The organism is Streptomyces herbicida, from assembly GCF_032656585.1.
In the GTDB taxonomy this organism is placed as follows: domain Bacteria; phylum Actinomycetota; class Actinomycetes; order Streptomycetales; family Streptomycetaceae; genus Streptomyces; species Streptomyces herbicida.
Genome location: NZ_JAUYWJ010000002.1, coordinates 115,343 through 172,026, shown reverse-complemented (window position 1 = coordinate 172,026; position 56,684 = coordinate 115,343). Strand labels below are relative to the sequence as shown.

The following is a 56,684-nucleotide window of genomic DNA, read 5'->3' as shown; positions in this document are numbered from 1 at the left end:
CGCGGCGGCGGCGACGCCCTTGGTCGCGGAGCGCACGATCTGCGCGGTGCCGGGTTCCCAGGGGGCCGTACCGTCGACGTCCTTCGTCCCGCCCCACAGATCGACCACCCGGTGCCCGTGCCGGTACACGGAGACGGCCGCGCCGCGGTCGCCGAGCAGCCCGAAGTTGCGCGCGAACGCCGCCCTGACGGGCTCGAAGCCCTCGGCGACTGTGCCGTTCACGTCCACATCCACGCCCACGCCCGGTCCCTCCACTTGCTTGCGACAGCGAGTGAAACACGGGATTGCGGCCTTGGATTCCTCGGCGGGGTGCCGGAGCCGGTTACGGTTTGGTGTCCTGCGGTCCGCTCTCGTGGTCGGCGGGGCGCGGAGGCCGAGCGGGCAGTGGTCGTAGGTGTACACGGACGTGCCGTCGTGGGTGCGCAGTTCCAGGCGCTCACAGCACCGAGTCGGACTTGTCGCCCTCGGTCACCCAGGACCCGTGGGTCTTGGTGGTCAGCTCCGGCCAGGCATAGGCGCGCACCGACCGGAGCCTGCGCAGCACGACGCCCCCGGCGTACCGGTAGAGCACACCCCGGTGCCAGCCGAACCGGTGGCCGAAGGCGATGAGCAGCGGCCCCACCAGCGCGACCGCGGCCGGCACGGCGGTGCGCTCGTCCCAGAGCCCCCGGCAGAGCCGTATGACGACACTCGGCGGGAACACGATCCAGTGCGGCCCGAAGAGGACGAGCGAGACGATCCAGACCAGGAGCGGGGCGTGCCGGTCGGTGTCGACGAGCCCGCCCAGGCCCCCGGGGTTGTATCCGGACCGGGTCGTGCCGTCACCCCCGGCGCAGGGCTCAGCCCAGGACGATCGTCACGTCGATGTTGCCGCGCGTCGCGTTGGAGTACGGGCACACCTCGTGGGCCGCGTCGACCAGCTTCGCCGCGATGTCCGCGTCGAGGACCGGGAGGGAGACGCTGAGGGCGACGGCCAGACCGTAGCCGCGGTGCTTGTTCGGGCCGATGCCGACCTTCGCGGCGACGGTGGAGCCGGTCAGGTCGTAGCCCGCGCGGTTGCCGACCAGGATCAGCGCGTTGTGGAAGCAGGAGCTGTAGCCGGCGGCGAACAGCTGCTCCGGGTTGGTGCCGTTGCCGTCCCCGCCCAGTTCCGGCGGCATCGCGACCTTCAGCTCGATCGCGCCGTCCTGACTGGTGACGAACCCGTCCCGGCCACCGTGCGCGGTGGCTTCGGCGACGTACATGATCTTCGTCGGACGGGTGTCGACAGCGGTGCCGTCGGTTGCAGCGGTGCCGTCAGTCATGGTCGGCCTTCCCCGGAACAAGTGTGCGCAAGTACATCGTGCACAAGGTACTGGCCGGTAGGTCAGTTGTCGCCCTCAGGGCTCGATAACCGTGGGTAACGTGCGGTCAGCGCCGGGTGGAGGCGTGTTCGGCGCGCTCCGCGAGCCGCCACAACTCCTCGCGCAGCCGCGCGATCTCCTCAGTGCCCAGCCCCGTCGTCGTGAGCAGCGCGCCGGGCACCCGCGCCGCGCGCTCCCGGAGCTCCGCACCGCGCTCGGTGCAGGCGACGAGCACCGAGCGCTCGTCCCGCGCCGAGCGCTCGCGGCACACCAGACCCGCCGCCTCCAGCCGCTTCAGCAGCGGCGACACCGTGCCGTAGTCGAGGCGCAGGGCGGCGGCCAGCTCCTTCACCGTGGTCTCGCCGCGCTCCCACAGCACGAGCAGGACGAGGTACTGCGGATAGGTCAGGCCGAGTTCGTCGAGGAGCGGGCGGTACGCCGCGGTCACGGCGCGCTGGGCGGCGTACAGCGCGAAGCAGAGCTGGTCGTCAAGCAGCAGCGACCCGGCGTCCTCTTGATGCGTCACACGCCCATTGTCCCGGACGAGCCGGGACGGCCGTCACGGAAACGCGTCAGGTCCGCTCGGCGGCGGCCGGAACGGATCTCGGGTCGAAGCCGAAGGGCAGCTCCAGACGGTGGGCGCGCATCAGCGCGTCGTCGGACAGGAGGTCGCCCGTCGGGCCGTCAGCGGCGATCACGCCGTCGCTCAGGATCAGCGAGCGCGGGCACAGTTCCAGTGCGTAGGGCAGGTCGTGCGTGACCATCAAGACCGTGACGTCCAGCGAGCGCAGGATGTCGGCCAGTTCGCGGCGGGAGGCCGGGTCCAGGTTGGAGGACGGCTCGTCGAGGACGAGGATCTCCGGCTCCATCGCCAGGACCGTCGCGACCGCGACCCGGCGGCGCTGGCCGAAGGACAGATGGTGCGGCGGCCGGTCGGCGAAGTCCTGCATGCCGACCCGCTCCAGGGCCGTACGCACCCGCTCCTCCAGCGCGGCCCCCTTCAGCCCGGCCGCGGCCGGGCCGAACGCCACGTCCTCCCGCACGGTCGGCATGAAGAGCTGGTCGTCCGGGTCCTGGAAGACGATGCCGACCTTCCGCCTGATCTCGGCCATGTGCTCCCGGCCGACCGGCAGCCCGGCCACGGTCACCGTGCCGGTACCGCCGCCCAGGATGCCGTTGAGGTGCAGCACCAGGGTCGTCTTGCCGGCGCCGTTCGGGCCGAGCAGCGCGACCCGTTCGCCGCGCCCGATCGAGAAGTCCACGCCGAACAGGGCCTGGTGTCCGTCGGGGTACGCGAAGGCCAGTCCGGCCACTTCGAGCGAAGGTTTCACAGGGTCCATCCCAGCAGGCAGACGACGAGGGCGGCGCAGGGGAGGGCGAGGGCGTACGACCACTGCGCCCGGGACGCGGTCACCTCGTCGATGACCGGCATCGAACCGGCGTATCCCCGGCTCACCATGGCCAGATGCACGCGCTCGCCGCGCTCGTAGGAACGGATGAAGAGCGCGCCGGCCGACTTGGCGAGCACTCCCCAGTGGCGTACGCCGCTCGCCTCGAAGCCGCGCGACTCCCGGGCGATCCGCATCCGGCGCATCTCGTCGGTGATGACGTCGCCGTAGCGGATCATGAAGGACGCGATCTGGACGAGCAACGGCGGGAGTTTGAGGCGCTGCAGACCGAGGAGGAGTTCGCGCAGCTCGGTGGTGGCGGCCAGGAGCACGGAGGCGGCGACGCCCAGCGTGCCCTTGGCGAGCACGTTCCAGGCGCCCCACAGACCGTTGACGCTCAGCGACAGGCCGAGGACGTCCACCCGCGCGCCCTCCGCAACGAACGGCATGAGCACCGCGAAGGCGACGAACGGCACCTCGATCAGCAGCCGCTTCAGCAGGAAGCCGGCGGGCACGCGCGCGAGGTACGCCACGAAGGCGAGCAGCGTGGCGTACAGCCCGAACGCCCACATCGCCTCGCGCGGGGTCGACACCACGACCACCACGAAGGCGAAGACGGCGGCCAGCTTGGTGTGCGGCGGCAGCGCGTGCACGGGGGAGTGCCCGTGCCGGTAGAGCCTGTGCGCGTGTCCCGCCCCCATGTCAGACGCCCGTGCCCGCGGGCGAGACGTCCTGCGTACGACGCCTGCGCACCGCCCAGAACACGGTGCTGCCCGCGACGACCGTGACCCCGACGCCGATCACGCCCGCGAGTCCGCCGGAGAGGCGGGCGTCGGAGACGTCCTTCACGCCGTAGTCGGCGAGCGGCGAGTCGGCGGACGCGTGCTTCTCCGCCTTCTGGTCGATGCCCTGGTCGTGCGCGATCTTCTCCAGGCCGTCGGGGTCGGCGGAGGCGTAGAAGCTGACGAACCCGGCGAGCACCAGGGAGGTGACCAGACCGGTGATCCACAGCGTGCGGTGCGACCGGGCGGTGACGGGGACGGGCCGGGCGGCGGGCGCGTCGACGAGCTCGCCGTTCACCCGGAGCTTCAGGCGCTGCCGGAGTCCGCGGGCGCCGTACACGAGGTCCGGCCGTACGGCGATGACGGCGCCGACCGTGAGCGCGGTGATCGCGGCCTCGCCGATGCCGATGAGGACATGGACGCCGATCATCGCGGTGGCGACCTTGCCGATGGCGACGTCGGTGGTGCCGCCGACCGCGTAGATGAGTGTGAAGGTGACGGCGGCGGCCGGGACGGAGACGACTGCGGCGACGAAGGAGGCGACGGTCACCGAGCGCCGCTTGCGGGGGAGCACCTTCACCAGGCCGCGGAAGACGGCGTACGACACGACCGTCGTGACGATCGCCATGTCCGTGATGTTGACGCCGAGCGCGGTGAGGCCGCCGTCCGCGAAGAGGATGCCCTGCATCAGCAGGACGACGGAGACACAGAGCACCCCCGTGTAGGGGCCGACGAGTATCGCGGCGAGGGCGCCGCCGAGCAGATGGCCGCTTGTTCCGGCCGCGACGGGGAAGTTGAGCATCTGTACGGCGAAGATGAACGCCGCAACCAGTCCGGCAAGCGGGGCGGTGCGCTCGTCGAGCTCGCGGCGCGCGCCGCGCAGGCTCATGGCGAGGGCGCCGGCGGCAACCACTCCGGTGACCGCCGAGGTGGGGGCGTCGATGAATCCGTCAGGTACGTGCACCATTTGATTTTAGTGGCTTGTTGCGAACGTTTTGCAAGAGCGAGGAGCTGGTGTATGCGCATCGCACACCTGAGATACGCAGGGTTCGATGAGCGCAATCCGGGAAATATGCGACATTGGAGTGAAGGCGGAGGCGTGACTTCCGCACAGGTGACGCAGCGTGAGAGGGCCGGCCGATGTCTGTAGTCGAGCAGTACGCGCGAGCCCACATAGTCACGGACGAGAACGTGAACCTCCAGGAGGATCCGGCGGTCCCGGTCGTCCTGCGCTATGACCCCGACGCGGACCCCCGGTCGGTGCGGGTCGGACTTCCCGGGCCGCACGAGTGGACGTTCGCCCGTGCGCTGCTGGAACAGGGGTTGCGGGCACCGGTCGAGAGCGGTGACGTACGGGTGTGGCCGTGCGGCCGGGTCCAGGCCGTGGTGGAGTTCCACTCCCCGGGCGGGGTCGAGGTGGTGCAGTTCGAGTCGAAGACTCTGCTGCGGTTCCTGAGGCGGACGTACATGGCCGCCGAGCCCGTGGCCCATTGAGGGCCGTGCCTCCCGCCGGGGCTCAGCTCCCCATCTTCAGCAGCGCCGCCACGATCGGGCCCGCCGTGTCGCCGCCGTGGCCACCGGCCTGGACCACGCCCGCGGCCGCGAGGTCGCCGCGGTACGCGGTGAACCACCCGTTGGGCTTCTTCTGGCCGTCGACCTCCGCCGAGCCGGTCTTGGCGCCGTAGTCGGGGCCGAGACCGGACATCGCCTCGGCCGCCGTGCCGTACGCGGCCGTGTACCGCATCAGTTCACGCAGCTGGGAGAGTGTGGCCGCGGACATGGTGCGGGTGGCGGTGGCCGTCTTGCGGTGGTCCACGCTCGGGGAGACCAGATAGGGCTGGTGGAAGGTGCCCGCCTTGATCGTCGAGGCGACCGACGCCATGTTCAGCGGGTTCATCCGCACCCCGCCCTGCCCGATCAGGGAGGCCGCCATCTGGGCCGCCGACTGCACCGGCACCGAGCCGTCGAAGGTCGGGACGCCGATCGCCCAGTTGTTCATGGACAGACCGAAGACCTGCTGGGCCTGGTTCGTCAGATCCGAATTGCCCAGCTTCTCCGCCTGGCTGATGAAGGCGGTGTTGCAGGAGCGTGCGAAGCTCGCCTTGAACGTGCCGCCCTTGATCTCGAAGTCGTTGTCGTTGTGGAAGGTCCAGCCGCCGTACTTCACCGTCTTGGGACAGGGGTGGTCCTTGTCCGCGGACGCCAGGTGTTTCTCGATCAGCAGCGACGACGTGATGACCTTCATCGTGGAGCCGGGCGCCAGCGAGCCCTGGAAGGCCGTGTTGAAGCCATGGCTGGTGTTGGCCACCGCGAGGATCTCCCCGCTCGACGGGCGCATGACCACGACCGAGGCCCGCTCCTGCTTGGTCACCTGCTTCTCGGCGGCCGCCTGGAGGGCCGGGCTCAGCGTCGTCCGCACCGTGCCCGGGGTGCCCTTGCTGAGCTCCACGAGTGTCTTGTCGGAGAGCTTGTCCGCCGTGGACGCCTTGCCGCGCACCACGCGCAGCTCGACGCCCGCCTTGCCGCCCGCCGTCTTGCCGAACTTCTCACGCAGCCCGTCGAGCACCGTCCCCAGGGAGGGGAACTTCGCGGCGGTCAGCTCCCCTCCGTCGCGGTCCAGCGCCTTGATGGGCGGGGTGCCGGACTCGCCGGTGACCAGCTTGTCGCCGTCCTTCAGGTCCGGGTGGACGACGGAGGCGTGCCAGTCGACCAGCGGCTTCCCGTCGCGGGCGCGGCGGACGACGGTGAGCGAGCTGTCGTAGGCCAGCGGCTTGCTGACGCCCTTGTAGGTGACCGTGCCCTTGACGGAGAAGGGGACCTTGGCGCCGGTGCGGGTGCCGGCGGTGAGCGTGACGTCCTTGATGCGGGCGTCCTTGGAGTAGCCGCTGAGCAGGGTGGTGGCGGCACCGGAGTCGTCCGTGGCGGCCGCGGCCAGGTTCACCCTGCCCTGCTGCCAGGCCGTGAGAAAGCGCTCGGCGGTGGTTCGCACCTCGGTCGCGGACGGCGGACCGGTCCTGACCGTCTTGTGGTCGCCGGTGGCGGCGGCCCGCCCCTCGGCCGCGGCGCCGCCGTAGAGCAGGTAGACGCCGAGGCCTGCGCCGCCGAGGGCCGCGGCGATCATCCCGCCGACGACCGCGGGTCTGGTGGTCCGTCGCTCGACGACGCGCCTTCTCTTGCCCACTGCCTCAGTTCCTCCGCGAATTCCCCAGGGTCCCCGCTGCCCTCGTAGCCCTCACGCTCCTCAACGACATCACCCACCCTAGAGTCCCTTCCTGTACGAGTGACTTCAGCCGCCGGTCCGTAGCACATCTGCGACAATCGGCCCGGCCGCGTCAATGCCGTGGCCGCCGTCCTGGGTCATGGCCGCGGCCGCGATGTCATTGCGGTATCCGGTGAACCAGCTGTTGGACTTCGCCTGTCCCTCGACCTCCGCGGAGCCGGTCTTCGCGCCGATGCTGCCGCTCAGGCCGCGCATCACGCCGGCCGCTGTGCCGCTGACCGCGGTGCGGTTCATCATCGACCGCAGCTGCTGGACCGTGCCGGCCGTCAGGCCCCGGGCCGTGGCCAGATCGCGGCCGTCGAGCTTCTGCGACACGATCACCGGCTGCCGGAAGGCGCCCGTCATCGCGGTCGCCGTCACCGAGGCCATGTTCAGCGGGTTCAGCTGCACCTGGCCCTGGCCGATCATGTTGGCCGCCGTGTCCGGGCCGCCGGAGGCGGGGATCCGGCCGTCGAAGGAGGGTATGCCGACCTTCCAGTTGCCCTGCCCGAGCCCGAAGCGCTCCTCGGCCTCCTGGGTGAGGGAGCCGACCTTCACCTCGTCCGCGTACTTCACGAACGCCGTGTTGCAGGAGCGGGCGAAGCTGTCGGAGAGCGTGGCGTGCTCGTCCGGGGCCAGGCCCTTGAGGTTGCTGAAGGTCTGGCTCTGCCAGGTGGCGGTCGGCGGGCAGGGCGCCGGGCCGGTCGCCGTGGTGATCCCGTTGTCGATGAGCGTCGCGGCGCTGACGATCTTCATCGTGGAGCCGGGCGCCAGCTCGCCGAGGAACGCCGCGTTGAAGCCGTCGTCACGGTGGTTGGCGACCGCCAGCACCTCGCCGGTGCTGGGCCTCACGGCCACCACCGAGGACTCGGCGTACTTCGTCACCGCCTTCTCGGCCGCCGCCTGCACGCTCGCGCTCAGCGTCGTCGGCAGTCGGCCCGGCCTGCCCTTGGCCAGGGTCACCAGGGTCGTGTCGGCGGCCCCCTCGGCCTGGTGCCGGACGGCCAGCTCGATGCCGGGCGTGCCGCCCGCCTTCTCGCCGTACCGGCTGCGCAGCTCGTCCAGGATCGGACCCAGGGACGGGTACTTCTCCTTCGTCAGGACCTTGCCGTCCCGGTCCACGGCCTCGATCGCCGGGCTCGCCGACTCGCCGGTGACCAGCGTGTCGCCCTGCTGCAGCCGCGGGTGGACGACGGCGGGCCGCCAGTCGACGAGGGGCCGGTGCGTCGTCTCGCCGCGCACCACGGTCAACCGGCTCTTGTAGTCGAGCGGTTTGGACTTCCCGTCGTACGACACCGTCGCCCGGACCGTGAAGGGCACGGTCGCGCCGGTCGCCGTGCCGGGCGTGATGCTCACCTCGGTGATGTGCGCGTCCTCGCCGTAAGCCGTCAGCAGCGCGCCCGCGGCCTCGGCGTTGTTCGTGTACGACGCGGCCGTCGCCACCTGCCCCTTCTCCCAGGCCGCGAAGAACTTCCGCGTGGTGTCCCGCACCTCGTCGCCACTGGGCGGCCCGGTCTTCACCGACGCCGACCCCCCGCCCGTTCCCCCGTCCCCGCTGAGCGCGGACAGAAGGTTGTACGCCCCGTACCCGGCCCCACCCACCAGCGCGGCGAACACCCCGCCCACGATGGTGACCCTGACCCCCTTGCGCATGCCGAAGTCCCCTCCCCCGTCCCCCGTTTCAGTCCTCGAACTGTAGGTGGCCCAAGAGGTAACTGTGAGGAATGTTTTCGGATGTTGTCCGAACGGAGCTCAGAAGCGTGACTCGGACCCCGGTATCCAGCCACATACGTGAACACGGCTGGCTGAGACCGCTCGGGTCGCCTCTCCGAGGCAGCTGCCCGGACCCAGGTGTCCAGCCACATCCGCGACCGCCGGTTGTCGATCGGGATCGGGCCGTCAGGGACTGCCCGGGCCGGCCGCTGCCAGGGCTTCCGCCGCTACCAGTCGCAGCGCACGGTTCGTGAGCCAGCTGTTTTTCCCGCCAGCCAGGTACGCCACGGCATGGCCGACCCATTCCGGGTCGCCGAGGAGATGTAGCTTTCCCTCGTCGATGAGCTGCCGCAGCAGATACTCCAGCCGTAGGGCGTCCACCGCCCGGTATGGGCGCGCGTGCCGGTCGAAGCGCAGCTGGTGGTCCTCGTACGGGTGGCGCAGTGTCATGTTCATCCAGCCGCCGTCGCGCCCGGCGACCCTACCTGTCAGCGTGTACATGCCCCTGCTGTTCGTGTTCCAGGAGTGCTTGCCCCAGGTGATCCGGATGCCACTCATGATCCTGGACCACGGGATCAACCGTCCCTCGGAGTCCGGCTCGCGCTGGTAGAGCCCGTCCGGGCTGAACTCCACCCAGTGGGTATCCGGTCGTGTGGCGTCCCCGACTCCCCAATGGTCGCCGACCAGTTCCAACGGTCCCAGGAATGTGCCGTCCTCTACCATCCCGTCATTGAATCATGTGTTCTACGGACTGTTGTGCCATCTCTGCCCGGTACCTCCCGTCCGTACCGTGCCCGCAACTCCTCGCTGAACAGCTCCATTTCGAAGAGGCCGATGTGGCAGCGGCCCCACGTCCCACTTCCGCTGACGCATGCCGACCCCATAGCCGGGCCGTCTCCGGGCCGACCGAGGGCGGCCAGCAGCAACCGCTGACGACCAACAACGACCACGAGGGAGCGGCAGGCCGCCGCTCCCTCGTGGTGTGTTCGCCCGGCTAAACCCAGGTGTCCAGCCACATCCGCGACCGCCAGGAGTCGATCGGGATGGCGGTGCCGGTGTACAGCGGCCAGAAGTAGATGAAGTTCCAGGCGATCAGCAGGACCAGGACGCCCGCGCCCGCGGAGCCGATCACGCGGCGGGTGTCGCTGGAGCCGGGTGGGCCGATGATTGCGCCGATCAGCATCGCCACCGCCAGGCACAGGAACGGTACGAAGACGACCGCGTAGAAGAGGAAGATCGTGCGCTCCTGGTACATGAACCAGGGCAGGTAACCGGCCGCGATGCCGCAGGCGATGGCGCCCGCGCGCCAGTCGCGGCGGAAGGCCCAGCGCCACAGGACGTAGAGGATCGCGAAGCAGGCCGCCCACCACAGCAGCGGTGTGCCGATGGCGAGGACCTCGCGGGCGCACTTCTGGCCCGCGTCCGCCGGGCAGCCGTCCACGCCGGGCGAGGGGGACTCGTAGAAGTACGAGACCGGGCGGCCCAGGACGATCCAGCTCCACGGGTTCGACTGGTACGTGTGCGGGGACGACAGGCCGACGTGGAACTCGTACACCTCGTGCTCGTAGTGCCACAGGCTGCGCAGCCAGTCGGGCAGGAAGGTCCAGCTGCCGCCCTTGCCGTCGGTGGCGGCCCAGTTGCGGAAGTAGCCGCCGGTGCCGTCGGTCGGGGAGAGGATCCAGCCGATCCAGGAGAACAGGTACACCGAGATGGCCACCGGGACCGTCGCCAGGAACGTGATGCCCGTGTCGTGCTTGAGGACCGCCCGGTACGGGTGCCGGGCACCGGCCACCTTGCGGGCGCCGACGTCCCACAGCAGCGCCATCACACAGAACGCGGCCAGGATGTAGAGGCCGTTCCACTTCGTGCCGATGGCCAGGCCGAGCAGCAGGCCCGCCGCCCAGCGCCAGGGCCGCCACCCGAGGCGGAGACCGTCACCCACGTGCGCGTCCGGGCGGACCCGGCCGTCCGCGTCCATGGGCAGCGCGGCCGCGAGTTTCTCCCGCGACTTGTCCCGGTCGATGACGAGGCAGCCGAAGGCCGCGAGCACGAAGAACATCAGCACGCCGTCGAGCAGCGAGGTGCGGCTCATCACGAAGTGCAGCCCGTCCACCGCCATCAGCGCGCCGGCCAGACAGCCGAGGAACGTCGAACGGAAGATGCGGCGCCCGATCCGGCACAGCAGCAGCACGCTCAGCGTGCCCAGCAGCGCCGTCATGAACCGCCAGCCGAACGGGTCGAACCCGAAGATCAGCTCGCCGAGCCCGATGACGTACTTGCCGACCGGCGGGTGCACGACATAGGCCGCGTCCGCCGGGATGCCGACATGCCCCGCCTTCTGCAGGATCAGATCGTTGGCGTTCTTGTCCCAGTTGACCTCGAAGCCGCGGTGGACGAGCGCCCAGGCATCCTTGGCGTAGTACGTCTCGTCGAATATCACCGCCTTCGGGCTGCCCAGGTGCCAGAACCGCATCAGGCCCGCCATCAGCGTCACCAGCAGTGGACCGCCCCAGCCCGACCAGCGGCCGATCCGCTCGGCCGCCGTCCGCGGCACACCCAGGACCAGCCACAGCCGAGGGCTCGGCTCCGCATACGGCGGCACCAGCCGGTCGAGGACATCGCCGTCGCCTCTGTGCCCCGCCGTGTAGCCGAAACGGCGCAGCCGCTGCTGCCACGACGGCCGCTGGTCGTGCGGTGCCTGGCCCTGCCGGGTGTCCGTGGAGGACGCGGTACTGGTCACCGCGCCATCGTAGGGAAACGTTCTGTGTGAGTCCCGCGCATGGGCGTCACCGGTTGGTGTGCGTTGCGTTTCGCCGGGCCCTGGGAGGATGGGGAGCGTGACTGGAACCCTTGTTTTGGCGGGCACCCCCATCGGCGACATCGCGGACGCGCCGCCCCGGCTCGCCCAGGAGCTCGCCGGCGCCGACCTCGTCGCCGCCGAGGACACCCGGCGGCTGCGCCGGCTGACGCAGGCGCTGGGTGTGACGCCCAAGGGCCGCGTGGTGTCCTACTTCGAGGGCAACGAGTCGGCCCGGACGCCCGAGCTGGTCGAGGAACTGCTCGGCGGGGCGCGTGTGCTCCTCGTCACGGACGCCGGCATGCCGTCGGTCTCCGACCCCGGCTACCGGCTGGTCGCCGCGGCCGTCGAGAAGGACATCCACGTCACCGCGGTGCCCGGACCGTCCGCCGTGCTCACCGCCCTCGCGCTGTCCGGGCTGCCCGTCGACCGGTTCTGCTTCGAGGGGTTCCTGCCGCGGAAGGCGGGCGAACGGCTCTCCCGGCTGCGTGAGGTCGCCGAGGAGCGGCGCACCCTCGTCTACTTCGAGGCCCCGCACCGCCTCGACGACACCCTCGCCGCGATGACCGAGGTGTTCGGTGCGGCGCGGCGCGCAGCCGTGTGCCGGGAGCTGACCAAGACGTACGAGGAGGTACGGCGCGGACCGCTCGCCGAGCTGGCCGCCTGGGCCGCGGAGGGTGTGCGCGGCGAGATCACCGTCGTCGTCGAGGGCGCCCCCGAGCGTGGCCCCGGGGAACTCGACGCCGAGGAGCTGGTGCGCCGCGTGCGGGTGCGCGAGGAGGCGGGGGAGCGGCGCAAGGAGGCGATCGCCGCGGTGGCCGCGGAGGCGGGCCTGCCCAAGCGGGAGGTGTTCGACGCGGTGGTGGCGGCGAAGAACGCGCAGACGTCGTGAGGGGGCTCACACCGGGCTCATATCCCCTCTGAGCAGGCTGCTCCTCCCATGAGCGCGCGCCCCATGGGTGGGCAAAGGGCAGTTGCGGAAGGCAAAGCCCCGACCCGGTACCCAGGGCCGGTATGGCAAGGAAAATCCAAATCGCCTCCAACACTCGACAGGCCGGGTGCGTCCGCGCCGGTGAAGGCGTCCACTGGTCGAAGGGACGCACCCGTCCCTTTGTCCAGCGGACCCGAGGAGCTGGCATGAGTGAGATCGCAGGGCAGACCGGCCTCCGCGGTACGGCGAGCGCAGTCGTTCACGAGTCGTATTCCTTCGCCTGCATGCGATGCGGGCACGGCTGGGAGCAGTCGTACGAGATAGAGCACCACACGGACGCCGACGGCCACGAGTTCGTCACGTACGTGGCGAACGGCAAGGTCGTCCCGTCCCCGCTGAGCCGGCCCAGCTGCCAGAACTGCGACGGCCACGTCGTACGGATCATGCGGCCCGGGCAGGTCTCGTCGGTGCGCAGCGCGGCGCAGCGACACCATCACGAGACGCCCCCGCAGGCCGAGACCGGGATGCCGGCGCAGGCCAAGGAGCAGCACCACTGGCACCTGTCCGATCTCCTGCATCCGTTCCAGCGCAAGGCGAGCTGAACCCCTCGCCCGGCCGACGAGGCATGCCCCTTTCGTAGGATCGGGGCATGCCTTCGAACGCCGACAAGAACGCGGCGCCGCCGCTCCCGGAGCCCCTCCGGGTGCCCGTCGCCGACTCCCACACCCACCTCGACATGCAGTCCGGCACCGTCGAGGAAGGCCTCGCCAAGGCCGCGTCGGTGGGAGTGACGACGGTCGTCCAGGTCGGCTGCGACATCAAGGGCTCGCAGTGGGCCGCGGAGACGGCAGCGGCGTACGACAGCGTCCATGCGACCGTCGCCCTGCACCCCAACGAGGCCCCGCGCATCGTCCACGGCGACCCGGACGGCTGGTCGCGGCAGGGCGCGCGGGTACCGGGCGGCGACGCGGCGCTGGACGAGGCGCTGGCCGAGATCGACCGGCTGGCCGGGCTGCCCCAGGTGAAGGGCGTCGGCGAGACGGGCCTGGACCACTTCCGCACCGGGCCCGAGGGCAAGGCGGCCCAGGAGCGGTCCTTCCGCGCCCACATCGAGATCGCCAAGCGGCACGGCAAGGCGCTGGTCATCCACGACCGCGACGCCCACGCCGACGTCCTGCGCGTCCTCAAGGAGGAGGGCGCCCCGGAGCGCACCGTCTTCCACTGCTACTCGGGCGACGCCGAGATGGCCGAGGTGTGCGCACGCGAGGGCTACTACATGTCCTTCGCGGGGAACGTCACCTTCAAGAACGCCCAGAACCTGCGCGACGCCCTCGTCGTCGCCCCGCTGGAACTGGTCCTCGTGGAGACCGACGCGCCCTTCCTGACCCCGGCGCCGTACCGCGGACGGCCCAACGCCCCCTATCTCGTTCCGGTCACGGTGCGCGCGATGGCCGCCGTGCGCGGGATCGCCGAGGACGCGCTGGCGACCGCCCTGGGGGCGAACACGGCCCGCGCCTTCGGCTACTGATCGTACGTTCGGTGAGCAACAGTCCGTAATCGCGCGGCTTTGGAGAGCGACGCCCGCTCCGCTAGGTTCTGGGGGCCCGATCCGGACCCCTCTGGCTCCCTGGAGCGTGCGTGAGCAAGTCGCAGTACGAGACGTACGGCCCCGACCCCTCCGTGCACACCGCGGAGACGCTGCCCTACGGGATGTACGAGGCCCCTCCGTACGAGGACACCTACCGGCCCTCCTACGAACGGCAGGTGGTGCCCCGCCAGGCGCACGGGCGAGCCGCGCGGCGGCGCCGGGCACGCTCCGCCGCACGGTCGGAGTCCACCGTCCGCCGACTGGTGCCGCAGGCGCTGGTCGTCGTGTTCCTCGCCGGCGGCACCACCGCGTTCGTCGCCGAGGACAAGGCGATCGAGCTCACCGTCGACGGAAAGCCGCGTACGCTGCACACCTTCGCCGACGACGTGACCGAGCTGCTCGCCCAGGAGGGGGTGCGGGTCGGCGCGCACGACGTGGTGGTGCCCGCTCCCGGTACGGCGCTGGCCAGCGGCGACGGGGTGGAGGTGCACTACGGGCGCCCCCTGCGGCTCACCCTCGACGGTCGGCGCCACGAGGTGTGGACGACGGCGCGCACGGTGGACGAGGCGCTCGGACAGCTGGGCGTGCGGGCGGAGGGCGCGTATCTCTCGGCCTCGCGCTCCCGGACGATCGGACGCGCGGGGCTCTCGCTCGACGTACGCACCGAGCGCGCCGTCACGATCATGGCGGACGGCCGGGCCCGCGTCATCCGCACCAACGCGGCCACCGTCCGCGAGGCCGTCGAGGAGGCCGGGATCCCCCTGCACGGCGAGGACACCACGTCCGTCCCGCCCGACAGCTTCCCCCGGGACGGGCAGACGGTGACCGTGCTGCGGGTGACCGGCACCCAGGAGGTCCGCGAGGAGGCGATCCCGTTCGAGGTGGCACGAACCGTCGACCCCTCGCTGTTCCGGGGCACGGAGGTCGTCGAGCGGGCCGGGCAGCCGGGGCTGCGGCGGGTCGCCTACCTCGTGCGGACCGTCAACGGGGTCCGGCAGAAGCCGCGCCTGGAGCAGTCCGAGGTCGTGCGGGAGCCGCGCACCCAGGTCGTGAAGGTGGGCACGAGGCCGCATCCGCCGTCCGTGCAGGACGCCGACGACCTGGACTGGGACGGCCTCGCGGCCTGCGAGTCCGGCGGCCGGACCCACGCGGTGGACCCGTCGGGGACGTACGGAGGCCTCTATCAGTTCGACACCCGCACCTGGCACAGCCTCGGCGGCAAGGGGCGCCCGCAGGACGCCTCGGAGGAGGAACAGACGTTCCGGGCGAAGAAGCTGTACGTGCAACGGGGGGCCGGCCCCTGGCCGCACTGCGGCGCCCGGCTGGGCGGATAGCCGTGGCCCGGGACACCCTGGCAATCCCGGCGGCCGCGCCCCCGTACCCTTGTCCCGTGAGCAGCCCCACCCCAGACGCCCTCCTCGGCCCCGCCGACATCCGTGAGCTCGCGGCAGCGCTGGGCGTGCGTCCCACCAAGCAGCGCGGCCAGAACTTCGTGATCGACGCGAACACCGTCCGCCGGATCGTCCGCACCGCAGAGGTCCGCCCCGACGACGTGGTCGTCGAGGTCGGCCCGGGGCTCGGCTCCCTCACCCTGGCGCTGCTCGAGGTCGCCGACCACGTCACCGCCGTCGAGATCGACGACGTCCTGGCCGCCGCGCTGCCCTCGACGATCGCGGCGCGCATGCCGGAACGCGCGGACCGGTTCGCGCTGGTCCACACCGACGCGATGCACGTCGCCGAGCTGCCCGGCCCTGCGCCCACGGCCCTTGTCGCGAACCTGCCCTACAACGTGGCCGTCCCGGTGCTGCTGCACATGCTCGACACCTTCCCCGGCATCGAGCGGACGCTGGTGATGGTGCAGTCGGAGGTCGCCGACCGGCTCGCCGCCGCGCCCGGTTCGAAGGTGTACGGCGTGCCCTCCGTCAAGGCCAACTGGTACGCCGACGTGAAGCGGGCCGGGGCCATCGGCCGCAATGTCTTCTGGCCCGCGCCGAACGTCGACAGCGGGCTCGTCTCCCTCGTCCGGCGGACCGAGCCGATCAAGACCACCGCCTCCAAGCGCGAGGTCTTCGCGGTCGTCGACGCGGCGTTCGCACAACGGCGCAAGACCCTGCGGGCCGCGCTCGCCGGCTGGGCGGGCTCCGCCGCGGCCGCCGAGGCCGCCCTCGTCGCCGCCGGTGTCTCGCCGCAGGCACGCGGGGAGTCGCTGACGGTCGAGGAGTTCGCGCGGATCGCCGAGCACAAGGACGCGTACGAGGGGACGGGCAAGTGAGGGTCACGGTAAGGGTCCCTGCCAAGGTCAACGTCCAGCTCGGGGTGGGCGCCGCCCGGCCGGACGGGTTCCACGACCTCGCCAACGTCTTCCTCGCCGTCGGCCTGTACGACGAGGTCACGGTCACCCCGGCGGAAGAGCTGCGCGTCACCTGCGAGGGAGCGGACGCGGACCAGGTCCCCCTGGACCGCACCAACCTCGCGGCGCGCGCGGCGATCGCGCTCGCCGGGCGGCGGGGCATCGACCCGGCCGTGCACATCCACATCAGCAAGGACATCCCCGTCGCCGGCGGCATGGCGGGCGGCAGCGCGGACGGCGCGGGCGCGCTGCTCGCCTGCAACGCGCTGTGGGGGGCGGGCGCCTCCCGTGCCGAGCTCCTCGCCGTCTGCGCCGAACTGGGCAGCGACGTGCCGTTCAGCCTGGTGGGCGGTGCCGCCCTCGGCACCGGGCGCGGCGAGCGGCTGACGGCCCTCGACGTCGGCGGGACCTTCCACTGGGTGTTCGCGATGGCGGACCGCGGGCTGTCGACCCCGGCCGTCTTCCATGAGTTCGACCGGCTCGCGGAGGGCCGGGACATTTTGGAGCCGGTGGCGTCCCCGGACCTGCTGGAGGCGCTCGCGAAGGGCGACCCGCACGCGCTGGCGGCGGCCGTCTCCAACGATCTTCAGCCCGCCGCGCTGTCCCTGTTCCCGGAACTCGGCGACACGCTCGCGGCGGGCCGCGGGGCGGGCGCGCTCACGGCCCTCGTCTCGGGCTCGGGCCCGACCACCGCGTTCCTCGCCCGCGATGCCGAGTCGGCGGAGAAGGTCGCGCAGGCGCTGCGGACGTCAGGGACGTGCAGGTCGGTACGGGTGGCTGCGGGGCCTGCGGCGGGGGCGTTGGTGCTCTGAGGGTGCGCTCCGCTCAGAGCTCGTCGATGGCGGTCAGGTCGATGTCGATGGGGTAGGGCTTGTCGACCTTACGGTCATTTCGCGGGCGACCTTCAAATCGGGGGGCACAGTGCGGCGCAGGCCGCTGACCAGCAGGTCGATCGCGGCCCGTCCAATGGAGGCATACGCCATCCGGACTGCTCGGCAGGCTGGGCTGTCATGGTTCCTCCCATGGACAAGATCCTGGCGCCCGTCCTCCACAGTAGCCGCCGTCGAACATGTCATCACGAAGAGTGACCAACGCCGCGCGCCCCGACCCTGCCCCCGCAGGCCCTACGCTAGAAGGCTGACCGACCCCCCTGCGCAGGAGTGAAATGGCCGTCAACCTGGTCAATGTCGAGAACGTCAGCAAGGTGTACGGCACCCGTGCCCTGCTGGACGGTGTCTCGCTCGGCGTGTCCGAAGGGGACCGTATCGGGGTCGTCGGGCGCAACGGCGACGGCAAGACCACCCTCATCCGGATGCTGGCCAAGCTGGAGGAGCCCGACACCGGGAGGGTCACGCAGTCCGGCGGGCTGCGGCTCGGCGTGCTCACCCAGCACGACTCCCTCGACCCGGCCGCGACCGTCCGGCACGAGGTCATCGGCGACATGGCCGACCACGAGTGGGCCGGGAACGCCAAGGTCAGGGACGTACTGACCGGGCTCTTCGGGGGCCTCGACCTGCCGGGCTTCCCGAAGGGGCTGGACACCGTCATCGGGCCGCTGTCCGGTGGTGAGCGGCGGCGCATCGCGCTCGCCAAGCTGCTGATCGACGAACAGGACCTCATCGTCCTCGACGAGCCCACCAACCATCTCGACGTCGAGGGCATCTCCTGGCTGGCCCGGCATCTGCAGAACCGGCGCTCCGCGCTCGTGTGCGTGACGCACGACCGGTGGTTCCTCGACCAGGTGTGCACCCGCATGTGGGACGTCCAGCGCGGTGACGTGTACGAGTACGAGGGCGGCTACTCCGACTACGTCTTCGCCCGCGCCGAGCGTGAGCGCATCGCCGCCACCGAGGAGACCAAGCGGCAGAACCTCGTCCGGAAGGAGCTGGCCTGGCTGCGCCGCGGCGCGCCCGCCCGTACCTCCAAGCCGCGCTTCCGCGTCGAGGCCGCCAATGAGCTGATCAAGGACGTGCCGCCGCCGCGCGACAGCAGCGAGCTGATGAAGTTCGCCTCCTCGCGGCTCGGCAAGACCGTCTTCGACCTGGAGAACGTGAGCGTCCAGGCCGGGCCCAAGGTGCTGCTCAAGCACGTCACCTGGCAGCTCGGCCCCGGCGACCGCATCGGCCTGGTCGGCGTCAACGGCGCCGGCAAGACCTCGCTGCTGCGCGCCATGGCCGACGCGGCGCGCACCCAGGGGGAGGCGCAGCCCGTGGGCGGCCGGGTCACCGTCGGCAAGACCGTCAAGCTCGCCTATCTGTCCCAGGAGGTCGCCGAACTCGACCCGAACTGGCGGGTGCTGGAGGCGGTGCAGCGGGTCCGTGAGCGCGTCGATCTCGGCAAGGGCCGCGAGATGACGGCGGGACAGTTGTGCGAGACCTTCGGCTTCGGCAAGGAGAAGCAGTGGACGCCGGTGGGGGACCTGTCCGGCGGTGAGCGGCGCCGTCTGCAGCTGCTGCGGCTGCTGATGGACGAGCCCAACGTCCTCTTCCTCGACGAGCCCACCAACGACCTCGACATCGAGACCCTCACCCAGCTCGAGGACGTCCTCGACGGCTGGCCCGGCTCGATGATCGTCATCTCGCACGACCGGTTCTTCGTCGAGCGCACCACCGACCGGGTGTTCGCCCTCCTCGGCGACGCGACCCTGCGGATGCTGCCGCGTGGCATCGACGAGTACCTGGAGCGGCGGCAGCGGATGGAGGAGGCGGTCGCCGCCTCGGCCGCCCCGGCACCCAGGCCCGCCGCCCTGGAGAAGAGCGCCGCCGACCAGCGCGCCGCCAAGAAGGAACTCCAGAAGATCGAGCGCCGGCTGGACAAGATCTCCGAGAAGGAGACCAAGCTGCACGCACAAATCGCCGACAACGCCACGGACTTCGCGAAGGTCGCCGAACTCGACGCCGAGCTGCGGGACTTGGCGGGCGAGCGGGAGGAGCTGGAGCTGCGGTGGCTGGAACTGGCGGAGGACGCCTGACCTTTCAGCCCCCTGGCGCAGGGGGCGCGTGCGCTGCGTGAAGGGGGCGTGAAGGCGCATAACGACGGCATCACGGGCCGGTCCTCCCTTGGGAACAGGGGCGGGCACGGCCCCGTGCGCTGTCTGTACCGAGTGATAGAAAGAGCCGTCTGAGAACTTTCTGAGTACGACCTTGGGTCCATCACGAACCTCAGGGCGTGGCTAAAAATCAGTGAACGAGGGGGAAGAGCGCTGATGACCCAGCCGCCCGACCAGCCGCCGCAGCAGGGTGGTTTCGGAGCACCGCAGGACCAGGCGCCACAGGGCGGCGGCTTCGGGGCCCCGCAGACGCCGCCCGCGCAGGGAGGTTTCGGCGCCCCCCAGGGCACCCCCGCGGCCCCGCCTCCGCCGGCCCAGCCGCCCCAGCAGCCGCAGCCGGGCTACGGCTACCCGCAGCAGCCCGGGCCGTACGGGCAGCCGGGTCCCTATGGCGCCCCGGGCCCGTACGGGCAGCCGCAGCAGCCGGGGCCGTACGGACAGCAGCCCGGTTACGGCTACCCGCAGCAGCCGCACTACCCCGGCGCGCCCGGCACCCCGCCGCCCGGTGGCTCGAAGAACCCCTTCAAGGGGAAGCCCGCCGTGATCACCGCGGCCGCGGTGGCGGCGCTGCTGGTCGTCGGCGTGGGCTTCTACGTGGCCGGTGGCGGCGACGACGGCGGCAAGAAGAAGCCGGTCGCCCAGCAGAGCGACGACTCCAAGTCCACCGGCTCCGCCGACCCGGTCAATCCCGGTGACGGCAGCGGCGACGGCGGCTCGGACCCGGAGAACCTCAACGAGGGCCGTAAGCCCGGCGAGGCCAAGGTGCTCTGGTACAAGACGGCTCCGGACGCGCCCGGTTCCGGCGCCGACGCACCCGGCATGTGGATCACGGGCAGCACGGCGGTGAAGGCGGCGTACAAGCAGGTCTTCGGCTATCGCGTCGGTGACGGCGACCCGGCCTGGCCGACGATCACCTTCGCGCAGAAGATCTGCGCGGTCACCCCGATGAAGTCGGCCGACAACAAGGTCGTCGTGGCGTACATGAGCGGCACCAGCGACCGCGCCAAGTGCAATCAGCTCCAGCTGATCGACCTCGACACCGGCAAGAAGGGCTGGAGCGGCACGGTCGCCGACGGCGCGCTGTTCGACAGCACGCTCAGCGTCGAGCTGACCATCGCCGGCAAGACGCTGATGGTGGGCCGCTCGCAGTCGGGCACGGCGTACGACCTCGCCAGCGGCAGGAAGCTGTACGACAAGAAGAGGTACGGCACCGACTGCTTCCCGACCGCGTTCGCGGGCGGCACGAACCGCCTGATCTCCGTGGCCTCCTGTGACGCCACCGGCAGCAACGAGCACGACGAGATCCAGGAGCTCGACCCGGCCACCGGCAAGGTCCGGTGGACCCAGCCGGTGAAGAAGGGCTGGAAGGTCGCGCGGGCCTACTCCGTCGACCCGCTCGTGGTCTATCTGACCAACGAGGACAAGAAGGCCTGGAACATCTCCACCTTCACCAGCGCCGGCAAGTTCCGCTCCGAGGTCAAGGTCGACGAGAAGTTCGCCCCGCAGTGCGGCTGGGCGATCCTCGAACGCGACCTCCAGGGCTGCCGGGGCGTCGCCGCCGACGCGGACACCCTCTATCTGCCCACCGACTCCACCAGCGGCGCCAACGAGATCGTCGCGATCAGCCTGGCCACCGGCAAGGCCGAGTGGCGCGCGAAGTCCCCGGCGGACGAGTCGATGACGCCCATCAAGGTCGAGGGCGGCAAGCTCGTGGCGTACGTCCACCCGTCGTACGACGCGGGCGGCCAGGTCGTGTCGATCCCCACGACCGGCTCGACCCACACCACGACGAAGCTGCTGCAGAACCCGCAGGGCACCGCGGAGATCGAGGACGGCTTCTTCGACGGTGCGATCGACTGGGCCGACGGACGCTTCTACATCTCGTCCACCCGGCTGAACGGCAACGACGAGACGAAGGAGAAGCTGATGCTTGCCTTCGGCAAGTGAGCCCGGTCCGCACCCCGCTTCTCCTCCGTCCCCGTCCTTCCGAGGTACACCTGCCATGACCCAGCCGCCGCCTCCGCCGCCCAACCAGCCGCCGCAGCAGGGCGGTTTCGGCCCGCCCCAGGACCAGCCGCCCGCGACGCCGCCGGCCACCCCGCAGCCGCCCCCGGCCGCTGCGCAGACCCCGCCGGGCTTCCAGAAGGCGCCGGAGCCGGGCTACGGCTACCCGCAGCAGTCCCCGCAGACGCCGCCTCCTCCGCCGCCCGGCTACGGATACCCCCAGGCCCCGCAGGGCGCCCCCCAGGCGCCCCCGGGCTACGGCTATCCCGCCCAGCCGCAAAACCCGTACACCCAGCCCAACGCGTACGGACAGCAGCCCGGTTACGGCTACCCGGGCCGACCCACCATGCCGCTCCAGCCGCAGCCCGGAGCGCCGGGCGGGGGCGGGCGGAAGGTCAACTCCTCGCTCGTCATCATCGTCTCGGCCCTCGTCGTGATCGCCCTGATCGTCGGCGGCGGCATCTGGTACGCGAAGTCGTCCGGCGGCGACGGCAAGAAGCACGGCACGGCGAACTCCGGTGGCACCACCGGTGGCAAGGACGACAAGGGCGACAGCGGGGGCACCTCCTCCGGCGGCAAGGAGAAGGTGCCCTCCGACCCCGCCGCCCAGATCAGCTTCAAGGTCCCGCTGCCCAAGGCGAACGACACGGTCGTCACCGCCGGCTCCTGGCTCACCGACAAGGTGTACGCCAAGAGCGGCATCGCCCAGATCGTCGGCTACGACCCCGGTAACGGCAGCAAACTGTGGACGATCGACCTGCCCGGCCCCGTGTGCACCGTGACCAACCACGTCACCTCGGACAACCGGACGGCGATCACCTTCCAGCCGAAGATGCCCGCCAAGAGCTCCTCCGCGGGCTGCAGCCAGGTCGCGGCCATCGACCTCGACGCGGGCAAGAAGCTGTGGACGAAGTCGGTCGACTCCGGTGACTACCCGATCAACTTCGACAATGTGACGGTCGCCCAGCGGACCGTCGCGGTCGGCAGCACCAACGGCGGCGCCGCCTTCGACATCGACTCCGGCAAGCTGCTCTGGCAGCCGAAGCCGACCGACAGCTGCTACGACGCCGGGTACGGCGGCGGTGACAAGCTGGTGGCCGTGCGCAAGTGCGGTCAGTACGACAACCGTCAGCTGCACATCCAGACCATCGACCCCGAGTCGGGGAAGGTGATCTCCGAGTACAAGATGGCCCCGGGCGTCGAGTACGCCAGCATCGTCTCGACGAACCCGCTGGTGGTGGCCGCCGACGTCGGTGACAGCGCGGGCGACGGCAGCGGTATCTCGGACTACTTCTCCATCGACGACAAGACCGGCAAGCTGCGCACCAAGATCTCCGCGCCCGGTGACTCCTACGGCGGCCGCTGCGACGGCATCTCCCGGATCGAGTACTGCAAGGAGATCGTGGTCGGCAACGACAAGCTGTACGTGCCGACCGAGGAGCACGACGGCAAGGGCGAGTACAGCAAGACCAACGAGATCGTGGCGTTCGACCTGAGCACCGGCAAGCAGACCGGCCAGCGTGCCGACGCCGGCGACGGCTACACGATCTCCCCGCTGCGCATGGACGGCGGCAACCTGATCGCGTACAAGCGCCCGCCCTACGACAAGGGCGGCCAGATCGTCAGCATCGACGGCGGCTCCTTCAAGGAGACCAAGCTGCTGGAGAACCCGGCCACCCGGGACGTGCGGGACGTGGAGACCAGCATGCTGCCGGACTACGCGGAGTTCCTCTACGCCCAGGGACGCCTCTACATGTCGGCGATCTTCGCCCACAAGTCGGACTCCACGTACGGCAAGGAGTACCTGGTGGTCGCGTTCGGCGTGGGCGGCTGATCGCGCGCCCCCCGCCCGACGGTCCCGCCCCTGCTCAGGGGCGGGGCCGTGCACTTACCGCTCATCACCCTCGAATGCCAGAAATTCCGTCGATCCGGGGCACTTCTCATCAGTAGGGGCAGCGCGACGTCGAACAAGCGTGTAGCTTCCGGGGTCATGAAGGGCAGGGGTGCCGGGGGGCCCTCTGTCCATGTGGACCAGTGGACATCCATAGTGGGGCATCCATTGGGGGGACTGGGGGGTTGCTCTATGGGAGTGCGGCTCATGGTGGTCGACGACCACCGATTGCTGGCGGAGGCGCTGGCCTCGGCGCTGAAGCTGCGCGGGCACCGGGTGCTCGCGGCGGCGGCTCCGGCCGCGGGGGCGGCGGAGCTGGTGATCAGCCGTGCGCCCGAGGTGTGCCTGCTGGGTACGGCGGCACCGGCCGAGCCGGGGACCTTCGATCCGGTGGTGCGGATCAAGCGGGAGCGTCCGCAGGTCGCGGTGCTGGTCCTGGGCCCGGTGCCGTCCCCGCGAGGGATCGCGGCGGCCTTCGCGGCCGGTGCGTCGGGGTACGTGCGTCACGACGAGCGGATCGAAGGGGTGGAACGGGCGATCATGAAGGCTCGGGCGGGCGAGGCGGCCGTCGCCCCGCAGCTCTTGCAGGGGGCCTTCAGTGAGCTCCTCAACCCGGCCGCCCAGCCCGACGACGAGGGCCAGCGCCTTTTGCAGATGCTCACCCCGCGGGAGGTCGAGGTCCTGGTCAGGGTCGCCGACGGTGAGGACACCCGGCTGATCGCGGCCGGCATGGGCATCGCCCCGAGCACGGCCCGTACCCATGTGCAGCGCGTCCTGATGAAGCTGGGCGTCGGCTCCCGGCTGGAGGCGGCGGCGCTGGCGGCCCGGACGGGGCTGCTGGACAGGGCGGGACCGGTGACGAACGCGTCGGCTGCGCACCCGGACTTCTAGAGGGTGCCATCCCCGCGCCTGTGGGGCCGCAGTGCCGTGGACTGCGGCCCCTCGGAGCGTCACTCGTGCGGCTTGTCGTCCGGGACTGCCTCCGGAAGCGGCGGCGGGGTGGGCCGCAGCTTCAGCCAGACCAGGAAGAACACACCGAGGAGCAGCATCCCGATGCCGGTCCACAGGTTGATGTTGACGCCCTGCGCCTTGGCGATCTCGGCGTCGGAGGCGGTGATGCCGGCGATCGTGACGATGATCCCGTAGACCACGAACAGGACGCCGATGATGCGGCGCAGGTCGAAGATGCGGGCGGCGGTCGTGGACTTGTGCTCCAGATCGAGGACTTCCCGCTGGAGGTCCCGCTCGGAATAGCCGGAGTATCCGTATTCGTCGGACATGGTTTCTCCATTCTCCCGCGGTCAGAACGAGAACGGGATGTAGCAGGCGGCGGCCAGGATCACCGCGCCCCAGCCCAGCAGGGCCGGCTTGCGGTACCAGGCGTCGTCGCCGGCGGCGGGCGGCTCGGCCATGCCGGGGGAGCGGGTGCCGTAGACGAGGCCCTCCAGGTCCTCGTCCCGCTTCGGCGCGGTGAACAGGGTGACGATGAACATCACCACCGCGCCGGCCACGAAGCCCGCGATCGCGGACACGAAGTTGGCTCCCTGGTCCGTGGGGATGCCGATGATGCCCCTCTTGTAGATCACGAAGTAGTTGACCATCGCCGTGACCGTGCCGGCGAGCAGCCCCCAGAAGCCGGACTTCGCCGACGCCCGCTTCCAGAACATGCCGACGATGAAGACGACGAACATCGGCACGTTGAAGAAGGAGAACAGCGTCTGAAGGTAGGCCATGATGTTCGAGAACGAGGAGGCCAGGAACGCCGTGCCGATGGAGGCCAGCACGCCGATCGCCGTGATCAGGCGGCCGAAGCGGACGTAGTACTCGTCCTCGCGGTGTCTGATCACGTACTTCGACCAGATGTCGTTGGTGAACACCGTGTTGAAGGACGACACGTTGGCCGCCATGCCGGCCATGAACGCGGCCAGCAGACCCGTCACCGCGATGCCCAGCACGCCGTTGGGCAGCAGCTCCTGCATCAGGTACGGGATGGCGTCGTTGTACTGGAGGTTCGAGCCCTTGGTGCCGATGTTCGGCACCAGCGCGGCGGCGACCAGGCCCGGGATCATCACCAGGAAGACGATGAAGATCTTCGGATACGCGGCGATCAGCGGCGTGCGCTGCGCGGCGGAGAGGTTCTTCGCGGACAGGGCGCGCTGCACCTCGGCGAAGTTCGTCGTCCAGTAGCCGAAGGACAGCACGAAGCCGAGGCCGAGGACGATGGTCAGCCAGTTGGCGCCGAGCGGGTTGGGACTGCCGATGCCCGTGCCGCCCCAGGCGGTGACGAAGTCGGGGCCGTGCAGCGCGGTGAGCTTGTCGCTCAGCCCGCTCCAGCCGCCGACCTTCCGCAGGCCGAGTACGGAGATCGGGATGAGGGCCGCCAGGATCACGAAGAACTGCAGCACCTCGTTGTAGATCGCGGAGGAGAGCCCGCCGAGGGTGATGTAGGCGAGCACGAAGAAGCCGGCGACCACGATCGCCACCCACTGCGGCCAGCCCAGCAGCGCCTCGACGACGATCGCGAGGGCGTAGAGGTTCACCCCGGCGATCAGGATCGCCGCAAAGGCGAACAGGATCGAACTCAGCAGGTGGGCCCATTTGTCGAAGCGCAGCAGCAGGAACTCGGGGACCGAGCGGACCTTGCTGCCGTAGTAGAAGGGCATCATCACCAGGCCGAGGAAGACCATGGCGGGGATGGCGCCGATCCAGTACCAGTGGACGGTGTAGGCACCGTACTGCGCGCTGTTGGCCGCCATGCCGAGGATCTCGGTCGCGGCCAGATTGGCAGAGATGAACGCGAGACCGGTGATCCAGGCGGGCAGGGAACGCCCGGAGAGAAAGAAGTCCAGGGTGGTCTTCACCGAGCGGCGAGCCGCGAAGCCGATGCCCAGGACGACGGCGAAGTAGATCGCAAGGATCGTGTAGTCCAGCCCGTTCGTGGGGAGCCGTAGCTCGGCTGCCAGATGCTCTGGAGCCTGCGTGAGGGCATATGTGGGGATTTGCACTCCGTTATTGAACACGTCCGCTCATCCACCTTGTTTGATTGCGATGTTGACTGTCGTGGTGAGTTGTGTTTTGGTGTGTTCGTTTCTGTTTGAAGGTTGAAGGTGGCTCGGATAGGGAGTCCGCAGTGAAGAAGACCTCGACTCGACTGGCCGACGGTCGTGAGTTGATCTACTACGACCTGCGGGACGACACCGTGCGCGACGCGGTCGACCGGCGACCCCTCGAGCGCACCGTCACCACCTCCGAGATCCGCCGCGACCCGCTGCTCGGCGACCGGGTCGCGATCGCCTCGCACCGGCAGGGCCGCACCTATCACCCCCCGGCCGACGAGTGCCCCCTGTGCCCATCGGCGAGCGATCGCCTGAGCGAGATCCCGGACTCGTCGTACGACGTCGTCGTCTTCGAGAACCGCTTCCCGTCGCTGGCCGGCGACTCTGGCCGGTGCGAGGTCGTCTGCTTCACCTCCGACCACAACGCGTCCTTCGCCGACCTCACCGAGGAGCAGGCGCGCCTCGTCCTCGACGCGTGGACGGACCGGACTTCGGAGCTGTCGCATCTCCCCTCCGTCGAGCAGGTGTTCTGTTTCGAGAACCGTGGCCCGGAGATCGGCGTCACGCTCGGTCACCCGCACGGCCAGATCTACGCGTACCCCTTCACCACTCCGCGCACCGCGCTGATGCTGAACTCCCTCGCCGCCCACAAGGAGGCGACCGGCGGGGGCAACCTCTTCGACACCCTCATAGAGCAGGAGCTCGCCGGTGAGCGGGTCGTCCTTGAGGGTGAAAACTGGGTGGCCTTCGTGCCGTATGCCGCGCACTGGCCCTACGAGGCCCACCTGTACCCGAAGCGCCGTGTCCCCGATCTGCTCGCGCTCGACGAGGCGGCGCGCTCAGAGTTCCCCAAGGTTTATCTGGAACTCTTGAGGCGCTTCGACCGGATCTTCGGCGAGGGTGAGCCTCCGACGCCGTACATCTCCGCCTGGCACCAGGCGCCGTTCGGCCTGATGGAGGAATTCGAGGGAAGCACGGTCGTCAGCCGTGACGACTTCGCGCTCCACCTTGAGCTTTTCACCATCCGCCGCACTTCCGGCAAGCTGAAGTTTCTCGCGGGTTCCGAATCCGGCATGAGCGTGTTCATCAACGACGTGCCGCCGGAACGCGCGGCCCAGCGACTGCGAGAGGTAGCGAGTTCATGAGCGGCAAGTATCTGGTGACCGGTGGAGCGGGCTACGTCGGCGGCGTCGTCGCCCAGCACCTGCTGGAGGCCGGCCACGAGGTCACGGTCCTGGACAACCTCTCGACCGGCTTCCGCGAGGGCGTGCCCGCGGGCGCCGCCTTCGTCGAGGGCGACATCCGCGACGCCGCCAAGTGGCTCGACCCCTCCTACGACGGCGTCCTGCACTTCGCCGCCTTCTCCCAGGTCGGCGAGTCGGTCGTGAAGCCGGAGAAGTACTGGGACAACAACGTCGGCGGCACCATGGCGCTGCTCGGCGCGATGCGCGAGGCGGGCGTCCGCAAGCTCGTCTTCTCCTCCACCGCGGCCACCTACGGCGAGCCGGAGCAGGTCCCGATCGTCGAGACCGCCCCCACCCGGCCCACCAACCCCTACGGCGCCTCGAAGCTCGCCGTCGACCACATGATCAGCGGCGAGGCCGCCGCCCACGGCCTGGGCGCGGTGTCGCTGCGCTACTTCAACGTGGCCGGCGCCTACGGCGCACAGGGCGAGCGGCACGACCCCGAGTCGCACCTCATCCCCCTCGTCCTCCAGGTCGCCCAGGGCCGCCGCGACGCGATCTCCGTCTTCGGCGACGACTACCCGACCCCGGACGGCACCTGCGTCCGCGACTACATCCACGTCGCGGACCTGGCCGAGGCCCACCTGCTCGCGCTGCGGGCCGCGCAGCCCGGCGAGCACCTGATCTGCAACCTCGGCAACGGCGAGGGCTTCTCCGTCCGCGAGGTCATCGAGACCGTCCGACAGGTGACCGGCCACCCGATCCCCGAGGTCGTGGCCCCGCGCCGGGGCGGCGACCCCGCCGTCCTGGTCGCCTCCGCCCGGGCCGCCCGCGAGCGCCTCGGCTGGAACCCGTCCCGCGCCGACCTCGCCGCCATCGTCGCGGACGCCTGGGAGTTCGCGCAGAAGACCGCAAGGGAGCAGTAGTGGGGGCACAGCAGGTCCGCGAGGGCTTCGTCGAGCTGTACGGGGCCGAACCGGAGGGCGTCTGGTCGGCGCCCGGCCGGGTCAACCTGATCGGCGAGCACACCGACTACAACGACGGCTTCGTCATGCCGTTCGCGCTGCCGCACGTGGCGACGGCGGCGGTCTCCCGGCGCACCGACGGGGTGCTGCGCCTGCACTCCGCGGACGTCGAGGGCGGTGCCGTGGAGCTCCCGCTCGACGCCCTCGCCCCCGAGACCGACCGCAACTGGACGGCGTACCCGGCCGGCGTGGTCTGGGCGCTCCGCGAAGCCGGCCACCCGGTCACCGGCGCCGACATCCACCTCTCGTCGACGGTCCCCACGGGCGCCGGCCTGTCCTCCTCGGCCGCCCTCGAGGTCGTGATCGCCCTGGCCCTGGACGACCTGTACGAACTCGGCCTCCAGCGCCGGCGGCTGGCCCGCCTGTGTCAGCGCGCCGAGAACGTCTACGTCGGCGCCCCCACGGGGATCATGGACCAGACCGCGTCGGCCTGCTGCGAGGAGGGCCACGCCCTGTTCCTCGACACCCGCGACCTCTCCCGGAAGCAGATCCCCTTCGACCTGGCGGCACAGGGCATGCGCCTGCTGGTGGTCGACACCCGGGTCAAGCACGCCCACAGCGACGGCGAGTACGGCAAGCGCCGGGCCGGCTGCGAGAAGGGTGCGGCGCTGCTCGGCGTCGACGCGCTGCGGGACATCCCCTACGCCGGCCTGGACGCGGCACTGGTCCGGCTGGGCGACGAGCAGGAGGTGCGCCGCCTGGTGCGCCACGTCGTCACGGAGGACCAGCGCGTCGAACGCGTCGTGGCGCTCCTGGAGTCGGGCGACACCCGGGCGATCGGCCCGGTCCTCACCGAGGGTCATGCCTCGCTGCGCGACGACTTCCGCATCTCCTGCCCCGAGCTGGACCTGGTCGTCGACACCGCCCTGACCGCGGGCGCGCTCGGCGCCCGGATGACCGGCGGCGGCTTCGGCGGCTCGGCGATCGTCCTCGCGGAGGCCGCCGACGTCGACACGATCACCAAGGCGATCGAGGGGGCCTTCGCCGCGGCCGACTTCACGGCGCCGCGCGTGTTCGAGGCGGTGCCGGCGGCGGGGGCGCGCCGGGTGGGCTGACGGCCGGGCCGCAGGCTCCGCACGGCCGGGGCGCGGCCCCGGCGGGGTCAGCCCAGTCGCTTCGTCAGTGTGTACTCCGTGATCCCCGGCGGATAGCCGGGGATCACGCACACCACCTCGTAGCCCTGCTTCCGGTAGAAGCCCGGGGCCTGGAAGTCCCAGGTCTCCAGGCGGGCCGAGCGGCAGCCCCGGTCCCGGTGGGCGATGCGTTCCGCCTCCGCGAGCAGCCGGGAGCCGAGGCCCGAGCCGCGGTGGCGTTCGTCGACCCACAGGTATGTGACGTGCAGCCAGGTGGTCCAGGTGTGGCCGACCAGTCCGCCCGCCAGCTCCCCGGTAACGTCGAGGGCCCACACATGGAGCGGGACTTCCCGTTCCGCCGGGGTGCCGCGCAGGGCCGCCAGGACAGGGGACGCCGCCGTGTTGGTCTCCAGCAGCCGGGAACGGAGAAGATCGCGCCTCGCCTTGTCGACTTCCGCCTCAATACGAAACATGCGGCACACCATAAACGCGCTGGACAGCCAGTTCTGCAAATAGCCTTCCGCTCCGGGCCCCCGGCCGTACCCTGATGAACAGCACCGGTGGGGGCCGGTGCCGATCAGGGGGGCGAGACAGTCGGGTACGACGCCCGCGGTGGGGGTAGCAGTGTCTGCACGGCGGCGGCCGTGCGGTTTGCGTCACCCGTACTCGTGGGGGTCGTACCCGCGCCGGTCGGCGTTCTCCGGGCGATGGGGTCTCCCCTGCTCCTAGTGGAGCTTGGGGAAGGGGGTTACATGGTTCGCATCCGAGTCCTGGTCGTCGACGACCATCGCATTTTCGCCGAGTCGCTCGCCGCGGCCCTCGCCGCCGAGCCCGACGTCGACGTCTCCGCGGCCGGCAGCGGTCCGGCCGCACTGCGCTGTCTGGAGCGGGCGGCCGCCGAGGGCCGCCGCTTCGACGTGCTGCTCGTCGACGCCGACCTGGGCGGCCATGTGCCCGGCGCGCGGCCGGCCGTGCCGGTGCAGGAGGGCAACGAGGAGGGGCTCGTCGACGGCATCTCGCTGGTCGCGGGCGTCCGTTCGGCGCAGCCCGGCGTACGGACCGTCGTCCTCGCCGAGAAGGACGACCCCCGGCGCGCGGCCCTGGCCCTGCAGGCCGGTGCCTCCGGATGGGTCGCCAAGGACTGCTCGCTGTCCCGGCTGCTCAACGTCATCCGGGGCGTCCTGCGCGACGAGACCCACCTGCCGCCCGCGCTGCTCACCGGCGTGCTGCGGGAGCTGACGGCCGCCCGCAAGCACCGTACCGAGAGCGAGCGGCTGGTGGAGTCGCTCACCCCGCGGGAGCGGGAGGTGCTGCGCTGCATGGTCGCGGGGCTCGGCCGCAAGGCCGTCGCCGAGCGGCTGTTCCTCTCCCCGCACACCGTGCGCACCCATATGCAGAACGTCCTCGGCAAGTTGGGCGTCCACTCCACCCTCGCCGCCGTCGCCCTTGCGCGGCGGGCCGGGGTGGGGCCGGTCGACCTGGGGCCCGCCCTAGCCGGGGATGTTGTCGAACGGGGCGGTCAACTGGCGTAGCAGCGCCGCCAGTTCGCCCCGCTGGGCGCGGGAGAGCTCCGCGAGGATCGCGCGCTCCTGGTCCAGCAGGCCCGCCAGGGCCTGGTCGGCGCGGTCGCGGCCCTCGTCCGTCAGGCGCACCAGCACCCCGCGCCGGTCACTGGGGTCGGGCAGCCGCTCCACCAGGCCCTTCTTCGCCAGGCGGTCGATGCGGTTCGTCATCGTGCCCGAGGTGACCAGGGTCTGTGTCAGCAGCTGTCCCGGCGAGAGCTGATAGGGCGTCCCCGCGCGCCTGAGCGCGGTCAGAACGTCGAACTCCCAGGGCTCCAGCTGGTGCTCGGCGAAGGCCAGCCGACGCGCCCGGTCCAGGTGCCGGGCCAGCCGGCTCACGCGGCTCAGCACTTCGAGCGGTTCCACGTCGAGGTCCGGGCGCTCCCGGCGCCACGCAGCGACCAGCCGATCGACCTCGTCCTCCATGGCGATCAGTGTAGTGGTTCTGTCGACATGAAGTCTCTTGATCTCAAGTCTCTTGACATCGAGATATGCACCCGGGGAGAGTGGAGGACATGACGAAGCCGACCTGGGACCCCGGCCAGTACCTGCGTCACGCCGGTCACCGCGCCCGCCCCTTCACCGACCTCCTCGCCCGCATCCCGGACCTGCCCGACGCCCGGCCCCGCATCGCCGACCTCGGCTGCGGCCCCGGCAATGTCACCGTCCTGCTCGCCGAGCGCTGGCCCGACGCGCACATCACCGGATACGACAACTCGCCGGACATGCTCGACAAGGCCCACGTCGACCACGAGGGGCCCACCTCCGGCGGAGGCCGCCTGGACTTCGCCCACGCCGACGTACGGACCTGGACGCCCAGGGAGCCGTACGACCTGATCGTCAGCAACGCCACCCTCCATTGGGTGCCCGGGCACGCCGACCGCTTCGCCGACTGGATCGGCGCCCTTGAGCCGGGCGGCACCTTCGCCTTTCAGGTCCCCGACAACATCGACGCCCCGCTGCACGCCCTGATGCGCGAACTCGCCGCCACGCCCCGCTGGAAAGCTCGCCTCACCGACGTCCTGCGCCACGAGGACTCCGTCCACGCCCCCGGCGTCTACCTCGACCGGCTCGCCCGCCTCGGCTGCGCCACCGACGTGTGGCAGACGACGTACTTCCACGTCCTGCAGGGCGAGGACCCCGTCCTCGACTGGGTCAAGGGGACGGGACTGCGGCCCGCCCTCACCGTCCTCGCCGACGACCCAAAGGCCCGGGACGCGTTCGTCACGGAGTACCGGGACCTGCTGCGGGAGGCGTACCCGAGCCAGGAGTACGGCACCGTGCTCCCGTTCCGCCGTCTGTTCGCCGTCGCCCGCAAGGAGGGCTGATGCTCGCTGCCGTCGACCACGTACAGCTCGCCGCCCCGCCCGGCTCCGAGGACCTGCTGCGGGCGTACTACGTCGATGTCCTCGGCATGACGGAACTCCCCAAACCGCCGGTGCTCGCGGCGCGCGGCGGCTGCTGGTTCGAGGCAGGCTCCGTGCAGCTCCACCTGGGCATCGAGCAGGACTTCCGGCCCGCGAGGAAGGCCCACCCGGGGCTGCGGGTGACGGACATCGAGGCGTACGCGGCCCGGCTGGCCGCAGGTGCGGCGCCGGTGATCTGGGACGACAACCTCCCGGGCCAGCGACGCTTCTACTCGGAGGATCCGGTGGGGAATCGGCTGGAGTTTCTGGAGCCGGGGGCTACAGCGCCTTGAGCGCTTCCAGCGTGATGTCGATGTCGATGTCGAAGGGAACGCCGACCTTGAGGCGATCGCGGTAGGTACCGGTCAAGCCGTAGGCCTTGTTCACCGGGTCGAGTTCGTAGACGCGGACGACGGGGTACGAGTTCACCCCGTCCGTCTCCACGAGCCAGAAGTGCGCGATGCCCGCCTTGGCGTACTTGTGCGGTTTGGCGTTGTGGTCGCGCGCCTCGGAGTCGGGCGAGACGACTTCCACGGCGAGCACGACGTCCTTGGCCTGGAAACGGGTCTGCTCGAGGCTGGTTGCGGCTTCCGCGCGGACGACGCTGACGTCCGGTTCCGGGCCATTGCGGCGATCGAGGACGACCGTCATCTCACGCACGACCTTCAGGTCCTCGGGCTTCATCAGGCGCAGCCCGCTCACCAGCAAGTCGATCATCAGCATGTGGAAATGGCGCTGCGGACTCACGAAGACCAAGCTCCCGTCGATCAACTCGGTGTGCGGCGGGAGGTCCGGCAGGGTGAACAGGTCATCGACCGTGAAGCCATCGGGCGGCGGTATGGGCAGGTGGATGCCGGGCTCAAAGTCGTGTGCGGCGCTCGGCTCGGCAGTCATGGTGATTCCTCCCATGAGCGGGATTCTTCGGCCTGAGTACCCACGGTAGTCGCCGGAACCGACAAAGGTCACCACAACGGGTGATCACGCACCGCGTGTCAGCTCTTGCGGTGCCCGATCAGCCGCGGCTTCGGCTCCAGCCCGTCCAGCCCGTGCCACGCGAGATTCACCAGGTGGGCGGCGACTTCCGCCTTCTTCGGGCGGCGCACGTCCAGCCACCACTGACCGGTCAGCGCCACCATGCCGACCAGCGCCTGGGCGTACAGCGGAGCCAGCTTCGGGTCGAAGCCGCGGGACTTGAACTCGCGGCCCAGGATGTCCTCCACCTGGGTGGCGATGTCCGAGATCAGGGACGCGAAGGAACCCGTCGACTGGGGGATCGGGGAGTCACGGACCAGGATGCGGAAGCCGTCCGTGTACTCCTCGATGTAGTCCAGCAGCGCGAACGCCGCCTGTTCGCACAGCTCGCGGGGGTGGCCGGCCGTCAGGCTGCTCGTCACCATGTCGAGCAGCCGGCGCATCTCGCGGTCCACCACCACCGCGTACAGCCCCTCCTTGCCACCGAAGTGCTCGTACACCACCGGCTTGGAGACCCCGGCCTTCGCCGCGATCTCCTCCACCGACGTGCCCTCGAAGCCCTTCGCCGCGAAGAGGGTGCGACCGATCTCGAGCAGCTGCTGGCGGCGCTCGGCACCGGTCATACGGGTCCGGCGCGCTCGCCGCGGCTTTTCGGTGCTGGGGGTGCTGGAGTCGGTCGCCACGGCGTCAATCATGCCGCCTTCGCGGCCTCCGCCCCCCGCCGGGAGCCGCCTTCCCCGGTGTTACGGCGCGAATCGATACGCGAGCGTGACGGCCAGCGGACGTCGTACGCCCAGCCGAACATCTCAAACCAGCGGATGATCCGCGCCGACGAGTCCACCTGACCCCGCTCCACACCGTGCCGCGCCGAGGTCGGGTCGGCGTGGTGCAGGTTGTGCCAGGACTCGCCGCACGACAGGACGGCCAGCCACCACACGTTGCCGGAGCGGTCCCGGGACTTGAAGGGGCGCTTGCCGACCGCGTGGCAGATCGAGTTGATCGACCAGGTCACATGGTGCAGCAGCGCCACCCGCACGAGTGAACCCCAGAAGAACGCGGTGAACGCGCCCCACCAGGACATCGTCACCAGGCCGCCGATCAGCGGCGGCAGGGCCAGGGAGAGCACCGTCCAGTAGACGAACTGGCGGGAGATCGTCCGGATCGCCGGGTCCTTGATCAGATCCGGCGCGTACTTCTCCTGCGGCGTCTGCTCCTCGTCGAACATCCAGCCGATGTGCGCCCACCACAGGCCCTTGATCAGCGCCGGAACGGTCTCGCCGAACCGCCACGGGGAGTGCGGGTCACCCTCCGCGTCGGAGAACTTGTGGTGCTTGCGATGGTCGGCCACCCAGCGCACCAGGGGACCCTCGACCGCCAGCGACCCCATGATCGCCAGAGCGATCCGCAGGGGCCGCTTGGCCTTGAACGAACCGTGGGTGAAGTAGCGGTGGAAACCGATCGTGATGCCGTGGCACCCCAGGAAGTAGAAGAACACCAGCAGGCTCAGATCCAGCCAGCTCACCCCCCAGCCCCAGGCCAGCGGCACCGCCGCCAGCAGCGCGAGGAACGGCACGACGATGAACAGCAGCAGCGTGATCTGTTCGATCGAGCCCTTCTGCTCGCCACCCAGGGTGGCGGAGGGGATCGGGTCGGTCGCCTGCGGGGCGTCTTCGATCACATCGGAACTCGTGGTCATGGGCGTCCCCTGTGGGGTCGAGGGTGAGGAGGGGTGCCGGGTCGCGGCGACCTAGTGGGACTGTACCCAGACTTCCCTACGGTTCCGTAACCTACGGCGACGTAAGTATGGCAGCGCGGTGTCCGGCGGCAAGAGCCCGTGAGCCAGCGCGTCCACATGGACACCTATCCTTGGATTCGGTCGGACAGCGCGGTCCGCTTTGTTTTCTTCCCGGACGTCCGGCCCGTATGCGGCAGCTGCCGCGCGGCAGACACCCGGGTTCCCTCCCAGACGAGCTTCAACACTGCAAGGAGCCGCACCTGTGAGCAGTGCCGACGACCAGACCACCACGACCAGCAGTGAGCTGCGCGCCGACATCAGGCGACTGGGCGACCTCCTCGGCGAGTCCCTCGTCCGCCAGGAGGGCCCCGAGCTGCTCGAGCTCGTCGAGAAGGTCCGCCGTCTCACCCGCGAGGACGGAGAGGCCGCCGCCGAGCTGCTGCGCGGCACCGAACTGGAGACCGCGGCCAAGCTGGTCCGCGCCTTCTCCACCTACTTCCACCTGGCCAACGTCACCGAACAGGTCCACCGCGGCCGCGAGCTGCGCGCCCGGCGCGCCGCCGAGGGCGGCCTCCTCGCCCGCACCGCCGACCGCCTCAAGGACGCCGACCCCGAACACCTGCGGCAGACCGTCCAGCACCTCAACGTCCGCCCGGTGTTCACCGCACACCCCACCGAGGCCGCGCGCCGCTCGGTCCTCAACAAGCTCCGGCGCATCGCCGCGCTCCTGGAGACCCCGGTCATCGAGGCCGACCGCCGCCGCCACGACATCCGCCTGGCCGAGAACATCGACCTCGTCTGGCAGACCGACGAGCTGCGCGTCGTACGCCCCGAACCCGCCGACGAGGCCCGCAACGCGATCTACTACCTCGACGAACTCCACGCCAACGCCGTCGGCGACGTCCTGGAGGACCTCACCGCGGAACTGGAGCGCGTCGGCGTCAAGCTGCCCGACGACACCCGGCCGCTTTCCTTCGGCACCTGGATCGGCGGCGACCGCGACGGCAACCCCAATGTCACCCCCGCCGTGACCTGGGAAGTCCTCATTCTCCAGCACGAGCACGGCATCAACGACGCCATGGAGATGATCGACGAGCTGCGCGGGCTGCTCTCCCAGTCCATCCGCTACACCGGCGCCACCGAGGAACTCCTGGAGTCCCTGCGCACCGACCTGGACCTGCTGCCCGAGATCAGCCCCCGCTACAAGCGCCTGAACGCCGAGGAGCCCTACCGGCTCAAGGCCACCTGCATCCGCCAGAAGCTCGCCAACACCAAGCAGCGCCTGGCCAAGGGCACCCCGCACGCAACGGGCCGCGACTACCTCGGCACCGGCGAACTCCTCGGCGACCTGCGCATTCTCCAGACCTCCCTGCGCGAACACCGCGGCGGCCTGTTGGCCGACGGCCGGCTCGCCCGCATCATCCGCACCCTGGCCGCCTTCGGCCTCCAGCTCGCCACCATGGACGTCCGCGAACACGCCGACGCCCACCACCACGCCCTCGGCCAGCTCTTCGACCGCCTCGGCGAGGAATCCTGGCGCTACGCCGACATGCCCCGCGAGTACCGGGCCAGGCTCCTCGCCAAGGAACTGCGGTCCAGGAGGCCCCTCGCCCCCACCCCGGCCCCCGTGGACGCGGCAGGCGAGAAGACCCTCGGCGTGTTTCAGACGGTCAAGAAGGCCCTGGAGGTCTTCGGACCCGAGGTCATCGAGTCCTACATCATCTCCATGTGCCAGGGCGCCGACGACGTCTTCGCCGCCGCCGTCCTCGCCCGCGAGGCCGGCCTCGTCGACCTGCACGCCGGCTGGGCCAAGATCGGCATCGTCCCCCTCCTGGAGACCACCGACGAGCTCAAGGCCGCCGACACCATCCTCGAGGACATGCTCTCCGACCCGTCCTACCGGCGCCTGGTCGCGCTGCGCGGCGACGTCCAGGAGGTCATGCTCGGCTACTCCGACTCCTCCAAGTTCGGCGGCATCACCACCAGCCAGTGGGAGATCCACCGTGCCCAGCGCCGGCTGCGCGACGTCGCCCACCGCTACGGCGTCCGGCTGCGCCTCTTCCACGGCCGCGGCGGCACCGTCGGCCGCGGCGGCGGCCCCTCCCACGACGCCATCCTCGCCCAGCCCTGGGGCACCCTGGAGGGCGAGATCAAGGTGACGGAGCAGGGCGAGGTCATCTCCGACAAGTACCTCATCCCCTCCCTCGCCCGGGAGAACCTGGAACTGACCGTCGCGGCCACACTGCAGGCCTCCGCCCTGCACACCGCGCCCCGCCAGTCGGTCGAGGCCCTGGCCCGCTGGGACGCCGCCATGGACGTCGTCTCGGAGGCCGCCCACGCCGCCTACCGCCGCCTGGTCGAGGACCCCGACTTGCCCGCGTACTTCTTCGCCTCCACCCCGGTCGACCAGCTCGCCGACCTCCACCTGGGCTCCCGCCCCTCCCGGCGGCCCGACTCCGGCGCCGGACTGGACGGCCTGCGCGCCATCCCCTGGGTGTTCGGCTGGACCCAGTCCCGGCAGATCGTCCCCGGCTGGTTCGGCGTCGGCTCCGGGCTCAAGGCACTGCGCGAAGCAGGCCTGCGGCAAGAAGGGGACACGGTCCTCGACGAGATGCACGAGCAGTGGCACTTCTTCCGCAACTTCATCTCCAACGTCGAGATGACCCTGGCCAAGACCGACCTGCGGATCGCCCAGCACTACGTCGACACCCTCGTCCCCGACGAGCTCCGGCACGTGTTCGACACCATCCGCGCCGAACACGAGCTGACCGTGCACGAGGTGCTCCGCATCACCGGCGAGAAGGAACTCCTCGACGCCACGCCGGTGCTGAAGCAGACCTTCAGCATCCGTGACGCCTACCTGGACCCGATCTCCTACCTCCAGGTCACCCTGCTCAAGCGCCAGCGCGACGCCGCGGCCACGGGCGAACAGCCCGACCCGCTGCTGTCGAGGGCCCTGCTCCTCACCGTCAACGGTGTGGCCGCAGGCCTCCGCAACACCGGCTGACGACATGGGTGTGCCCCCGTGCTTCACGCGAAGCACGGGGGCACACCCATGCGGACATCAGCCCCGGACGGCCTTCCGGCGCCGGAACACCAGGTAACCGCCCGCGCCGACCAGCGCGGCCGCGACACCGGACAGCAGACCCACCGGCGCGCCGTTGCCCGTCTCGGCCAGGTCGCCCGAGCCACCGCCCTGAGCGGACGGCGACGACGACGCGGCCGGCGCCGTCGACTCGCCTCCGCCCGCCGGCGCACTCGGGGACGCGCTCGGGGACGCGGAACCGGACGGGCCGGGCGTCTGGCCGGCGGAGGAACTCGGGGACGCGGACGGGGTCGTACCGCCGCCCCCCTCCGAGCCCGCGCAGTCCGTCCAGAACACCTTGTGCTTGGCCGCGCCCTTCTCGCCGTCGAAGTTCCAGAACAGCTTGTAGTGCCCGTCGGGCAGCGAGAGGTCGTCCGTACGGCCGTGTCCCTCGGCGTCCAGGGTGATGGCGCCCGACTTCACGGTCTCGCCCTTCGGGGCGGCCGTCGGAGCCCACGCCTCGATGTGCCAGTCGACCTCCTGCACACCGTCGAAACCGAAGGCGTCCAGGTAGAACGTGCAGACGTGCGGTTCGTTGCGGCGCAACTCCTCGCCCGTCCTGGCGTCGTGGATCTTCACTGTGCCGTTGTCACCAGGACCTCCGGCATGAGGGGTGGCGTAGGCGGAAGGGGCGGCGAACAGCGCGGCCGCCGCGACGGCGGACAGGGCGCCGGCGCGTGTGAGGGTACGCATGGGGCAGTCCATCTTCGAGTTGTGGACGGGAAGATGTGGAGGGGGCGGTTCAGCTTCCAGCCCCGACTGACCCGCGGTCAATCACGAAGAGACAACACTCAGATCCTCCACAGGGCCCACAGGGCTCAGAGCGCCAGGAAGGCCGCCGTCAGCAGTACGGCCCCCGACCCCGCCAGCACCCACGCCGGCCGCGTCAGCCGCAGCCCGCCCGCCACGACGACCGAGGCGAGCAGCAGAGCCCCGCCCAGCGGCACCCACGCGTACAGGATCCCCGCCGGCCCCGACCGTACGACATCGTCCGTACCGGGCTTCACGATGACGGCGTACGTCTGTCCCTTGCGCACCGCCACCGGCTCCTGGATGACGACACGGTCCCGCGCCGTCGCCCCCGGCGAGACCGGTGTGAAGGGCCCCGAGCACTTGTCCCCGTCGCACCGGGTCACCCTGATCGTGCCGTGCTCCCGGCCCTTCGTCAGCATCACGTGCTGCGCGGTTCCCCAGGAACCCCACACACCCGCGATCAGGATCAGCGCGGCGACCGTACCCATCACCGCGAACCGCCCGAACCGCACCGCGGCGGCCGAGGCCTGACGGGAAGAGATGGCTGTGGCAGGCATGGCCGGGATCATTGGCCATGCCCCTCGTGTCGGTCAACTCGGGCCCGCCCGGCAGCCGGACAAGTCAGGAGTTGTACGAGCTTTGCGCCCGCTCCAGCCCGTCGATCACCAGACACTCCACCGCGTCCGCCGCCCGGTCCACGAAGTAGTCCAGCTCCTTGCGCTCCGCCGACGAGAAGTCCTTCAGCACGAAGTCGGCCACCTGCATACGGCCCGGCGGCCGCCCGATCCCGAACCGCACCCGGTGATAGTCCGCACCCATCGCCTTCGTCATCGACTTCAGCCCGTTGTGCCCGTTGTCCCCGCCGCCCAGCTTCAGACGCAGGGCCCCGTAGTCGATGTCCAGCTCGTCGTGCACCGCGACGATGTTCGCCAGCGGCACCTTGTAGAAGTCCCGCAGCGCATTCACCGGACCGCCCGACAGGTTCATGTACGACATGGGCTTCGCCAGGATCACCCGCCGGTTCGCCGGACCGGGCGGGCCGATCCGCCCCTCCACGACCTGAGCCTGCGCCTTCCCGGCACGCTTGAACTTCCCCCCGATCCGCTCGGCCAGCAGATCGGCCACCATGAAGCCGACGTTGTGCCGGTTCATGGCGTAGTCGGGACCGGGATTGCCCAGGCCTACGACCAGCCAGGGGGCATTGGCGGGGGTGGTCACGTCCATGTCTCCTTGATACGCGTCGACACGCGTCCTCGATAAGTCCTTGATACACGCGACAGCCGCTGCCCCCTGCCGGGAACAGCGGCTGACACGAACGACCACCGCGAGGATCAGGCCTCGGCGGCGGCCTCTTCGCCCTCGGCCTCGCCCTCGGCCGGGGCCTCCTCGGCCTGCGCGGCCAGGACCTGGAGAACGACCGCGTCCTCGTCGACGGCCAGCGTCACGCCGGACGGCAGGACGATGTCCTTGGCGAGGACCGAGGCACCGGCCTCCAGACCCTCCACCGACACCGTCAGGCCCTCGGGGATGTGCGTGGCCTCGGCCTCGACCGGCAGCGCGTTCAGGACGTGCTCCAGCAGGTTGCCACCGGCGGCCAGCTCGCCCTCGGCGTGCACCGGAATCTCGACCGTGACCTTCTCGCCACGCTTGACCAGCAGCAGGTCGACGTGCTCCAGGAAGCCCTTGATCGGGTCGCGCTGCACGGACTTCGGGATCGCCAGCTCGTTGGACTTGCCGTCGATGTCCAGGGAGATCAGGACGTTCGGGGTACGCAGCGCGAGCAGCAGCTCGTGGCCCGGAAGGGTCAGGTGCAGCGGGTCGGAACCGTGGCCGTACAGCACACCGGGAACCTTCGAGTCACGGCGGATACGACGGGCGGCACCCTTGCCGAACTCGGTACGGGTCTCGGCGGAGATCTTGACCTCGGACATGATCACTCCTCGTAGAGATGGATACGGGGTCCCCCTGCTCCTTGGAGCTTGGGGAGGTCACCCGGCCACGAACGGCCTGCTACGAAGAGCGCGTCGATAACGGACCGCCGTACCCCGTCCAAGAACGGGAACGGCCTCCCTCGCCGAGCAACTGAAGCAGTCTACTCGGCGCGGGAGGCCGCAGAAAAATCGATCAATCCCAGAGGCGAACAGAGATCACTGCTCGTCGAACAGGCTCGTCACCGAACCGTCCTCGAACACCTCACGCACCGCACTCGCAATCGTCGGCGCGATCGACAGCACCGTCAGCTTGTCCAGGTCCCGGCTCAGCTCACCCGGCGTCGGCAGCGTGTTCGTGAACACGAACTCGCTCACCCGGGAGTTCTTCAGCCGGTCCGCCGCCGGACCCGACAGCACACCGTGCGTCGCCGTCACGATGACGTCCTCCGCACCGTGCGCGAACAGCGCGTCCGCCGCCGCGCAGATCGTGCCACCGGTGTCGATCATGTCGTCCACCAGCACACACACCCGGCCCCGGACCTCACCCACGACCTCGTGGACGGTCACCTGGTTCGCCACGTCCTTGTCACGCCGCTTGTGCACGATCGCCAGCGGCGCACCCAGACGGTCGCACCAGCGGTCCGCCACCCGCACCCGGCCGGCGTCCGGGGACACCACCGTCAGCTTGTCCCGGTCCACCTTCTGACCGACGTAGTCCGCGAGCAGCGGCAGCGCGAAGAGGTGGTCCACCGGGCCGTCGAAGAAACCCTGGATCTGGTCCGTGTGCAGATCCATGGTCAGAATGCGGTCGGCACCCGCCGTCTTCATCAGATCCGCGATCAGACGCGCCGAGATCGGCTCACGCCCACGGTGCTTCTTGTCCTGCCGGGCGTAGCCGTAGAACGGCACGATCACCGTGATCGAACGGGCCGACGCACGCTTCAACGCGTCGATCATGATCAGCTGCTCCATGATCCACTTGTTGATCGGAGCCGTGTGGCTCTGGATCAGGAAGCAGTCCGCACCACGAGCCGACTCCTGGTAGCGGACGTAGATCTCGCCGTTGGCGAAGTCGAAGGCCTTCGTCGGGACGACCCCGACACCCAACTGCTGGGCGACCTCCTCGGCAAGCTCGGGGTGGGCGCGGCCGGAGAAGAACATCAACTTCTTCTCGCCGGTCGTCTTGATCCCGGTCACAGCACAGTCTCCTCAGAGGTGTCTCAGCTGGGTGTCGAGCGACCTCTCGGCTGGGCGTGAGAGGCCGACTCGGCTGGTGGGGTGCGGGTATGCACTTATCACGGTACGCCGTGTTCGGCGCACCCGTTTCCGGTCAGTCCTCGCCGCCGCCCTGCCGGGAGGCCGCCTCCGCCGCCTTCGCGGCCGCGCTTCCCGGGCGCTTGCGGGCCACCCAACCCTCGATATTCCGCTGCTGGCCGCGGGCCACGGCAAGCGAACCGGGCGGCACATCCTTGGTGATCACCGAGCCCGCGGCGGTGTACGCACCGTCCCCGACCGTGACGGGAGCCACAAACATATTGTCCGAACCCGTACGGCAGTGCGACCCGATCGTCGTGTGGTGCTTGTCCTGCCCGTCGTAGTTCACGAACACACTCGCGGCACCGATGTTCGAGTGGTCTCCGATCGTCGCGTCCCCGACATAGGAGAGATGCGGAACCTTGGTCCCCTCCCCGATCGACGCGTTCTTCGTCTCCACGTACGTACCCACCTTGGACTTCAGCCCCAGACGGGTACCGGGTCGGAGATACGCGAACGGCCCCACACTGGCCTGCGGCCCGATGTGCGCCCTGTCGGCCACCGTGTTGTCCACGCGGGCGCCCGCGCCCACGTGCGTGTCCGTGAGCCGGCTGTTGGGCCCGACCTCCGCGCCCTCGCCGAGATGCGTCGAACCGTGGAGCTGGGTGCCCGGGTGGACGAGGACGTCCTGCTCGAAGGAGACGGTCACGTCGACCCACGTCGTCGCCGGGTCCACGACCGTCACACCGGCCAGCATCGCGCGCTCCAGCAGCCGGTCGTTGAGGATCCGGCGCGCCTCCGCGAGCTGCACACGGTTGTTGATCCCGGCGATCTCTCGGTGATCACCGGCGACCGAGGCCCCCACGCGATGCCCGGCCTCCCGCAGGATCCCGAGGACGTCCGTCAGGTACTCCTCGCCCTGACTGTTGTCCGTCCGCACCTTCCCCAGCGCGTCGGCGAGGAGCTGCCCGTCGAAGGCGAAGACCCCGGAGTTGATCTCACGGATCGCGCGCTGCGAGGTGCTGGCGTCCTTGTGCTCGACGATCGCGGTCACGGCACCGGAGGCGTCGTCGCGCACGATGCGGCCGTAGCCGGTGGCATCCGGGACCTCGGCGGTCAGCACGGTGACGGCGTTCCCGTCCGCGTGATGGGTCGCGGCGAGCGCCTGCAGCGTCTCACCGCTGAGGAGCGGCGTGTCCCCGCAGACGACGACCACGGTTCCGTCGACGGCCCCGCCGAGCTCCTCCAGAGCCATCCGTACGGCGTGTCCCGTCCCGTTCTGCCGGTCCTGCACGGCGGTCCGCACCTGCGGGTCGATGCCGCCGAGGTGCTCGGTGACCTTCTCGCGGGCGTGTCCCACGACGACGACCAGTTCGTGCGGGTTCAACTCACGCGCGGCGGCGAGCACATGACCCACCAGGGAACGGCCACAGATCTCGTGCAGGACCTTGGGTGTGGCCGACTTCATACGGGTGCCCTCACCCGCTGCAAGAACGACGACGGCTGCCGGGCGAATGGCGCTCACGGGGTTGCCCTTCGGCTTTGGACGGGTGGGGGTGGACATCCGCAGGATACCGGGGCGTTTCTGGGGGGACATGGGAGCGGGCCCCGACCGTTCCAAGTCAGGGCCCGCTACTTGTCATGCTCCCGGAGAAGGACTCGAACCCTCATTCAACGGACCAAAACCGTTTGTCCTACCTTTAGACGATCCGGGATAGTTCATGCGTTATGTCCGATTTCGTTGATCGGCCTCGCGCACGGACAACACTATGCCGTACCAAGAGCCCTCGATGCGACGGTACAAGTCGGCACCCTTAAGGACCTTGACCACCAGGCAGCCTCGATAGGCGTCACCAACGTTCTTCCGAACCGTCTTGGGATTGTGCCTTTTGAGGGTGGTCTTGTTGAACGAAGTCCGGTCGGCGCCGACGAGGTCGGCCCAGTACTGTTCCGCGCCCGCAATGTCCGCCGTCTCGTGGATCATTACGCTGAACCTGAGGCGCTCCCGCTCGATCCCGAGGAGGTCGAGCCATGCCAGGAAGACGTGGATCATGTCCGGGTCGCTGTTGATGAAGGTGACGGTCTCACGGCGGGCGTAGGGCTTGTCCTTGCCGCCCTCCGCCCAGTAGAGCCCGACACCGAGCAGGAACAACTCGCGGTCGGAGAGCTTGCCTACTGCTGCAAGTGCGGCCGCCTTGGTCCGTTGGCGCTCCTCGTCCCGTACCGCCAGCTCGTGCTCCCAGCGCCTTCGTGCTGCGAGCTTGGCCTGTTCCGCGGGGGCGCGTCGCTCGGGCTTCGGTAGATCCCGTACCCACAGCGAAACCGAACTCCGTGAGCACCCCAGCTCCGCCTCGATCCGGTCGTAGGTCCACCCTTGGAGTCGCAACTCCCGCGCTTTCGCCCGTAGGTCGTCCTTCGCCCGTGGTCGTTTCGTCCACTCCGGTGGCGGCTCCCCCTTCACCAGCTGGTTGAGGATGTCGTTGTTGAAGATCTTCAGCTCGTCGCGGATCTGCCGAAGGCTGTAGCCCCCGCGCCGCAGTGCGACCGCGCGCTCCCGCAACCCGTCGAAGTCCGCGTACTTGCCATGCGAATGTGCCATGTGCATACCGTCCGGCCGGAATGGTCGGTTCCGGTGCCGAACGGGCGTGGTTCAACAGTTCGAGGGATACCGGGGGGTTTCGCAGTTATTCGATTACGGAGTGTGGTGTAGGCCAGTAGGCGAAACTCACCGGAAAAGCTTCCCCCGCCGCCCGTAGGCTGGACGCATGACCACGACGGGGGAAGAGCGCACCACGGCCCTGACCGGCCCGTGGTGGTGGGCGAGGTGGCGCAGCGCGGTTCTCGACGGGAGTCTCGCGCTGGTGTCCGCGCTGGAGTGTGCGGCGGAGGGCATCCCCTTCGCCCGCGACGCGGGGATCCCGGTGTCGGTCGGGATCGTGTTCGGTCTGCTGGCCGGTTCGGTGCTGCTGCTGCGGCGGAAGTGGCCGATCGCGGTGGTGCTGGTTGCGATCGCGATCACGCCGGCCCAGATGGGTTTCCTGATGGGCATCGTCGGCCTGTACACGCTGGCCGCGGCGGAGCTGCCGCGGCGGATCATCGCGGCGCTGGCGGGGATGTCTCTCGTCGGGACGATGATCGTGACGTTCGTGCGGGTGCGCCAGGACATGGCGCGGGGTGATCTGACTCTCGGGGACTGGTTCGTGCCGTTCGCCTCGATCACCACGTCGCTCGGGCTCACCGCGCCCCCTGTGCTGCTCGGTCTGTATGTGGGTGCCCGGCGCCGGCTCATGGAGAGCCTGCGGGAGCGGGCCGACAGTCTCGAGCGTGAGCTGCAGCTGCTCGCGGAGCGGGCGGAGGAGCGCGCGGAGTGGGCGCGGAGCGAGGAGCGGACGCGTATCGCCCGCGAGATGCATGACGTGGTGGCGCATCGCGTGAGCCTGATGGTGGTGCATGCGGCCGCGCTGCAGGCGGTGGCCCGGAAGGATCCGGAGAAGGCCGTGAAGAACGCGGTGCTGGTCGGGGACATGGGCCGGCAGGCGTTGACGGAGTTGCGGGAGATGCTGGGGGTGCTGCGGTCCGGGGACGGTGGGCAGCGGCGGGCGGCGTCGGTGGCGCCGGCCGCGGTCGGGGTGGCGGTGGCGGAGGCGGATTCCCGGGTCGGCGAGGACGAGGTGGCGGTGGAGGGGCCGTACCTGTCGGAGCTGGACGTGCTGATCGGGCAGTCGGCGGCCGCGGGGATGGTGGTGGATCTGTCGGTCGAGGGGGATGCGCGGTCGTATGCGCGGGCGGTCGAGCAGACGGCGTACCGGGTGGTGCAGGAGGCGTTGACGAACGTCCACAAGCATGCGGCGGGTGCGAAGACGCACGTACGGCTGGCGCACCGGGTGTCGGAGATCGCGATGCAGGTGGAGAACGAGCCGCCGCCGGAGCCGTCGTCGGCGTCGGCGGCGCGGCTGCCGTCCGGTGGCAATGGTCTGCTCGGGATGCGGGAGCGGGTCATGGCGCTGGGCGGCGTGTTCGTGTCGGGGCCGACCGATGCGGGGGGCTTCCGGGTGTCGGCGGTGATTCCGGCGACGTAGGCGCGGCGGGCGGGGGTGCCGCGCGGGTGCCGGTGGGGTTCAGCCGGCCGTGAGCCGTACGGGTGCGATGCCCGCGATGAGCGCCGACAGGGCGTGGTCGATGTCGGGGCCGAGATACCAGTCGCCGGTGTGGTCGAGCGTGTAGACGCGGCCTTCGGCGTCGATGGCGAGGAGGGAGTGGGTCTCGGTCTCCTCGCCGAGGGGGCACAGCTCGGTGTCGAGGGCGCGGCCGAGGTCGCCGAGGGTGCGGGCGAGGTGCAGGCCGTGCAGCGGGTCGAGGTCGAGGGCGGCGGGGGCGACCTGGCGGCCGGGTCCGGCCGGGGTGACGCTGAGGCCGCCGAATTCGGCCCAGGCCTCGACGGCCGCGGGGAAGACGGTGTGCCGGTGTCCGGCGGGCGAGGTGTGTCCGCGGAGGGTGTCGGCCCAGACTTCGGCCTGCTTGATGTCCCAGCGTCCGGGTTGCCAGCCGGCGGCGCGCAGTGCGGCGTCGATGAGGACGGGGAAGCGTGTGGTGGATGTGCGGTCGGCGTGCATCTGCCCTTCGATCGTCGAGTTGCTGGGTCTTGCCGTGTGCGTGCCGGGTCAGTCGCCGTCGGCCGTGGGGTCGACTATGCGGACGCCGAAGTGGGCGCTGAGCGCGGTGCAGGCGCGGCAGGGTGTGGCGAAGCTGCCGTGGAGGGGGTCGCCGTCCTCGCGTATCCGGCGGGCGGTGAGTTTTGCCTGCTTGAGGGTTCTGCGGGCCTCGCCGCTGGTCATCGGCTTGCGGGCGGCGCGCTTGCTGCGGGCGGCGTCGGCGGCGGCGATGTGGCGGGATATGAGGAGGGCCTCGGCGCAGCGGCCGGTGGAGCGGTCGCGCTGGGCGCTGGTGAGGGTGTCGAGGAAGTCCTGGACGAGGGGGTGGAGGGGAGGGGGTTCGTCGCCGCGGGCGGCGGTGCCGGTGAGGGTGGCGCCGCGGACGGAGAGGGCGGCGGCGACGGTGGGCAGGATGCCGTCGCGGCGGTGCAGGAGGGCCGGGGCGTGCGGGGTTTCGTCGTGGCTCCAGCCGATTCGGGGGTCGCCCGAGGTGCGGGTGTGCCTGCTGGTGCGGGCGTCCGCGTGTGGTCCCGTCTGCGTCGCATTCATGATCATCATCCCTTCCGGGCGTCCCCCGAAGGTCACAGAGTGCCAAATGCCGTGGCTGGTGCGGAAGCTGGGGCGGTGCGACACGCCCGGGTTTGGGCAGGCTGTCACGGCAGGGTGACGGCTGGTCACGGAAGTGGAGGCCCGGTGACCGGTGTCCGTGTACCGCATAGGCTGTCGGCACCGCGATGCGCGCGGTCAACGTGTCGTAGACGTTGCAGAGACAGTCGAATACGGACCGTCGCGTGCCACAGATGGTGCGGTTTCGGTTCGTACAGAGTGCCGCAGGGGGCAACCGCCATGACGACAGGTCGGCTCGGGCAGCAAGCCGCGCCGCCGAACGCGGCCTACGCCGGGCAGGTCGTGCATTTCCCGGATCCGGTCCGGGCGGCACGTCACCCGAGAGGGGTACGTATCGATGAGCACGGATACCCCGACTTCTCGCCCTACGCGCGCGCGGTCGCGGAGATCGCCGAACCGCCCGAGGGTTTCGGCGTCGACGAGTTGCGGCTGACGGACTATGTGTCGGCGAACGCGGCGTTGTCGGCGTCGGGGCACGAACTGTGGGACACGGTGCCGGAGGTGGCGACGCCGCACGGCTGGACGTGGCATCACGTGGTCGGTTCACGGCGGCTGGAGCTGATTCCGGTCGAGGTGAAGGCGCTGCTCAGGCATCACGGTGGTGTGGCGACGACGCGGGTGGACCACGGCAAGCGGGGGACGCGGCCGTTGCAGGAGACGCGTCCTGCGCATGTCGGGCTGCCGAAGTCGGGTGTCGCGGTGACCGAGCAGCAGGTGCAGGGGGTCGAGGAGGACCTGGGGTACCGGCTGCCGGGTGCGTACCGCTCCTTCCTCAAGGCGGCGGGCGGCTGCGCGCCGGTGGGCACGGCGCTGGACGCGGAGCTGGGTCTGCTGGTGGACCAGCCGTTCTTCACGGTGCGCGACGAGGCCGCGGTCAATGACCTGGTCTACGTGAACAAGTGCCTGCGTGACCATCTGACGAAGGATTACCTGGGTGTGGCCTTCGTGCAGGGCGGGTTGCTCGCGGTGAAGGTGAAGGGCGAGCGGCTCGGTTCGGTGTGGTTCTGCGCGTACGACGACGCGCGGGACGTGGATCCTTCGTGGCCTCCGGCGGAGCGCGTGGAGCGGTTGCTGCTGCCGTGCGGTGACGACTTCGACGCGTTCCTGTCCCGGCTGGCGGGCAGTCCGCCGGAGTTGGAGACGGTGGCGAACCTGATGGTGGACGGCGGTTTCGCGCATGCCGTTCCGGTCTCTTCCGTGGGGGAGTGAGCTTCGGCGATGGTGACGTTCGCGCAGGCGCAGGAGCGCGCGGAAGAGTGGATCAACGGGGACGTTCCGGCGTATCAGCACCGTGAGGTGCGGGTGCGGGAGTTCGACCTCGGTTTTGTGGTGTGGGGCGAGGACCGTGCGGAGGGGCCGCGTTCGGACGCGGGCGCTCAGCGGCTCGTCATCGCGCGGGACAGCGGTGAGGCGACGCTGTGGCCGGCGCTGCCGGTGGGTGAGGTGATCCGCCGGTACGAGGAGGAGTACGGCCGTCCGGACGAGGTCGAGGACGCGGTGCCGGCGCCCCCGGCTCGCGTCGATCTGAACCAGACGTCGTTCCTGCTGAGCCCGCCGGAGTGGCTGCAGGAGGCGGCGGACAAGCTGGGGATCCCGGATCGGCGCTCGTCGGAAGGTGGGCTTCCCGAGACCCAGGCCGGGGTGCCCGCGGCCGCGGAGCCCTCCGCTGCGCCGCCGGCCGCGGCGACTTCCGCGCCGGGGACGTCGGTCGGTTCCGGGAGCAGTGGTGCGGCGTGGCCGGCCGCGGGTGGTGACGCGCCGGGCGACGGGGCGCATGGTGTGCCCGCCGGGGCGACGCCCTGGGCCGGTACGGACACCAACGCGGACGCCGGTGACGACCGTTCCGTGCCGCTGCCCGCGACGGTGTTCGCGCCGCCGCTGAGCGACTCCGGCGACGGGGCCACGCCGCCGGACGCCAAGACGGCGCTGATGTCGGGAGGCAGCGGGCTGCCGCCGACGGCGGTCTCTGCGGCGCTCGGCGATCAGGGAGCGCCCGGTGTGCCGCACGGCAGCACGCCGCCTCCGCCTCCCTACGGCTATCCGCAGGGGCAGGCGGCTCCGGGCACGCCTCCTCCGGGCGCCGCGCCGGCCACGCCCCCGTATCCGCAGGGCCCGGGCACGCCGCCCCCGCCGTCCGCTGCGGGTGTGCCGCGGGGCAGCACGCCTCCGCCGCCGGCCCCGTCCTCGTACGGCTACCCCCAGGGTCCCGGCGCTCCCGCCGGCCCGGGCACGCCGCCTCCGGGCGGCCCGCAGGGCGTCCCCGGTTACGGCTACCCGCAGGCCCCGGGCGGTGCCCCGGACGCGCCTCACCCCCCGGCCGGTCCGGGTGCGCCGGGGCGGCCGCTGGCGCCCAACGCCAGTGACATCGCGGACGCCGCGACCAGCAAGGCCGCGCCGCCGCCGCGTCGGCCGCGTGGCGCGGGCACGCCGCCTCCGCCGCCGGGTGTTCCGGGTGCGCCGGGTGCGCGGCCGGGCGGCACGCCTCCGCCGCCGCCCGCGCCCGGTGCTCCCGGCGCGCCGGCGGGTGGGTATGTGCCGACCCAGCTCATGTCGCCGCTCGGCCCCCACGGGCCGGAGGCTCCGGCCGGTCCGGGCGCGCCGGGCGGCACGCCTCCCGGCAACGTGCATCACGCGGCCACGGTGCTGGCCGACCCGTCCCAGCTGGGCGGGGGCACCGGCGGGGGCGCGCCGCAGCCGCCCGGCGCCCCGGGCATGCCGGGTGGGTCCGGCGCACCGGTTCCGCCCGGCGCTCCCGGCATGCCCCCGGCCGGCCCCGGCGTTCCCCGGCCTCCGGGTGCTGCGGGGGGTGCGCGAGAGGCCGTGCACCACGCGGAGACCGTGCTGGCCGGGCCCCCGGTGGCCGGACCCGGCGCACCTCCGCCGCCGCAGGCCCCCGGCGTGCCCGGGATGCCCGGTGCTCACGGCATGCCCCCGGGCGCCCCGCAGCCGATGCCGCCGCACGGTGCGATGCCGCCGCCCGGACAGCCCGTGCCCGGTCAGCCCGTTCCGGGCCGGCCGGTGCCGGGTCAGCCCGTGCCCGGGCAGCAGCCTCCGGCGTACGGCTATCCGCCCCAGGGGCAGCCGACGGTCGGCCCGGGGTACCAGGCCGTGCTGCGCTACCGGGCCCAGGACGGTTCCGAGCAGCAGCTGATCCGGCGTTCGGCGCCGGGTACGCCGCACCCGGAGTGGCAGATCTTCCACGAGCTGCGCGCCATGAACGTGCCGCCGGACAAGGTGCTGGAGCTGCACACGGAGCTGGAGTCGTGTGCGCTGCCGGGTGCCTACTGCGCGCGGATGATCCGGGAGCAGTGGCCGCAGGCGCGGATCGCGAGCATCGCGCCGTACGGCACGGACCACGCGAGCCGGCAGCAGGGCATGCAGCAACTGCTGGCGCACCAGGGTGAGTTGCACCAGGTGGCGGACGGTCCCGCGCGGCCGGCGCCGGTGCGGGTGCCGGTGCCGCAGGTGCCGCCCGTGCCGCCGATCCCGCCGGAGGCAATCGCCCAGGAACTGGCGGCGGCGTTCGGGCCGGGCGTGTTCCGGTTCGAGCAGGCTGCGGTGTCGCGGCAGGGTGTGCCGCCGATCGTGGCGCACACCCTGGTGGCGGCCGGACTGCCGCTGGACATGGGCCCGTTCTTCTGGGCGCAGGCCCAGCCGGGCCGTCCGGTGCCGACGCTGGCGGAGCTTGCGCAGGAGCGCGGCGTGCAGCCGGCCCCGGACGCGGGTTCGTACCTGGTCATGGGCACCGACTTCGGCAAGGCGATCTGTGTGCAGTACGGCACCGCGAACATCGTTGCGGTCCCCGTGGAGGCGGGGCCGGGCGGCGTGCCCGTACCGCCTCAGTTCGTGAACTCCGGGCTGCCGGAGTTCGCGCGCTGCCTGGCCCTGCTGGGCCGCATGTGGCGGCTGCGGTTCGGCCTGAACCAGGAGCAGGCGGGCCGCTGGACCGTCGACTTCCAGGCGCAGCTCGCCTCGCTCGACCCGGCGGCGCTGGGTTCACCGGAGAGCTGGTGGTCGGTGCTGCTGGAGCAGATGTGGGACGGGTTGCTGTGACCCGTATCTGACGCATCGTCAAGGGCAGGGCCCGGCCGTACGACTTCGTACGGCCGGGCCCTGCCCTTTTCAGGTGGTGTCTCGCCATGTTCGTTGCTTATGCGTCGAGTGTCGCGTTATAAACACTTGCGCCTGATCCATAAAGATGTGCGCACCATCGTCGGTTCGTATGGGGCAGGTGGAGAGGGGTTTCCACGGTGAGCAGCGCTTCGGAATCGCCGTACGGCTTCGCGACCGTCCGGGGGCGCGGCTACCGCCCCGAGCAGGTCGACGCGTACGCGTCGGCACTCTCCCAGGACCGCGACGCCGCGTGGGAGCGGGCCGCGCGGCTCACCGTGCTCGCCAAGGACATGGGGGCGGAGCTGGAACAGCTGCGCGAGACGGTCGCGCGGCTCGCCCCGCAGACGTACGAGACGCTCGGGGAGCGCGCACGGCGCGTGTTCCAGCTCGCGGCGGAAGAAGCGGCGGACGTGCGGGAGCGCACGCGGCGCGCGGTACAGGAACACATCGCCGAGGCGGAGGCACACGCGCTCGAGGTGCGCCGCACGGCGCAGGAACAGGCGGACACGCTCCGCGCGGAGGCCGAGGAACGCACCCGGCAGCGGCTCCTCGCCTCTCGCGCCGAGGCGGACGACCTGCGTATCGGCGCCCGGCGCGAGGTGAAGGAGGGGCGCAGCGAGGCGCTCGCCGCGTTGCGGGAGGTGCGGCGGCGCACCGAGGGGATGCTCGCCGAGCAGGCCAGGGAGCACACCGAACGGTGGGCCGAGGCCGACCGCGAGGCCGTCGAACGGGCCGCCGCGCTAGAGAAGCAGCACGCCGAGCGGCTGGCCCGGGCCGAGGCCGCGCTGGCCGAGGCGACGCGGGAGTTCGCGGAGGCGGAGGCGGCGGCACGGCGGTGCCAGGAGGAGGCACACGCGCGTGCCGCCGAGATCCTTGCCGCGGCGCGGGTGCGGGAGGACCGGATCGGGCGGGACACGGAGCGGGTGCTGCGCGAGCACGGGGAGCGGTGGGACGACGTGCAGGCTCACATGGATCACATGCGCGACAGCCTGACGTCGCTGACCGGGCAGGCCGCGCTGGAGTGAGACCGGCGCGACCCGGTTCCCCCGCGCCTGGATTCCGCGCCTCCGGCTTCCCCGCGCCCTCAACTCCCCCTGCGCACGGCCCCCGCCAGGATCCACCCCTCCACCGCCTCGTACTGCCGCCGTTGTTCCTCCGCCTTGCCCCGGCCGGAGGCCACCGTGCCCAGCCAGCCGAAGAGGAAGCCCGCCGGGACCGAGACGATGCCCGTCGTCGTGAACGGGAACCAGTTGAAGTCGGCGTCGGGGAAGGCCGAGATCGGTGAGCCGGAGACCAGATTGGTGCCCGGCATCAGCAGCAGCACGGTGAGGGAACCGCCGATCAGCGTGCAGATCAGGCCGCTTCGGGTGTAGCGGCGCCAGAAGAGGCTGTAGACCAGGGCGGGGGCGATGGCGGAGGCGCCGAGGCAGAAGGAGAGGGTCACCAGGGGCTGCAGGCTGCGGTGCTGGACCAGGGTGGCCAGGAGGATGGTCGGGGTGCCGATGGCCAGGGCCGAGAACCGGGCCAGGGTCATCTCACGGCGGGCCGACATCTCCCGTACCCGGCCCGCGAACACGTCGTGGGCCAGGGAGTTGGCGCAGGCCAGGATCATCCCGGCGACGGAGGCCAGGAGGGTCAGGAAGATCGCCGTGGTCACCGTGGTGAACAGGAAGGTCTCTGCGGTCGACACGTCCGGTCCGAAGGCCGCTCTCGAGCCCAGCAGATACGCCGTGTTGCCCTGCGGGTCCGCCTGGGCAATCGTCGTACGGCCGATCAGGGCCGTCGCACCGACGCCGACGACCGTGATGACCAGGACGAACACGGCCACGCTGGACACCGCCCAGGACATCGAGCGGCGCACCTGACGGGCGCTGGACGCGGTGTACATGCGCATGGTGATGTGCGGCAGGCAGGCGCCGCCCACGACGATCGTCAGCTCGGACGTGATCATGTCCAGGCGGGGGCTGGTCCCGCCCGCGAACTGCAGTCCCGAGTGCAGGAAGGCCTCCCCGGCCCCGCTCTGCCGGGCCGCCGCGCCGAACAGGGCGCCGGGGTCCCAGTCGAAGCGGTGCAGCATCAGCAGGGCGACCAGTGCGCCCGAGCCGAGGAGCATCACGATCTTCACGATCTGGATGAGGGCGGTGCCCTTCATGCCGCCGATCGCCGCGTAGCTGATCATCAGCGCGCCCAGCCCGATCACACAGCCCGTCTTCAGCGACTCGTTGGAGAAGCCGAGGATGAAGGCCAGCAGCTGCCCGGTGCCGGCGAGCTGCACCAGCATCAGCGGCAGCAGCGCCGCGATGGTCACCGCGCACGCCGTGACGCGGACGCAGCGGCCGGGCGTACGGCGGGCCAGCGCGTCGCCCATGGTGAACCGGCCCGCGTTGCGCAGGGGTTCGGCCAGCAGGAACATCATCAGCATCAGCGACAGGGTGGTGCTCAGCGCGAGCACGATGCCGTCGTATCCGCACAGGGCGATCACTCCGCCCGTGCCGAGCACGGTGGCCGCCGAGATGTAGTCGCCGGCGATCGCCAGGCCGTTGCCCATGGGGGACAGGGAGCCGTAGCCGGTGTAGAACTCGTCGAGGTCGTCCCGGTCGGGGCCCGTCATCACGCACAGCAGGAGGGTGATGGTCGCGACGGCGGAGAACGCGACCAGGGACATGGTCTGGGCCGAGTCACTGAATCCCGTGAACCCGGTCATGGTTCACGCCCCCCGCCTGGCGTCCAGCTCCGCCTGTTTGCGGATGCGGTCCGCGATCGGGTCGACATGGCGGCGTGCGGTGTGCTCGTAGAGCGCGATCGCCAGCCAGGTGACGGGCAGTTGGAGGAGCGCGAGGAGCAGTCCGGCGGGGATGCCGTCGGTGACCGTGCTGGTCATGACGTCCGGGGCGAACGCCGACAGGACGAGGAAGAGCGTGAAGTAGCCGAGGGCGGTGAGGGTGGCGGTGCGCCGCTGCCAGCGGTAGGCGGTGCGCAGGACGCGCAGGTCGCTGTGGTGGCCGAGGGGGGTGCGCCGGGGCCGGGGGAGGGGCCTGGGCGGTTCGGGGGGCAGTGGCTGCCAGGGGTAGGTGAGATGCGACGGGGCGGATGGGTACCGGGAGGGGGCGGACGGATACGGGGACGGGGCGGATGGATATGGGGAGGGGACGTATGGGTACGGGTCGTGGGACATCCCGTGCTCCTTGCTGGCTCGGGTCCGTGGCGGCGGACCGCAGGGAGATTGGGGGGTGCGAGCCACGCACGCTACTCGGAGGTATCCGGAGCGCGCGTGGTTTTCACCAAACTGGACGGTCGGTATGCGCTTACTACGCGCAAAGGCCCCTGACCTCGGGTGTTACCCGCGTTAACTCAGATTTTTTCTGTCTCTCCGTCAGTCCTTCAGTACGGGGAAGCGCCGCGGCGCCAGGAACAGCAGCACCAGAAACGCCAGTCCCGCCGCGCACGCGGCCCCCAGATACACCGCGTGCACCGCGTCGGCGATCGCGTGCCGCGTGGCCTGCGGCGCCGTACCGGCGTCGAGCCCCCGGGTCACCGAGTCCAGGTCGCCCGCGCCGCCCAGCCGCGCGGCCAGCACCCCGTTGGCGACCGCGCCGAACACGGCGGCCCCGACGGTCTGTCCGGTCTGCCGGCAAAAGAGCACCGACGCCGTGGTGGTACCGCGCTCCGCCCACCCCACGGTCGACTGGACCCCCACGATGAGCGGCAGCTGGAACAGCCCCAGCGCGCCGCCCAGCAGCAGCATCAGCAGGGTCGGCTGCCAGGCCGCTCCCGGGTACGGCAGGAACGGGAACGCGAACAGGATCAGCGCGGCCGTGCCGATGCCGAGCATCGCGGTGTCGCGGAAGCCGATCCGCCGGTACACGTGCTGGCTGAGCGCGGCCGACATCGGCCAGCTCAGCGTCCACACGGACAGCACGAATCCGGCGGCCACGGGGGCGAGCCCGAGCACCGACTGCGCATACGTGGGCAGGAACACCGACGGCGCCACCATCAGCAGGCCGAGCGCGCCCAGCGCCAGATTGACCGCCGCGATCGTACGGCGCCGCCACACCCACCCGGGAATGATCGGCTCCGCCGCCCGCCGCTCCACCCACACCACGACGCCGACCAGCGCGAGCCCCGTGGCGAACAGGGCGAGCGACGGCGCGGACAGCCACGCCCACGCCACCCCGCCCTGCACCAGCGCGGTGAGCAGCACCCCGCCGCACGCGAACACCGCCAGCGCGCCCGCCCAGTCGACGCGCGCCGACGCGGGACGCTCGCGCGCCGGCTCGTGCAGATGACGCACGACCAGCCAGAGCGCGGCCCCTCCTATGGGCAGGTTGACGAGGAAGATCCAGCGCCAGTCCGCGTACGCCGCCAGCACCCCGCCGATCCCCGGTCCCGCGACGGCCGACACCGCCCACACCGTGGACAGCTTGGACTGGATCTTCGGGCGCTCCTCCAGCGGGTACAGATCGGCGGCCAGGGTCTGCACCGTGCCCTGCAGCGCCCCGCCGCCCAGGCCCTGCACGATGCGGAACGCGATCAGCGCGCCCATGTTCCACGCGGCCGCGCACAGCAGCGAGCCGAGCAGGAACACGGCCGCGCCCGCCACCAGGACGGGCTTGCGGCCGAAGGTGTCGGAGAGCTTGCCGTAGACGGGCAGGGTGACCGTGACGGCGAGCAGATAGCCGGAGAACAGCCAGGAGAAGACGGAGAACCCGCCGAGGTCGCCGACGATCTGCGGTACGGCCGTGGAGACGACGGTGGAGTCGAGCGCGGCCAGTGCCATCGCGAGCATCAGGGCCGCGACGACCGCGCCCCGCCGGGCGGGTGCGGCGCGCTCGGCGCTGTCCCGAGCTGCCGGTCTCGTACTGCCCACCCGGATCCCTCCCCAACTGGTTTCCCTCTGCAGCTATCCGCCCCGCGACAGCTTCCCACTTGACCATGACGCAGCGGGAGGGTGGAGCCTGAGTGCGCCGGTGGGTGGACCTTCCCCGGAGCGGAACTCCACCTGGCGGTGGACTCCCCCTAGGGGGACCTCCGCACGAAGGCTCGGGGAGGGTTCGTACCCCTGGAGGAGGAACTGACCCCCGGGTCGTCCTTAACCTGGCTTTACGCCGCCGGGGGGCGGTTGTCCGAACCGGTGGGGGTGGGGTTTTCCCCCGGGGAAGAC

At 70.8% G+C, this 56,684-nt stretch carries 52 protein-coding genes and 1 tRNA gene (1 of these 53 cut by a window edge); 22 read left to right on the top strand and 31 right to left on the bottom strand.

What is annotated here, in order from left to right:
- From Q8A52_RS04455 to Q8A52_RS04425, 7 genes are all read right to left on the bottom strand, one after another.
- On the bottom strand, positions 1 to 228 hold the beginning of the coding sequence (locus Q8A52_RS04455) for a serine hydrolase domain-containing protein (protein ID WP_316749951.1). 945 nt of this gene lie to the left of the window's left edge; the window shows 228 of its 1,173 coding nt (coding positions 1–228); it begins with the start codon at positions 226 to 228; its stop codon lies off the left edge, out of view.
- A gap of 208 nt (positions 229 to 436) precedes the next feature.
- The gene (locus Q8A52_RS04450; RefSeq protein ID WP_316749041.1) at positions 437 to 703 is read right to left on the bottom strand and encodes a hypothetical protein; all 267 of its coding nucleotides are present in this window, start codon (positions 701 to 703) and stop codon (positions 437 to 439) included.
- 136 nt (positions 704 to 839) lie between these two features.
- Entirely contained in the window at positions 840 to 1,304 is a 465-nt protein-coding gene (locus Q8A52_RS04445; protein WP_316749039.1) for an organic hydroperoxide resistance protein, read from the bottom strand.
- Between the two features lie 106 nt (positions 1,305 to 1,410).
- Positions 1,411 to 1,869, bottom strand: a complete 459-nt coding sequence (locus tag Q8A52_RS04440; RefSeq protein ID WP_316749037.1) for a MarR family winged helix-turn-helix transcriptional regulator — start codon at positions 1,867 to 1,869, stop codon at positions 1,411 to 1,413.
- A 46-nt stretch (positions 1,870 to 1,915) separates the two neighbouring features.
- Positions 1,916 to 2,683 (bottom strand): energy-coupling factor ABC transporter ATP-binding protein, encoded by a 768-nt coding sequence (locus tag Q8A52_RS04435; protein ID WP_316749035.1) that lies wholly within the window; start codon positions 2,681 to 2,683, stop codon positions 1,916 to 1,918.
- Positions 2,671 to 3,432 carry a cobalt ECF transporter T component CbiQ gene (gene cbiQ / locus Q8A52_RS04430; protein ID WP_316749033.1) on the bottom strand — a complete coding sequence of 254 codons (762 nt, stop codon included), beginning with the start codon at positions 3,430 to 3,432 and terminating at the stop codon, positions 2,671 to 2,673. The genes Q8A52_RS04435 and cbiQ overlap by 13 nt, the downstream gene beginning before the upstream one ends.
- A 1-nt stretch (position 3,433) precedes the next feature.
- Positions 3,434 to 4,477 (bottom strand): energy-coupling factor ABC transporter permease, encoded by a 1,044-nt coding sequence (locus Q8A52_RS04425; RefSeq protein WP_316749949.1) that lies wholly within the window; start codon positions 4,475 to 4,477, stop codon positions 3,434 to 3,436.
- Between the two features lie 176 nt (positions 4,478 to 4,653).
- Here Q8A52_RS04425 and Q8A52_RS04420 point away from each other — a divergent pair, with 176 nt between their 5' ends.
- The gene (locus Q8A52_RS04420) at positions 4,654 to 5,007 is read left to right on the top strand and encodes an SsgA family sporulation/cell division regulator (RefSeq protein WP_316749031.1); all 354 of its coding nucleotides are present in this window, start codon (positions 4,654 to 4,656) and stop codon (positions 5,005 to 5,007) included.
- A gap of 22 nt (positions 5,008 to 5,029) precedes the next feature.
- Here the strand turns inward: Q8A52_RS04420 and Q8A52_RS04415 are convergent, their stop codons facing one another.
- From Q8A52_RS04415 to Q8A52_RS04400, 4 genes are all read right to left on the bottom strand, one after another.
- A complete protein-coding gene (locus Q8A52_RS04415; RefSeq protein ID WP_316749029.1) occupies positions 5,030 to 6,694 on the bottom strand; it encodes a penicillin-binding transpeptidase domain-containing protein in 1,665 nt (554 codons plus the stop codon).
- A 105-nt stretch (positions 6,695 to 6,799) separates the two neighbouring features.
- Positions 6,800 to 8,425 carry a penicillin-binding transpeptidase domain-containing protein gene (locus Q8A52_RS04410; RefSeq protein ID WP_316749027.1) on the bottom strand — a complete coding sequence of 542 codons (1,626 nt, stop codon included), beginning with the start codon at positions 8,423 to 8,425 and terminating at the stop codon, positions 6,800 to 6,802.
- Between the two features lie 246 nt (positions 8,426 to 8,671).
- Positions 8,672 to 9,208 carry a hypothetical protein gene (locus Q8A52_RS04405; RefSeq protein ID WP_316749025.1) on the bottom strand — a complete coding sequence of 179 codons (537 nt, stop codon included), beginning with the start codon at positions 9,206 to 9,208 and terminating at the stop codon, positions 8,672 to 8,674.
- Positions 9,209 to 9,479: 271 nt separating this feature from the next.
- Positions 9,480 to 11,225, bottom strand: coding sequence for a dolichyl-phosphate-mannose--protein mannosyltransferase (locus tag Q8A52_RS04400; RefSeq protein WP_316749023.1), 1,746 nt, complete (start codon positions 11,223 to 11,225; stop codon positions 9,480 to 9,482).
- A 97-nt stretch (positions 11,226 to 11,322) separates the two neighbouring features.
- Between Q8A52_RS04400 and rsmI the strand changes: the two genes are divergently transcribed.
- The 10 genes from rsmI to Q8A52_RS04350 all read left to right on the top strand — a co-directional run bounded on the left by rsmI (position 11,323) and on the right by Q8A52_RS04350 (position 23,986).
- Positions 11,323 to 12,174, top strand: coding sequence for a 16S rRNA (cytidine(1402)-2'-O)-methyltransferase (rsmI, locus tag Q8A52_RS04395; RefSeq protein ID WP_316749022.1), 852 nt, complete (start codon positions 11,323 to 11,325; stop codon positions 12,172 to 12,174).
- 245 nt (positions 12,175 to 12,419) lie between these two features.
- Positions 12,420 to 12,815, top strand: coding sequence for a hypothetical protein (locus Q8A52_RS04390; RefSeq protein WP_316749020.1), 396 nt, complete (start codon positions 12,420 to 12,422; stop codon positions 12,813 to 12,815).
- Positions 12,816 to 12,862: 47 nt separating this feature from the next.
- The gene (locus tag Q8A52_RS04385) at positions 12,863 to 13,741 is read left to right on the top strand and encodes a TatD family hydrolase (protein WP_316749018.1); all 879 of its coding nucleotides are present in this window, start codon (positions 12,863 to 12,865) and stop codon (positions 13,739 to 13,741) included.
- Positions 13,742 to 13,851: 110 nt separating this feature from the next.
- Positions 13,852 to 15,135: a ubiquitin-like domain-containing protein gene (locus Q8A52_RS04380; RefSeq protein ID WP_316749017.1), complete on the top strand. Its 1,284-nt coding sequence runs from the start codon at positions 13,852 to 13,854 to the stop codon at positions 15,133 to 15,135.
- 56 nt (positions 15,136 to 15,191) lie between these two features.
- Positions 15,192 to 16,073, top strand: coding sequence for a 16S rRNA (adenine(1518)-N(6)/adenine(1519)-N(6))-dimethyltransferase RsmA (rsmA, locus tag Q8A52_RS04375; protein ID WP_316749015.1), 882 nt, complete (start codon positions 15,192 to 15,194; stop codon positions 16,071 to 16,073).
- Complete coding sequence (locus Q8A52_RS04370; protein WP_316749013.1) at positions 16,070 to 16,963, top strand: 4-(cytidine 5'-diphospho)-2-C-methyl-D-erythritol kinase; 894 nt, start codon at positions 16,070 to 16,072, stop codon at positions 16,961 to 16,963. The genes rsmA and Q8A52_RS04370 overlap by 4 nt, the downstream gene beginning before the upstream one ends.
- Positions 16,964 to 17,316: 353 nt before the next feature.
- The gene (locus tag Q8A52_RS04365; RefSeq protein WP_316749011.1) at positions 17,317 to 19,122 is read left to right on the top strand and encodes an ABC-F family ATP-binding cassette domain-containing protein; all 1,806 of its coding nucleotides are present in this window, start codon (positions 17,317 to 17,319) and stop codon (positions 19,120 to 19,122) included.
- Positions 19,123 to 19,356: 234 nt separating this feature from the next.
- Positions 19,357 to 21,147 carry an outer membrane protein assembly factor BamB family protein gene (locus Q8A52_RS04360; protein ID WP_316749009.1) on the top strand — a complete coding sequence of 597 codons (1,791 nt, stop codon included), beginning with the start codon at positions 19,357 to 19,359 and terminating at the stop codon, positions 21,145 to 21,147.
- Between the two features lie 55 nt (positions 21,148 to 21,202).
- The gene (locus Q8A52_RS04355; RefSeq protein ID WP_316749007.1) at positions 21,203 to 23,038 is read left to right on the top strand and encodes an outer membrane protein assembly factor BamB family protein; all 1,836 of its coding nucleotides are present in this window, start codon (positions 21,203 to 21,205) and stop codon (positions 23,036 to 23,038) included.
- A 249-nt stretch (positions 23,039 to 23,287) separates the two neighbouring features.
- Entirely contained in the window at positions 23,288 to 23,986 is a 699-nt protein-coding gene (locus Q8A52_RS04350; protein WP_316749006.1) for a helix-turn-helix transcriptional regulator, read from the top strand.
- 59 nt (positions 23,987 to 24,045) lie between these two features.
- Here Q8A52_RS04350 and Q8A52_RS04345 read toward each other — a convergent pair whose 3' ends face one another.
- Positions 24,046 to 24,375: a hypothetical protein gene (locus Q8A52_RS04345; RefSeq protein ID WP_316749004.1), complete on the bottom strand. Its 330-nt coding sequence runs from the start codon at positions 24,373 to 24,375 to the stop codon at positions 24,046 to 24,048.
- Between the two features lie 21 nt (positions 24,376 to 24,396).
- Positions 24,397 to 26,100 (bottom strand): sodium:solute symporter family protein, encoded by a 1,704-nt coding sequence (locus Q8A52_RS04340; RefSeq protein WP_316749002.1) that lies wholly within the window; start codon positions 26,098 to 26,100, stop codon positions 24,397 to 24,399.
- A 125-nt stretch (positions 26,101 to 26,225) separates the two neighbouring features.
- Between Q8A52_RS04340 and galT the strand changes: the two genes are divergently transcribed.
- Genes galT through galK form a run of 3 tightly spaced genes read left to right on the top strand, consistent with a single transcriptional unit; the run spans position 26,226 to position 29,415 of the window.
- The gene (gene galT, locus Q8A52_RS04335) at positions 26,226 to 27,296 is read left to right on the top strand and encodes a galactose-1-phosphate uridylyltransferase (protein WP_316749000.1); all 1,071 of its coding nucleotides are present in this window, start codon (positions 26,226 to 26,228) and stop codon (positions 27,294 to 27,296) included.
- Positions 27,293 to 28,261, top strand: coding sequence for a UDP-glucose 4-epimerase GalE (galE, locus tag Q8A52_RS04330; protein WP_316748998.1), 969 nt, complete (start codon positions 27,293 to 27,295; stop codon positions 28,259 to 28,261). Before galT ends, galE begins: the two co-directional genes overlap by 4 nt.
- Positions 28,261 to 29,415: a galactokinase gene (gene galK / locus Q8A52_RS04325; protein ID WP_316748996.1), complete on the top strand. Its 1,155-nt coding sequence runs from the start codon at positions 28,261 to 28,263 to the stop codon at positions 29,413 to 29,415. Before galE ends, galK begins: the two co-directional genes overlap by 1 nt.
- 47 nt (positions 29,416 to 29,462) lie before the next feature.
- On the opposite strand, the gene Q8A52_RS04320 is transcribed toward galK, so the two are convergent.
- Complete coding sequence (locus Q8A52_RS04320; RefSeq protein WP_316748993.1) at positions 29,463 to 29,918, bottom strand: GNAT family N-acetyltransferase; 456 nt, start codon at positions 29,916 to 29,918, stop codon at positions 29,463 to 29,465.
- 267 nt (positions 29,919 to 30,185) lie between these two features.
- Between Q8A52_RS04320 and Q8A52_RS04315 the strand changes: the two genes are divergently transcribed.
- Positions 30,186 to 30,965 (top strand): response regulator transcription factor, encoded by a 780-nt coding sequence (locus Q8A52_RS04315; RefSeq protein ID WP_316748991.1) that lies wholly within the window; start codon positions 30,186 to 30,188, stop codon positions 30,963 to 30,965.
- On the opposite strand, the gene tamR is transcribed toward Q8A52_RS04315, so the two are convergent.
- Complete coding sequence (gene tamR / locus Q8A52_RS04310; protein WP_316748989.1) at positions 30,924 to 31,421, bottom strand: MarR family transcriptional regulator TamR; 498 nt, start codon at positions 31,419 to 31,421, stop codon at positions 30,924 to 30,926. The genes Q8A52_RS04315 and tamR overlap by 42 nt on opposite strands.
- Positions 31,422 to 31,510: 89 nt before the next feature.
- Between tamR and Q8A52_RS04305 the strand changes: the two genes are divergently transcribed.
- On the top strand, positions 31,511 to 32,323 hold the full coding sequence (locus Q8A52_RS04305) for a trans-aconitate 2-methyltransferase (protein WP_316748987.1): 813 nt from the start codon (positions 31,511 to 31,513) through the stop codon (positions 32,321 to 32,323).
- Entirely contained in the window at positions 32,323 to 32,694 is a 372-nt protein-coding gene (locus Q8A52_RS04300) for a VOC family protein (RefSeq protein ID WP_316748984.1), read from the top strand. Before Q8A52_RS04305 ends, Q8A52_RS04300 begins: the two co-directional genes overlap by 1 nt.
- Here Q8A52_RS04300 and Q8A52_RS04295 read toward each other — a convergent pair.
- The 3 genes from Q8A52_RS04295 to Q8A52_RS04285 all read right to left on the bottom strand — a co-directional run bounded on the left by Q8A52_RS04295 (position 32,681) and on the right by Q8A52_RS04285 (position 35,069).
- On the bottom strand, positions 32,681 to 33,295 hold the full coding sequence (locus tag Q8A52_RS04295) for a Uma2 family endonuclease (RefSeq protein ID WP_316748982.1): 615 nt from the start codon (positions 33,293 to 33,295) through the stop codon (positions 32,681 to 32,683). The two genes, Q8A52_RS04300 and Q8A52_RS04295, sit on opposite strands and share 14 nt — an antisense overlap.
- Positions 33,296 to 33,393: 98 nt before the next feature.
- A complete protein-coding gene (locus Q8A52_RS04290) occupies positions 33,394 to 34,068 on the bottom strand; it encodes a TetR/AcrR family transcriptional regulator (protein ID WP_263209629.1) in 675 nt (224 codons plus the stop codon).
- Positions 34,065 to 35,069 (bottom strand): acyl-CoA desaturase, encoded by a 1,005-nt coding sequence (locus tag Q8A52_RS04285; RefSeq protein ID WP_316748978.1) that lies wholly within the window; start codon positions 35,067 to 35,069, stop codon positions 34,065 to 34,067. Before Q8A52_RS04285 ends, Q8A52_RS04290 begins: the two co-directional genes overlap by 4 nt.
- Before the next feature lie 301 nt (positions 35,070 to 35,370).
- Here Q8A52_RS04285 and ppc point away from each other — a divergent pair, with 301 nt between their 5' ends.
- On the top strand, positions 35,371 to 38,115 hold the full coding sequence (gene ppc / locus Q8A52_RS04280; protein ID WP_316748976.1) for a phosphoenolpyruvate carboxylase: 2,745 nt from the start codon (positions 35,371 to 35,373) through the stop codon (positions 38,113 to 38,115).
- A 57-nt stretch (positions 38,116 to 38,172) separates the two neighbouring features.
- On the opposite strand, the gene Q8A52_RS04275 is transcribed toward ppc, so the two are convergent.
- From Q8A52_RS04275 to Q8A52_RS04240, 8 genes are all read right to left on the bottom strand, one after another.
- Positions 38,173 to 38,886, bottom strand: coding sequence for an LPXTG cell wall anchor domain-containing protein (locus tag Q8A52_RS04275; RefSeq protein WP_316748974.1), 714 nt, complete (start codon positions 38,884 to 38,886; stop codon positions 38,173 to 38,175).
- Between the two features lie 125 nt (positions 38,887 to 39,011).
- Positions 39,012 to 39,515 carry a hypothetical protein gene (locus Q8A52_RS04270; RefSeq protein WP_316748972.1) on the bottom strand — a complete coding sequence of 168 codons (504 nt, stop codon included), beginning with the start codon at positions 39,513 to 39,515 and terminating at the stop codon, positions 39,012 to 39,014.
- Between the two features lie 52 nt (positions 39,516 to 39,567).
- A complete protein-coding gene (gene pth, locus Q8A52_RS04265; RefSeq protein ID WP_316748970.1) occupies positions 39,568 to 40,170 on the bottom strand; it encodes an aminoacyl-tRNA hydrolase in 603 nt (200 codons plus the stop codon).
- Positions 40,171 to 40,277: 107 nt separating this feature from the next.
- Positions 40,278 to 40,877, bottom strand: coding sequence for a 50S ribosomal protein L25/general stress protein Ctc (locus Q8A52_RS04260; RefSeq protein WP_316748968.1), 600 nt, complete (start codon positions 40,875 to 40,877; stop codon positions 40,278 to 40,280).
- Positions 40,878 to 41,093: 216 nt separating this feature from the next.
- Positions 41,094 to 42,074, bottom strand: a complete 981-nt coding sequence (locus Q8A52_RS04255) for a ribose-phosphate diphosphokinase (protein WP_316748965.1) — start codon at positions 42,072 to 42,074, stop codon at positions 41,094 to 41,096.
- 133 nt (positions 42,075 to 42,207) lie between these two features.
- A complete protein-coding gene (glmU, locus tag Q8A52_RS04250; protein ID WP_316748964.1) occupies positions 42,208 to 43,656 on the bottom strand; it encodes a bifunctional UDP-N-acetylglucosamine diphosphorylase/glucosamine-1-phosphate N-acetyltransferase GlmU in 1,449 nt (482 codons plus the stop codon).
- 119 nt (positions 43,657 to 43,775) lie between these two features.
- Positions 43,776 to 43,846 (bottom strand) — tRNA-Gln (locus Q8A52_RS04245).
- An 11-nt stretch (positions 43,847 to 43,857) separates the two neighbouring features.
- Positions 43,858 to 44,730 carry a hypothetical protein gene (locus Q8A52_RS04240; RefSeq protein ID WP_316748962.1) on the bottom strand — a complete coding sequence of 291 codons (873 nt, stop codon included), beginning with the start codon at positions 44,728 to 44,730 and terminating at the stop codon, positions 43,858 to 43,860.
- A 166-nt stretch (positions 44,731 to 44,896) separates the two neighbouring features.
- Between Q8A52_RS04240 and Q8A52_RS04235 the strand changes: the two genes are divergently transcribed.
- Positions 44,897 to 46,210, top strand: coding sequence for a sensor histidine kinase (locus Q8A52_RS04235; protein ID WP_316748960.1), 1,314 nt, complete (start codon positions 44,897 to 44,899; stop codon positions 46,208 to 46,210).
- 39 nt (positions 46,211 to 46,249) lie between these two features.
- Here the strand turns inward: Q8A52_RS04235 and Q8A52_RS04230 are convergent, their stop codons facing one another.
- Entirely contained in the window at positions 46,250 to 46,744 is a 495-nt protein-coding gene (locus Q8A52_RS04230) for an SUKH-3 domain-containing protein (RefSeq protein ID WP_316748958.1), read from the bottom strand.
- A 48-nt stretch (positions 46,745 to 46,792) separates the two neighbouring features.
- Positions 46,793 to 47,341, bottom strand: a complete 549-nt coding sequence (locus tag Q8A52_RS04225; RefSeq protein ID WP_316748956.1) for a YwqJ-related putative deaminase — start codon at positions 47,339 to 47,341, stop codon at positions 46,793 to 46,795.
- A 288-nt stretch (positions 47,342 to 47,629) separates the two neighbouring features.
- Between Q8A52_RS04225 and Q8A52_RS04220 the strand changes: the two genes are divergently transcribed.
- The 3 genes from Q8A52_RS04220 (at position 47,630) to Q8A52_RS04210 (ending at position 52,548) form a co-directional block, all read left to right on the top strand.
- Entirely contained in the window at positions 47,630 to 48,619 is a 990-nt protein-coding gene (locus tag Q8A52_RS04220; protein ID WP_316748954.1) for an SMI1/KNR4 family protein, read from the top strand.
- Positions 48,620 to 48,628: 9 nt separating this feature from the next.
- Positions 48,629 to 51,463 carry an SUKH-4 family immunity protein gene (locus Q8A52_RS04215; RefSeq protein ID WP_316748952.1) on the top strand — a complete coding sequence of 945 codons (2,835 nt, stop codon included), beginning with the start codon at positions 48,629 to 48,631 and terminating at the stop codon, positions 51,461 to 51,463.
- Positions 51,464 to 51,660: 197 nt separating this feature from the next.
- Positions 51,661 to 52,548, top strand: coding sequence for a cellulose-binding protein (locus tag Q8A52_RS04210; RefSeq protein ID WP_316748950.1), 888 nt, complete (start codon positions 51,661 to 51,663; stop codon positions 52,546 to 52,548).
- Between the two features lie 59 nt (positions 52,549 to 52,607).
- On the opposite strand, the gene Q8A52_RS04205 is transcribed toward Q8A52_RS04210, so the two are convergent.
- The 3 genes from Q8A52_RS04205 to Q8A52_RS04195 form a co-directional block, all read right to left on the bottom strand.
- Positions 52,608 to 54,227 (bottom strand): sodium/solute symporter, encoded by a 1,620-nt coding sequence (locus Q8A52_RS04205; RefSeq protein WP_316748948.1) that lies wholly within the window; start codon positions 54,225 to 54,227, stop codon positions 52,608 to 52,610.
- Between the two features lie 3 nt (positions 54,228 to 54,230).
- Entirely contained in the window at positions 54,231 to 54,698 is a 468-nt protein-coding gene (locus Q8A52_RS04200) for a DUF485 domain-containing protein (protein ID WP_316748946.1), read from the bottom strand.
- Positions 54,699 to 54,896: 198 nt separating this feature from the next.
- Positions 54,897 to 56,390 (bottom strand): MFS transporter, encoded by a 1,494-nt coding sequence (locus tag Q8A52_RS04195; protein ID WP_316748944.1) that lies wholly within the window; start codon positions 56,388 to 56,390, stop codon positions 54,897 to 54,899.
- Positions 56,391 to 56,684 lie beyond the last annotated feature (294 nt).

Coding starts and splice junctions, on each gene's coding strand:
- Q8A52_RS04445 (WP_316749039.1), bottom strand. CDS start 1,304: ATGACTGACGGCACCGCTGCAACCGACGGCACCGCTGTCGACACCCGT.
- Q8A52_RS04435 (WP_316749035.1), bottom strand. CDS start 2,683: ATGGACCCTGTGAAACCTTCGCTCGAAGTGGCCGGACTGGCCTTCGCG.
- cbiQ (WP_316749033.1), bottom strand. CDS start 3,432: ATGGGGGCGGGACACGCGCACAGGCTCTACCGGCACGGGCACTCCCCC.
- Q8A52_RS04420 (WP_316749031.1), top strand. CDS start 4,654: ATGTCTGTAGTCGAGCAGTACGCGCGAGCCCACATAGTCACGGACGAG.
- Q8A52_RS04410 (WP_316749027.1), bottom strand. CDS start 8,425: ATGCGCAAGGGGGTCAGGGTCACCATCGTGGGCGGGGTGTTCGCCGCG.
- Q8A52_RS04405 (WP_316749025.1), bottom strand. CDS start 9,208: ATGGTAGAGGACGGCACATTCCTGGGACCGTTGGAACTGGTCGGCGAC.
- Q8A52_RS04390 (WP_316749020.1), top strand. CDS start 12,420: ATGAGTGAGATCGCAGGGCAGACCGGCCTCCGCGGTACGGCGAGCGCA.
- Q8A52_RS04385 (WP_316749018.1), top strand. CDS start 12,863: ATGCCTTCGAACGCCGACAAGAACGCGGCGCCGCCGCTCCCGGAGCCC.
- Q8A52_RS04365 (WP_316749011.1), top strand. CDS start 17,317: ATGGCCGTCAACCTGGTCAATGTCGAGAACGTCAGCAAGGTGTACGGC.
- Q8A52_RS04360 (WP_316749009.1), top strand. CDS start 19,357: ATGACCCAGCCGCCCGACCAGCCGCCGCAGCAGGGTGGTTTCGGAGCA.
- Q8A52_RS04355 (WP_316749007.1), top strand. CDS start 21,203: ATGACCCAGCCGCCGCCTCCGCCGCCCAACCAGCCGCCGCAGCAGGGC.
- Q8A52_RS04350 (WP_316749006.1), top strand. CDS start 23,288: ATGGGAGTGCGGCTCATGGTGGTCGACGACCACCGATTGCTGGCGGAG.
- Q8A52_RS04345 (WP_316749004.1), bottom strand. CDS start 24,375: ATGTCCGACGAATACGGATACTCCGGCTATTCCGAGCGGGACCTCCAG.
- galE (WP_316748998.1), top strand. CDS start 27,293: ATGAGCGGCAAGTATCTGGTGACCGGTGGAGCGGGCTACGTCGGCGGC.
- Q8A52_RS04320 (WP_316748993.1), bottom strand. CDS start 29,918: ATGGTGTGCCGCATGTTTCGTATTGAGGCGGAAGTCGACAAGGCGAGG.
- Q8A52_RS04315 (WP_316748991.1), top strand. CDS start 30,186: ATGGTTCGCATCCGAGTCCTGGTCGTCGACGACCATCGCATTTTCGCC.
- tamR (WP_316748989.1), bottom strand. CDS start 31,421: ATGGAGGACGAGGTCGATCGGCTGGTCGCTGCGTGGCGCCGGGAGCGC.
- Q8A52_RS04305 (WP_316748987.1), top strand. CDS start 31,511: ATGACGAAGCCGACCTGGGACCCCGGCCAGTACCTGCGTCACGCCGGT.
- Q8A52_RS04300 (WP_316748984.1), top strand. CDS start 32,323: ATGCTCGCTGCCGTCGACCACGTACAGCTCGCCGCCCCGCCCGGCTCC.
- Q8A52_RS04295 (WP_316748982.1), bottom strand. CDS start 33,295: ATGACTGCCGAGCCGAGCGCCGCACACGACTTTGAGCCCGGCATCCAC.
- Q8A52_RS04290 (WP_263209629.1), bottom strand. CDS start 34,068: ATGATTGACGCCGTGGCGACCGACTCCAGCACCCCCAGCACCGAAAAG.
- Q8A52_RS04285 (WP_316748978.1), bottom strand. CDS start 35,069: ATGACCACGAGTTCCGATGTGATCGAAGACGCCCCGCAGGCGACCGAC.
- Q8A52_RS04275 (WP_316748974.1), bottom strand. CDS start 38,886: ATGCGTACCCTCACACGCGCCGGCGCCCTGTCCGCCGTCGCGGCGGCC.
- Q8A52_RS04270 (WP_316748972.1), bottom strand. CDS start 39,515: ATGATCCCGGCCATGCCTGCCACAGCCATCTCTTCCCGTCAGGCCTCG.
- pth (WP_316748970.1), bottom strand. CDS start 40,170: ATGGACGTGACCACCCCCGCCAATGCCCCCTGGCTGGTCGTAGGCCTG.
- Q8A52_RS04260 (WP_316748968.1), bottom strand. CDS start 40,877: ATGTCCGAGGTCAAGATCTCCGCCGAGACCCGTACCGAGTTCGGCAAG.
- Q8A52_RS04240 (WP_316748962.1), bottom strand. CDS start 44,730: ATGGCACATTCGCATGGCAAGTACGCGGACTTCGACGGGTTGCGGGAG.
- Q8A52_RS04235 (WP_316748960.1), top strand. CDS start 44,897: ATGACCACGACGGGGGAAGAGCGCACCACGGCCCTGACCGGCCCGTGG.
- Q8A52_RS04230 (WP_316748958.1), bottom strand. CDS start 46,744: ATGCACGCCGACCGCACATCCACCACACGCTTCCCCGTCCTCATCGAC.
- Q8A52_RS04225 (WP_316748956.1), bottom strand. CDS start 47,341: ATGATGATCATGAATGCGACGCAGACGGGACCACACGCGGACGCCCGC.
- Q8A52_RS04220 (WP_316748954.1), top strand. CDS start 47,630: ATGACGACAGGTCGGCTCGGGCAGCAAGCCGCGCCGCCGAACGCGGCC.
- Q8A52_RS04215 (WP_316748952.1), top strand. CDS start 48,629: ATGGTGACGTTCGCGCAGGCGCAGGAGCGCGCGGAAGAGTGGATCAAC.
- Q8A52_RS04205 (WP_316748948.1), bottom strand. CDS start 54,227: ATGACCGGGTTCACGGGATTCAGTGACTCGGCCCAGACCATGTCCCTG.
- Q8A52_RS04200 (WP_316748946.1), bottom strand. CDS start 54,698: ATGTCCCACGACCCGTACCCATACGTCCCCTCCCCATATCCATCCGCC.